Below are 55,395 nucleotides of genomic sequence, written 5' to 3'. Positions count from 1 at the left end.
TGCGCCAGCGGGCCCACGACGCGGGCATCGAGGGCAACTCGAAGATGACCGAGGACCAGCTCCGGCAGGCGCTGCGGAAGGTCAGCAAGGGCGCTGAGCCGCAGATGGCGAAGCGGGAAGCCAAGGGCTGAGGTTCGTTGTCGGCGCCAGCACCCGGACCTGGGTGCTGGCGCCGCTGTCGCGCCTGACCGGCGGGACGGCATCGACAAGATCCGGCACCGACGATGAGGACCATAGGCGTCGTCGGCCTGCTGCGAACCGCCACGCACGTCAATTGCCTGGACTGCGCCGATCTGCATGACGTCGTGCAGCCTGGCTGGCGCGACGAGCGCGACTGGCGTCCGAGCGAGACCCACCGCCGTCACGACGCGCGCGCCCGCCAACGCGACAGCCAGCAGGGGACACGCCACCACCTTCACCAGGACAAGGAGCAGGAGAGATGCACGTGACCGCGACCGACAACCATGCCGTCGCCCAAGCCGTCCACGACGTCGGATCGGCGTTGTGGTTCGGCGGCAGTGTCATGGGTGTGGCCGGAGTGAACAAGTCCGGCAGCGACCTCACCCAGGGCATCGACCGCATCCGTGTCGCCGAGTCCGCCTGGACCCGCTTCAGCCCCGCCCAGTGGCTCGGCATCGGCGCGACCATCCTCGCCGGCCTCCAACTCACCCGCACCAGCCGGCGCCGCTTCGCGCTGCAGAGGGGCTACGGCTCGGTCGGCGCCGCCAAGGCCGCCACTGTTGTACTCGGCGCGGCCGCAACCGCCTACGCCGCCTACTGCGGCACCCGCATCGGCCGACTCGCCGAACAGGCCCACCAGCGCGGCGACCAAGTCGACGTCAAGGACGCCACCATATCCACGGCGCACACCCCGCCCGACCTCGCGACCTGGCAGCGACGTCAACGCATCTCCCAGTACGCCGTCCCCGCCCTGGCCGGCGCCAACATCGTCCTCGGGTCCTACCTGGTGCAGTCCTACGGCACCGGCACCACCGCCAAGGGCGTCGTGCGCCGCCTGCTGCCGGACTGACCCTGGCCCCGTCACCTCGGCACCCGGCGACACGCGGCCAGGTCTCGTTCTGCCGGGCGGGCCCAACACGCCGAGGTGGTGAACTAGCCGGCGGTCCCCGCAAGTCAGGACCTGTTGCCCGGTTCCTGGGTGCGGCTGTCGAATTCGGTGTGGCCGTTCGGGCACTTCGGGATGGTGCCACCCACCTGCACGCTGACCTTCTCGCCACAGGTCGCGCAGTGGAACACCCCGGTCTTACGTGCCTTCTCCCCCGCGTGTGCCGGCATCGTCGCTCCCGGCTCAGCTGACGGTGGCCAGCAAGTCGCGGCAGGCCCGCTCGCAGGCCCGGCACGCGTCGGCGCAGACCCGGCAGTGTTCGTGCATCTGCGCGTGCCTGGCGCACTCGTCACCGCAGGACTTGCAGGCGGTGGCGCAGGCCGCCAGCAGGGTGCGGCTGATGTTGGCGTCGTAGCCGGTGTGCCGGGACAGCACCCGGGCGGTGGTGGCGCAGATGTCGGCGCAGTCCAGGTCGGTGCGCACACACTTGGTCAACTCGGCGATGCGGTCCTCGCTCAGGCAGGCGTCCGCGCACGCCGTGCACGCCTGCGCGCACGCGTTCAGCGCGTCGATGGTCGTGGCCAGCTTCGCCCGGTCCAGGTTGATCGACTTCGGGTAGGTCTCCAGCATGGAGATGGTGATCGTCATGGTCGGCTCCTCGCGGGTGGGGTTCGTCCTGACCGCGCTACCCGTCCCCGCCACAGCCATGCCTGATCCCACGACTGCTTCGACCACCCGATCCACGGGCGCGCCGGGTGTCACCGCCGTGGAAGGGGGTAGCAGACGGGGATGACGCCGAGCAGCAGAGCCCTCATCGCCGGCGCGGCCGGCGCGTCCGCCCTGAACGCCGTCACCTACCTGGACATGGCGGTCAGGGCCAGACCCGCCAGCAGCGCCGGGGAGGACAGCGCCGCCCGCGTGGCCGACCTGGCCCACGTCGACCTCGGTGACCAGAAGACCAGCGAGAACCGGAAGTCCGGGCTCGGGCCGCTGCTCGGCTACGCCACCTCGGTGGCCGCCGCCGCGGTGTACAGCGCGGCAGGAGGCCGCCGGCTGCCGACCGCGGTGTCGGCACTGGCGTTGACCGGACTGGCGATGATCGCCTCCAACGCCCCGATGACCGCGCTGAAGGTCACCGACCCGCGCGCCTGGTCGGCCGCCGACTGGCTCACCGACCTCTTCCCGCACCTTGCCTACGGCACGGTCACCGCCATCGCCCTGAAGGCGCTGCGATGACCAGCGGCCGCTGATCGCCCAGCCGAGAGGAAGATGCACCAGGAGGTGGCGACCTGTCCCGGTGCCGTTCCGGACGCGCCGTCACTGCGGGTCGTCGAAGCGCCGGGTGCCACGCACTCCCGCCGTCACATGCCCCAGGTCGCCGAAATGCGCGCCCATGACCGCTCTCACCGAATTCACCGCTCGACTTCACCTGGCGGCAGCGCGCAGAACGGAGCCGAATTCGCCACTCACCCCGAGCTGCCGCACAGCGGGGTGTCAGCGGCCAGGCCCATGGGTAGGGTGGTCCGCGGGTCAAGACATGCGCCCAGGGTCTGCCACCGCGCCTCGACGCCGGCGGGAGGACCCGACTGACCGATGGATCATCGGGAGGCGGCATGTCCACCATCGAACGGCCCACTGGGCACCACACCGAGCCCACCAAACCGATCATGACCTTGTCCCTGGACGTCGAAGGGCCCGCAACGCTGATCACCGTCCGCGGCGAGGTCGACATGAGCACCGCGCACCTCATCACCGAGCTGGCCGAACACGCGATCGACCGGCGACCCGCACGGCTCGTGCTCGTCCTCTCCGGGGTGACCTTCTTCAGCGCCCACGGCATCAGCGCCCTGCTGCGAACGCAGCGCGCCGCCGCTCACGCTCACGCTCACGCTCACGCTCACGCTCACGCTCACGTCGAGCTGGCCCTGCGCGATGCCGCCCCGTGCATCACCTACCTGCTGGCGGTAACCGGCACCCCGATGAACCTGGACGAGACCACGGCCACCTCAGTCCTGAGCAGTAATGCGGGCCATCGGAACGGTGACCTCTCACCGCATCCGCGCCTCCCGGCGGCTGACGGAACCGCAGCATCAGGCAGGTAGGGCAGAACTTGACGTAGATCCCAGGGCCGGGGTGGTTGAGCACACAGCCACCCCGGCCGCGCTTTCCACCGCTCCGCGGTCGCGTTGAGGCGGTCATGGTCGATCTGCCCCGTTCGGCCACCGGTTTGTCCAAGCTGGTGATCAAGGTCCGGATTGAAGGGCACCAAGCGGGGGATGTAGCCGTGCGTGAGGGTCGCATTTGTGGCAGTAGGCGCAGCCCTGGCTGTATTGACCGTGGCAGGGTGCACGTCGGTGACCGACCGCGGTGACGCGGCGGCTGCCGTCGCCGTGCGAATGCTGACCGCCATCACCGAGAAGGACGGGGCCGCTGCCTGCGCCGCGCTGGCACCCGACACCGCCGTTGAGCTCGAGCAGTCCGCCGACAAGCCATGTGCGGAGGCGATCCTCGACGAGAACCTGCCCGAACCCGGCTCGGTGTCGGCCAGCCACGTGTACGGCCAGTGGGCACAGGTTCGGCTCAGCGGCGACATCGTCTTCCTCGGCGTCTTCCCCGCGGGCTGGCGCGTAGTCGCCGCCGGCTGCACCGCTCGCCGGGACAGGCCCTACGACTGGGTGCTCCAGGGAGGCTGACTCATGCGAGTCCAGTTCATTCTGCTGCTGCTCGTGGTCGCCGCCGGCCTCGTCTACTTCTCCATGCTGGGGGTGCTGCACCGGTGAAGAAGTTCCTACACGAGAACTCCCTGGGCCTGGTTTTCGGTCTGTTGTTTCTGGTCGTGCTGGCTGGTGAGGCGGTCGCCGGGCACGCCGACTTCAACCAGCAGCAGCTCAGCGAGGGCCTGCAACCGATCTCGTTCGACCGGTACGTCACGTCCGCGAGCTTCGCCGTCGACGTCACCGAGAACTGGCAGTCGGAGTACCTGCAGTTCTTCCTCTACATCTACCTGGGCGCGTGGCTACTGCAGAAAAGCTCACCGGAGTCCAAGGAACTCCACAAGGCCGGCCGTGAATCCGACAAGGACCAGATGGTCGGCGCATACGCCACCGACACCTCGCCGGCGTGGGCGCGTACCGGCGGACTGCGGCAGGCGCTGTTCTCCCACTCGTTGGGCTTGGTCATGGGCGCGATCTTCCTGCTGTCGTGGCTGGCCCAGTCCATCACCGGGGTCGCCGCGTACAACGAGCGGCAACTCCGTAACCTGCAAGACCCGGTGTCCTGGGGCCAATACCTGCTCCAGCCCGATTTCTGGAACCGCACCCTGCAGAACTGGCAGTCGGAGCTGCTGGCCGTGACGTCGATGGTGGTCCTGTCGATCTACCTGCGGCAGCGGGGATCATCCCAATCCAAGCCGGTCGGCGCCGCGCACGCTGCCACTGGAGTGGAAGGCTGAGCCTGCGGCGTCCCCCGTCAGACGAAACCGGCGAAGGAGCTCGGGCTCCGGGGTGAACTGAGCACGCCCTTTGGAGTGAAATCAGCCAACTCAGGCTCCAGCTCCCGTCACCTCGATTGATGATCAGCAGGAGTCAAGGGTGCCCCGGCGGCCAGCGTCGGGCACTGCCTCGCCACGCCCGCGTCTCACCGTTACCCGGGGAATCCCCGGTCCTGTAGCCGCATGCCGTGGTTGCTGGGGCTGGCCGCGAGCCGGCCGTCGGGGATGACCTGGCCTGAAGCGAGCATCGGGCCGAGCAGTGGTGGGGCGGCGTCCCACCTACATAGGAGGGAACACCATGTCCACTGATGCTATCGATCTCCTCATTGAGGACCACCGCAAGATTCGCGGGCTGTTCAAGGAGTTCCAAGACGCGGGGTCGGACGCCAACAGAAAGGGTCAGCTGGTAAGCCAGATCCTCGAAGCGCTGACCATGCACACCTACATCGAGAACGAGTGTATGTACCCGGAGACCCGCAGGCTGCTGCCGGACCTCGATGAAGCGGTACTGGAGTCCTACGAAGAGCACCACGTCGCGGACGTGCTGGGCTTTGAACTGGCCATGATGAGCCCAAGTGATGAGCATTTCGAGGCCAAGACGATGGTCCTTATCGAGGCCGTCACCCATCACATCCAGGAAGAGGAACAGGAGTGGTTCCCGAAGGTCCGCGCGGGTGTTGCGCCTGAACAGCTGCAGGACCTCGGTGCCCGGCTGGCGGAACTGAAGAAGAAGGCGCCCCGGAAGCCGACGGCGCCGCGCGCGCTGAAGAAGGCGATGGACGCCGTGCGGGCGTGACCCGCCAGGGTAAGGGGCCAGAGCCGGCGTGGTCGTTGTTCCTGAGGCAGCCTGCGTCAGCTCGTCACGGCGAGTGGGCCGCGGCATGCCTGCGGTGCACATGTCGGCAGCCCTGACGAGCCTTCCAGCGGTTGGTCTAGAGCGGTGGATGGCTGCCAGAAGGCCCTGCCGGTGGTCAACGACGGCGCGTCGGTCATCCTGTCCGGCTCGACCGCCGCCACCAGCGGCACCCCCGCCTTCGGGGTCTACGCCGCTTCCAAGGCCGCCATCCGCTCATTCGGCCGTACCTGGGCCGCCGAGTTGACCGGCCGCGGGATCAGGGTCAACACCCTCATCCCGGGCCCGACCGAGACCCCCGGTGTCACCGGGCTGGCTGCCAGCCCGGACGAGGCCGCCGGGCTGCTGCAGATGCTCGCCTCCACCGTGCCGCTGGGCCGGATGGGCCAGCCCCAGGAGATCGGCAACGCCGCCCTGTTCCTGGCCTCCGACGAGAGCAGCTTCATGACCGGCGGCGAGATCTTCGTCGACGGTGGCGCGAACCAGGTCTGACCGACCCCGGGATGGCCCGGCAGGCCGCTCAGCAGCTCGGCGCCGACGACATGGTCCTCTACCTGGTCGACCACGAGCAGCGTCAGCTGCTTCCCATGCCAGGCCCGGGCGCACCACCGCGTGAGTCGCTGGCCATCGAGGGGACCCTGGCCGGCCGGGCATTCAGCATGCTGGGCCCCTTCGGCGGGGCCACGGACGGCGGCGGGGCCCGGCTGTGGCTGCCGCTGCTCAACGGCCTGGAACGCATGGGCGTCGCGGAGGTGGTCACCGCCGCCCCCGTGCCCGACTTCTCGGTGGCCGCGTTCGAGGCGGTCGCGTCCCTGCTCGCCGAGCTGGTGATCACCCGGTCGCAGTACAGCGACACGATCGAGCGGATCCGCCGGCGGGCACCGATGCGCCTGGCCGCCGAGATGCTGCGCGCCCAACTTCCACCGCTGACCTTCTCCACCGGGCACATGATCATCAGCGGGATCCTGGAGCCCTGCTACGACGTGGGTGGTGACGCCTTCGACTACGCGGTCAACGGCGACATCGCCCATCTCGCTCTGTTCGACGCAGTCGGGCACGGCTCCGGCGGCGGTATGCGCGCGGTGATGCTCGCCAGCCTGGCTCTGGCCGCGTATCGCAACGCCCGCCGAGACGGTTTCGACCTGATCGCGACGTACCATCACATCGACACCGCCGTACGGGACCATGACCGGCGTGGCCTGATCACCGGCGTGCTGGCCGAGCTAGACCAGCGGACCGGCCGGCTGCGGGTCATTTCCGCCGGGCACCCGAGTGGGCTGGTGATCCGCCGAGGCAAGGTCACCACCGTCCTGCCCACTCCCACCGCCCTGCCGGTCACCCTCGGCGACAGGCGGCCACCCGTGGTGGCCGAGGAAGCCCTCGAACCCGGCGACGACCTGCTCTTCTATACCGACGGCATCATCGAGGCCCGGTCGGCCGACGGGGAGCGGTTCGGCACAGAGCGGTTGGTCGACTTCACCGTCCGGGCCCTGGCTGACGAACTTCCGCTGCCCGAGACCGCCCGGCGGCTGGTGCACGCGATCCTCGCCTACCAGGACGATCGGCTCCAGGACGACGCCACCGTACTCATGGTCCGTTTCCTTGGGCCGTCGACGGTCCAGGCCACCTGGCCGCACAGAGACTGACCGTTCTCTGCCTGCTGGGTGCGCGAGTTCGCTGTCCCCGCCGTCAGGTCGCGACGGGTGGCGATCCTGCGGCACCGCCGGACAGCTGAATGAGGCTGGCCATGTCGAGAACCCGGCGGACCTGCCCGGGCGATCGGCTCTCGCAGCAGGTCATCGAGCCGATCCGCGCCCCACATGTCGATCTCACCGGCCAGCGCCAGCACGCTCCGGTCGCCGCTGGCGTCAACGCGCCAGTGCCCCGGCGAGCCCGAGTCGCGAGGGGCAGGTACCGGCCGAGCGTGGAGACGGCGAGTCGATCCGCGGGGGGTCACCCCCTTGGACAGACCGCATCTTTGCCGCATCAACTCCGAAACTCCACTAATGTCCATCGGGGGAAGCCGATGACGACAGACCAAGCAGTAGGCCTGACACGCGAAGGTGAGGGGCCCCAGCGGGCAACCCTGCTGGAGCTGTTTCTCGATCTGGTGTTCGTCGCCGCACTCGCGCTAACTTCACGAAGCTTGGCGCAGAGGCTCGACTGGGTCGGCGTTCTCCAGACCGTGGTGCTACTGATGGCGGTCTGGTGGGTGTGGTCCGTCACCGCGCTGGCAACCGACCTTTACCACGCGCAGCGGCCGCCCATCTTCGCCATGACGCTCTGGGTCATGCTCGGGACCATCCTGATGGCTGGCTCGCTGCCCGGAGCCTTCTCCGACCACGCCCTGGTCTTCGCTGGCGCTTACGTGGCGATCCACGTGGGACGTGGCCTCTTTCTCGCCTTTACGCTTCACGGCCGCACGGCGCGGCTACACGCCAGCCGGTTCATCTTCTGGTTCGTCGTGTCCGCCGTACCGTGACTCGCCGGCGGCCTCATGGCAGGCATGGCGCGGAACCTGCTGTGGGCCGCTGCGCTCGCCATTGATTACGGGTCAGCCTGGCTCCGCTACCCCACGCCCCAGCTCGGTCAGGTACCTACGTTTCAGTACAAGGTGGCAGCCGACCACCTGGCGGAGCGCTACCAGCAGTTCTTCACTCTCGCCCTCGGTGATCTCATCCTCGTCACCACCCTGACCTACGCCGACGCCGAGGTGACGGCCGAGCGCACAGCGGCGCTCCTCGTCTCGTTCGCGGCCACCGTGCTGCTGTGGCAGATCTACGTCCACCGCGCAGGGGCCCTGCTACAAGCCGCCATCCAGTCCTCCCGGGATCCGGGCGGATTCGTGCGGTCCGCGCCCAACACTCACCTGCTCATGGTGGCCGGCGTGGTCGCCGCCGCCGCCGGTTTCGAAAACGTCATCGCCCATCCCACCGAGCGCACCACGCCCTGGCTGGCCGGTGTCATTCTCGGTGGACCTGCGTTGTTCATGGCCGGACGAGCCCGGTTCGAATACGAGGTGTTCAGCCGGGTGTCGCCGTCTCGGCTGGTCGCACTGCTCGTGCTGGCAGTCGCGGCACCCGCCCTGGTGCTCGCACCCTCCCTGGTGGCCGGCGTCACCGCCGCGCTCGTCCTGGGCGGGGTTGCGGTCGCGGATGGCATCCGTGCCCACGGGAACCCACCCGAGCCACCAGCGCCCGCCATGTAGCTGGAAGCCACCTGGCCGTTCCGCCATGGACGATGGCGGCCCCCGCCGACGGATATCCACAGGTACCCAGGAGTGCCCGCAGACCGGTCCGCGTCGGGGCCGGAGTGCTTCCCCCACGCGGACCGGTCCGCGGCCGATCAGCTCAGTTGACGGTCACCGGGATGGTCTTCGGCGGCTGTTGCAGTTGCCCGTAGTTGTCCACCGCTCTGATCGAGACGGTGTAGGCACCTGCCGGGACCACCGGCGACGTGTACGCGAAGTTGGACCCCGGGGAACCCTGACTGGTGAGGAAGGCCGAGATCCAGGGTGAGCCGCCGAACACACCGGCGGAGTTCATCCCCTGACCGGCGCTGTTGAGGATCTGGACCTCCACCCGGGCCATCCCGACGTCGTCCACGGCACGTCCGGTGACCACGATCCTCGAGTCGGTGTAGACCTGGCCGTCCTGCGGGGTCAGGCTCGGTTCCAGCCGGGGATCGAGGTCGCCCGGGTACACGAGGTATCGAGCGGTGGCGCCGGAGGTCGAACCATCCTGCTGGCCCGCCGTGTCGACGGCCCACGCCTCGACGCTGTACTCACCCTTGGTCGGCAGGTCGATCGGCAGGCCGAACGTGGTGCTGGTCGCCCCGGGCGAGGCGAGGGTGGCGTTCACCGTGGCGAAGCTGGCCGCCATGGTGCCGTTCGGCTGCACGTACCGGCCGGTGTCCAGGTCGCGCAGCGCCACCCGCACGCCCTGCACGCCCTTGTCGTCGGTCGCCGTGCCGGCCAGGTCGAGGTGCAGCTGCTCGACGTTCTGGTCGACACCGGTGAAGCTCAACAGACCGTTCGGGAAGGCGTCACCGGGTACCTGGGCGGTGACGCTGAGCCGGCCCATGTTGGCGCTCGCCGTGGTCAGGCCCAGGTTGTCGGTGGCCCGTACCCGGAAGTCGTACACGCCGGGCGTGAGCGGCGCGGTGGTGTAGGACCAGTTGTACGACGCGGCGTTGAGGTTCGTCGGCGAGATCCGGTAGTAGGCCGCGATCGAGTCGGCGCCCCACGTGCCGTCGGCGGCCAGCGCCTCGCGCGTGGTGTTGTTGCGCAGGTAGATCTCGACCGACTTCAGGGCGTCGTCGTCGCCGGCGGTCCCGGAGAAGGTGATCGAACCGCCGGGCGCGACGGTGATCGGTGCGGCAGCGGTGGGCGGTGTCATCGGCACGGGGTTGCTGATGGCCACCGTCGGCGGGACACCAGTCGCCGAGATGATCCAGTCCCGGGTGTCGCCGCGCAGGTCGCTCTGACCGGCGGTGTCGATGGCGGTGGCGGTCATCTTCCAGTCGCCCTCGACGGGGAGGGTCACCTCGACCTGCCAGGTGGCCGACAGCGCGCCGATGACGTCCGGCTCGCCGCGGAACGTGTTGTAGACCGGGGCGACGCTCCCGTCGTCCTGCAGGTACTGGTTGTTCGGGGTGCGGAACGAGTACGTCAGCGCGCTGACGCCCTTGTCGTCACTGGCGGTGCCGGTGGCGATGAAGGTCTTGGTGGTGAGCAGGCCGCCGGTCGGCGCGGTGATCCTCGTCGACGGTGGCAGGTCGTCGAACCGGAAGGTCTCGATCTTCTTGACGGCCTTCGTAGCATCGCTCGCGCCGTCGCGAGCGACCGTCTTCGCCTGGAGCTGGTATTCGCCGGTGGGCAGCGACACCGACACCGACCACGAGGTCGAGGGACTGTTCACCGCTGCCACGGTCGCGTTGATGCTGTTCGCCGCACCCCACGTCACGAGGTCGTCCTGCAGGTACTGCTTCGAGTTCCGGTTCTGGATCTCCACCTGGACCCGGGTGACACCGGCCGGAGCGGTCGCCTTGCCGTCGATCACGAACGCCGCGTTGGCGGGCTTGACCGCTCCCTCGATGGGCGTGGCGATCGTCGTGTCGACCGACGAGGCCGCCGGCGCCCGGCTGAGGTCGAAGAATCCGACCCGCCCGACCGTCTTGGCACCCTTGATGTTGCCGTCGCCGCCGACGAACAGACCTCGCGGGGTGGCCAACATGGCCTTCTCGCCCTCGTACGAGTTGGAGCCCGGGTTCCATTCGAGCGCCGTGCCGGTCTTCGGGTCGAGCGCGCCGAGGTGGTCACGGCGGACCACCTGGTCGCCGAGACCGTAACCGCTCAAGCCCTGCCCGGTGCCGTAGCCGACGTTGTCCAGCCCAGGCCAGGGGACGTTGGAGGTCGGCGATTCCTGCCAACTGAAGTGGCCGCCGACGTACACGGCCGTTTCGGTGATGGCGACCGAGTAGACGCTGTCGAAGTGCCGGGACACCCAGATCGGCTGGACGTTGTCGTTGCCGGTCACCGGGAACGCGATCGCGGTGTCGTTGATCGGCGGGCGGTCGCCGCCCGAGCCGCTGGTGACGACGAAGTAGGAGTCGTTCGGCGCGATGTCACCGGCGAAGACCCGTTGGATGCCGCCGACGAAGGAGAGGTTGTCCTCCCACAGGCGGGTGCGCCACGGCAGCAGGGCCTTGGTGGCGGTGTTGATGAGACCGACGCCGTAGCGGTCCTGGCCGGCGATCTGCCGACCAGTGTGGACGACCAGCAGCTTGCTGTCGTCGTGCGTCAGCTTGAGCTGCTGCACGGTGAGCAGGCCGCCGACGCCGATGCCGCCGGACAGGGGCAGGTTGAATCCGCTGTCCACCGCGCCGGTGGTCGGGTTGAGCGCGACCAGGCCGCTGCGACTCACGCCGTTCACCTTCGTGAACTGGCCGCCGACGTACACCGCGGTCTTGCTCACGGCCAGAGCGGTCGCGCGTGCGTCCGCGGTTGCGGTGAACGCCGCGATCGGAGCACCGGTGACCGGGTTCAGCCGTACGATCTTGCGCTTCGCGACCCCACCGACCGTGTTGAACGATCCGGCGACATACAGCGACGAGCCGTCCGGTGCGGCTTCGACGGCCTCGACGGAGCCGTCGAACGTCGGCCGGAAGCCGGTATCGATCTTCCCCGTGTCGATGTTGTACGCCGCCAGCGACCGCTGGGCGATCGGCGTCGCGCCGACGTTCGCGATCGACGTGAACGAGCCGGCGATGAAGACCCGGTTTCCGATCAACGCGATGTCGGTGATCTCGCCGTTGGTGATCCTCGGCGTGTCGGTGCGCGGCGCACTCGGCACCAGCCCGGTGTGCCCCGGCACCGGTAGGGCCGCGATCGTGGCGGTACGGACGGCGGTGCGCGTGGCGTCGCCGCCCACCGTCTTCAGGACGGTGCGCGTGGTGGTGCTCGCGGCATTGTCGGCGAGCTTGCCCGCCGCCGTGCTCGCAGCCGCCGGCAGGCCCGTCAACACGACAGCCCCGGCGACCAGACCCGCAACGGTGCGGCTCCGAACGTGCATCGAGACAACCCCCTGTAACGCCCGAATCGCGCTACCGGGTCGGCCCCCGGCAGCGTCCACTCGCCGGCGTGCCGGAGTCACCGTAGGAGTCAGTGGCCCCTCGCGGTACGGCGGCCGCCGGAAACGGACCGCTCGACATCAATTCCGGCCCCACCGGCGGGCCCCGTCACCTTCGGATCCACACCCGCTCCACCAATCGGATCGGTGCACGGCTGCCCATCGGGCCGCCGCCTGTCTGATCGACCCATTCGACTGGCCGCCGGTCGAGCGAGCGAGGATTCCACCCCCGACCGGCGCCCGGTGTCCACGGCGCGCTCTTCATTGACAGGCTGGCGCGGTGTCCGACGAGGCTGAGCGGTAGCGGGGCCTGCGCCGTCCCGGGTTGCGCCACATCGGGTAGGCGGTGGTGCCGTCGGGAAGCGTGAAGGGCTCGTGGGAAACGTAGCCGTGCCGGACGTAGAGGTCTCGGTCGGCGGTGGTGGTGGCCTCGGTGTATGCGGGCAACAGGCCGCGGTCCATCCAGGCGTTGCTGCTGGCGAGCAGCGTCGCGGCGCGACTGATCGGCCGCGGGCTCGGTGTCACCGCGAAGAACGCCAGGTGGTTGTGGGGACCGGCGGGCCGATGGGTGCCCAGGACGTCGTTCAGTTGGATGAAGCGGTCGAGGTGGTCGCCGCAGGCGACGGCGAGCCGTTCCCCGTAGCCGGTCGGGGGTGGGATGGGGCCGTACCGGTGGAACCAGACGGCGGCGGCCGAGCGGTCGTTGAGGAGGTAGGCCTCGCCGAAGAGGAGCGCGTGCTCGGTCCAGATCCGGGCGACGGTGGTGAGCACGTCCCGTCGACGGCGTTCGTCGGGCACGAGCCACGCGCCGATGGGATCGCGGGCGAGGGATTCGGCGACAAGCTCGGCGATGTCGGCGATGTCGCACCATCGGGCACGTTCGACCGGCAGCGAATTGTTCACAGGTACTCCTGGTAGGTACGGCGGTTGGCAGACGGCGTTTGCCGAAGCGCGATGCGGGCTCGGTAGGCCAGCTCCAGGCGGCACCTGACGCGCCCGGAGGGCGGGCAGAACCTTCCGCGGAACTCGAGCGTCGGCGAGCAGCGGCACGGGCAGGGCCAGCCCTGCCCGTGCATGGGCATTCAGGCGGCAGCGATGCTGGCGGCTTCGCTCAGGCGGGTCTGGTGTCCGGCTGACGCGATCGGTCCGCGAGCGTGGCGCCCCGGGCCACGGCACAGCCCTGCGGTTCGAGTTCTGGCGTCCACGAGCGGAGCGAGGCGTCGGCAGCCCCGGTTCCGCCACCGGCGGGGCCGTTACCGGCCGTGCTGCCAGGGCTGGCAGGGGTCAAGCCATCGGAGCGAGTCGGTTCGGCGGGCAACCGCAGCGCGGTCTCCCTGGCCGTGCCCGCTGACGGCCGGCCGCTCGCTGCTGGCTCCCAGGTCGGTGGGGGTGGCAGGGCTTTCGGGTGGATCGCGACGATCGGCAGGGCGGGACGGGCCACCGCAGCGGGGCTGGTGATCGTCGGCGGCCGGCCGGCTGGCGTCGGGGTGAACTCGACCGGATCGCCGGGAAAAGTCGGGGGCGCTGCGGGTCCGCCGATGATCGGCTGGACCAGGTCGAGCACCGGACCGACGACGGGACCCAGGACCTCGACGATCGGCTGGGTCACCGGGCGGACGACCGCGCCGACCGGTTCGAGCAGCCCCGCCCCGGCGGTCTGCCGCACAATCGGCGACGCGAGGCCCACGACCGGACGCGTCACCGGCTCGGTCGCCTCGACGACCCTTTCCACGTCGGCAACTGCCGATACGTCCACCACCGTCCGTACCGGTGCCGACACCTCCGACCGCTCAGCCGCGGGCCCGCCGACCGTGGTCCCCGGCTCCGTGCCCGCCGGCCGGCGCGTCGCGCCCGTCGACCTCGGTGGGGCCGCAGCGGTATCGCCGTCGATGCGGGCTGCTGGCTCGTCGACAGCCGGCCCGGTGAGCGAGTAGGGACCGCAGGGCAGCGGAGCGCCGAGCAGCCGGCCGGCTCCGTTGAGCACGTCACGCAACAGGCAAGGTCGGGCGGGCCCGGCAGCGTGTGCGGCGTCGTCGGCGATCGCGTCGTACCCGCCCCATACGCCGAGGACTCCACCGAGCAGGAGGAGGCCACGCATTGTCGTCCGAGCGAGTCGGCCGCGACATCGCACCACGGGACCTCCGAGCGGAACTCCGCTTTCCCACGCCAGGCTCCGATTTTGCCTCCGGTGAGCCTCCAGGCACTCTCCGACACGCACGTCGGGCCGTTACCGGCCGGGACACGCCCCCACGTCGAGCGTTTCTCGAGCCGATCCACCGACCATGGACTCACCGGCGCCGGCGGGCGTCGGGGCGATGCGGCCAGAAGTCGGCGAGGGTGGTGAGGTCGGTGCCGGCAGGGTATGTGCGGTGGCTCCGGGCGGTGTCGCGGACACTGTGGCGGGGCCTGCAACACTGCGGGGCCGGCTACACCGGCCTGATCCTGCCGCCACCCGCCGCGGCGCCGGAACCGGACGGAACAACCGCGACGGTCACCGCCCCGGCATCGGGGCATCCGGAGCGGCTCGCGGCCCATGTGCCGATGTCGCGGGTGGAGAAGCGACTCTGGGCGGACCTCGGTCACCACCACCGGGCCGACTGAGCGGTCGGAGCGGGACGATCGCGTCAGCCCGACGGCCGGTCGGACTCCGGCTGGTAGATGTCCGGCACGCCGTCCCGGTCGCGGTCGGCGGTCTCCGCCTCGTACACCCGGCGGTAGAGCCGCCCCCGGGCGCGCAGAATGATCGTGGCCACCATCGCGGCGAGCAGCGACCCGGTGAGCACAGCGACCTTGGCGTGACCGTCGCGTTCACTGCCCAGACCGAAGGCCAACTCGCCGATGAGCAGCGACACGGTGAACCCGATGCCGCCGAGGAGGGCCAGGCCGAGCACGTCGAGCCAGTTGAGACCCTCGTCCAGATCCGCGCGGGTGAAGCGGGAGACCAGCCAGGTGGCGGCCATGATGCCGACCGGTTTGCCGACGACCAGGCCGACGACGATGCCGAGCGCGACGCGGTCGGTCAGCGCGGTGGCCAGGCCGGCGGCACCGCCGACGGTGACCCCGGCGGAGACGAAGGCGAAGACCGGCACCGCGATGCCGGCGGAGATCGGCCGGAACCGGTGCTCGAAGTGCTCGGCCAGACCCGGGCCGGCATCCGGCCCCCCCGCGGCCTGACTGCGGATCACCGGGACGGTGAAGGCCAGCAGGACGCCGGCCACGGTGGCGTGCACCCCGGACGCGTGCACCAACGCCCAGGTCACGACCGCCAGTGGCAGGAGCAGCCACCAGGAGCGGACCCGCCGCTGCACCAGTACGGTGAAGATCGCGAGCGGGACCAGCGCGCCGAGCAGCGGGAGGACCGACAGGTGCGCCGTGTAGAAGACGGCGATGATCACGATCGCCAGCAGGTCGTCGACGACCGCCAGGGTGAGCAGGAAGGTGCGCAGCGCCGACGGCAGGAAGCGCCCGGCCACGGCCAGCACGGCGAGGGCGAAGGCGATGTCGGTGGCGGTCGGGATCGCCCACCCCTTCGCGCCGTCACCGCCCGCGATCAGGGCGTAGAGCACGGCCGGTACGAGCACGCCGCCCGCCGCCGCCGCGACCGGCACCGCCGCCCGGCGTGGGTCCCGCAGGTCGCCGGCGACGAATTCGCGCTTCAGTTCCAGCCCCGCGACGAAGAAGAAGATCGCCAGCAGGCCGTCGGCGGCCCAGGTGGCCACGCTGAGGTCCAGGTGTAGCGACGCCGGGCCGAAGCGGAGGTCGCGCAACGTGTGGTAGCCGTCCGACCAGGGGGAATTCGACCAGGCCAGGGCGAGCAGCGCGCCGACGAGCAGCAGCGCTCCGCCGACCGTCTCCTTGCGGAGGATGGCGGAGATGCGACTGGTCTCGCCCCACGAGCGGCGGGCGAAGAGGCTGGCTCGGCGCCGGGCGGCGTCGGTCACGGGATCTCCTCGTCGACAGGGGTCGCGTCGTTCATCGCCGACCAGACTTCCCGGCACACCGCTGACTACCGTATCCGGCGGCCGCGCGGCCAAACCCCGGAGGGCCCTCGTGCCGTGCGGCGAGTCGCCGGTGGCCGGCCGGACCGGTGCAACGTCGCGCTGAGCGGGGGTCGGGGGACCGCGCTAGGCTCGCCCCACGGGCCCTACCCCGTCGGGCATCACCGACTTCGACAGCTACGCCGACGCCGTACCGCCCCGGCTTTGCCCCTCCTTCCCGGAAGGCGTGGTGTCACATGGCGGACGGGCCTCCGATCCTCGTCGGCGTTCCCGACGGCACGGGGTGGGTCGGCACCGGCACCGGTGTCCGCGGCACGGCGGCCGAGGGGTCGCCATGACGGATCCGGCCTCGCCCGTCGCGTGGGACTTCGTGCACGCCGCCCTGATCGTCGACTCGGAAGACGCCCTGCGCGCCCGGCTCGTCCCCGCGCTGCGGCGGTCGGTCGCGGCGCACGAACGGGTCCACCTGCTGGTCGGCGCGCACGTCGAACGGGTCCTCCGCGACGCCCTGGGCACCGTGGCCGACCGGCTCGAATGGGGCGAACGCGCCACCTTCCACCTGCGGCTGGGCTTCGCGTACGAGCGGCTCCGCCGGTATCTGGCCGCTCAGCACGCCGCCGGCAGCAGCGTCCACGTGATCACCGAGGCCGACGTGTCGGCCCCAGGGCGGGACGCCCCGGTTGACCGCGCCACCGCCCACCTGTCGTACGAGTCCGCGTGCGGCGACGCCTACGCCGACTACGGCTGCGCGGTCACCTGCCTCTGGGACAGTCGGCGCCACCCCACGCCCCTCATCGAGAGCGTCCGGACCCTGCACAACCACGAACTCACCGACAGCGGTTGCCTGCCCAACTCGGGGCACGTCGGGTCAGCCGACTACCTGCGGCGGATCAGCGAGATCCCGCTTGCCGCCGTGCCGACGATGGTGGACCTCGACGTCGGCCTGGTGGCCCTCGATCAGCTCACCCCGCTCCGCAGCGCGCTGCGCGGCTGGGCCGAGGCGAGATCGTTCGACGCGGACGCGACGGGTGACGTCGTCGTCGCGGTCACCGAGGTGGCCACGAACGGCCTGGTCCACGGCGCGCTCCCGGTACGCCTGCGGTGCTGGCACCACGGGGACACGCTCATCGTCCAGATCGACGACTCGGGCGACCGCCCGATCCCCCCGACGGCCGGCTTCCGCGGGCCCGGCAGCGCGGACCGGGTCGGCGGGCGAGGTCTCTGGCTGGCCCGACAACTCGCCGACGTGGTGACCATGCACTGCGGGGAGAGCAGCACCAGCGTACGGTTGCACTTTCCGCACGTGGGCACGCCCGGTCGGCCGGCCGGCTGACCGGGCCGCCGACAGCGGCGGCCCCGAGCCGACGTCAGGCCCGCGCCGGCGTGGTCAGCGCCGCAGTTCGCGCCAGGCCGGGTCGCCCCCGCGCCAGGCGCCGGCGAGAATGCTGGCCGAGCCACGGCTGGGGCACTCCTGCACCTTCGACCGTCCGAGGGCGCCGCCGATCTGCGCCTGGACCTCCCACCGCTGCCCATCCGTGCGGATGTACACATCGCGACGCCCACGTGCCGTCGCGTCCCCATTCCACCAGTGCTCCTCGACGATCACCTCGCGACGGTATCTCAACTGGTGGCCGGACCGCACCGCCCGGCAGCCGGATCGGGACCGGACCGCCGCCGGGCTCCGGGCGTCGTACCGGACAGAAGCCGCGGTGGCGGCCATCGGGGCGGCGAACGCCTCCCCGACGAAGGTGCCAATCGTCAACGAGTCGCTACTGTCGGTAGCCCAATCCCGACTCGGTGATCAGCTGCCGGGGCCGGGCGGGGTCGTCCTCCAGCTTGCGCCGGGCCATGTACTGGCGCAGGTAGTTGGTGTCGTGAGGTCGAACCGGGCCGGCAGGTCGGCCACCACCCGCCGCCCTCCGCCCGACCGAGGTGGCGCAGGTCCGCCATGAGCCTGAGGTTCTTCGCGAGTACGCCCTGCGCGGGCAGGTCGCCTCGACGGCCGGCCGTGGGGTGGTTGTCGTCGTCATGCCGGTCAGCGTGCCGACGGCGGGGATCACCACGGTTTCACGCCTCCGGAACGGCGGGTCAACCGTCCAGGCGGCGGACCATGTTCATGATGCTTTCCACCTGGGCCCCGCCCTTGATCGGGTAGTTGCTGCCGCCGAGGTAACCCCACCAGTCCCAGCATCCGTTCGGGTTCACCCCGGACGATGTCGCCTGCGGGTAGAGGACGATCAGCCGGTTGGTGTCGGCGTACTGGTTGAGGTTGGCCCGGTCGACGAAGGCGGTGCCGACCTTGGAGTAGCCCTGCACGCAGCCGTGCAGGGCGACCAGCAGCCGACAGGTCTGCCCGCCGGCACAGGCGCTCGGGATGTACGCGAAGCCGTTGGCGTCCATGCTCAGGCCGTTGGCCCAGCCGTTGACCGCGAAGGCGTCCTGGCTGAACCGGATCAGCGTGCCACCGAGCGGGCCGGTGTTCGGCGCCGCCACCGAGCCGAGGAGCTTGCCGAGGAAGGCCCCCTGCGGGTCGGTGCCGCAGTCGTTGAGGTACGGCGAGGCGGTCGCCGTGCAGCCCACCGTGCCGTACGGGGTGACCCAGGCATGCCCGGCGGCGCTGCCGGCGTCGTACCGCACGCTGGCCCCGAAGTCCTGGTAGTAGCGGACCAGGTCGTCGGTGACGGACTTCTTCACCGTGTTGTCGTTGCCGCCGTGGTAGACGTACACGGGCTGGCCGGCGAGGTTACCGGTGCCGTCGATCCAGCCGTAGGACGCCCAGCTGCGGGTGTAGCTCTCCAACGTGGAGACGTACGTCGGGTAGATGTTGTCGCCGCAGCCGTAGAGCGCCTGCGAGACGTTGTTCTGCGCGCAGTAGTAGGGCCCGGCCGCGAAGACGGCGGCGCCGCGGATCCGCGCCGAGTAGGCGACCTGGAGCTGGGTGGCCATGTACCCGCCGGAGGAGACCCCGGCGACGTAGACGGCGGAGACGGGGTACGTGCCGAGCGAGCCGGCGACCGGGGGCTTGGTGTACGGCGTGCTCGCCGCCCGGGCGGCGACGCCGCCGGGCAGGACCAGGAGGAGGACGGCGGCGAGGGTGGTGACGGCTTTCCACGGTGACTTCATGGCGTTCTCCCGTCCGAGCGCCGGCGGGACGACCGGCGCGCGAGGACGCTAACGTGATATCGGCCACAGCAGATATCCGCACGGCCGACACCTCGGCGGTCGCGGGAGTGTGGGGCTTCCACCCGACCGCCGTTTCCGCCCCGCAGGCCGGGCACGCCGTCCGCGCGTTGCCGGGGGGTCCGGCAGCCGGGTGCGGAACTGGCAGTTGGGTGGGCGGACCGCGTATGCCTGCCCGGTGGACCAGCCGCCGGGACGTCAACCGTCGCCCTTCTCCTCCTCGCCATTCTTGTCTTCCTTGCCCTTGCGGTCGTCCTTCTTTTCACCGTTCTGCCCGGGAGCGGGCCGACTGGTCTGTCCGGCGACGGTGAGTGTGCTGCGACAGGACGTTCCGTTCAGGCGGAACTGGTCGGGCAGGGAGGTGGTCCCCCGGTAGGTCACTGCCACGGTGGCGGTGACGGTCCGCGTGGGCGGAAGGTTACCGATGCTGGCCTGGATCGTGTCGCCGCTCTGCCGCCAACTGCCCGGAGAGCCCTGGACGAGGCGCTGGTGGCTGGGGAGGCTGAACGCCAGCCGCGCGTCGTCGATGGGCACCGGGCCGGTGTTGGTGATGCTGACCCGAGTGGAGGACCGGCCGTCGACGGCGCCGCTGAGGGAGTACCGGACACTGCACTCCGGCTGGCGTTGGCCGATGCCCTCGACGGCGGTCGGGGTGCGGGCCTCGGTCGGATCACCGCCGGACGAGCCCTCGGCGGACAGGGCGACGGCCACCGCCCCGGAGGCCAACATCGCTGCGGCGGCGGCCCCAGCGACGGCCGCCCGCCGCGACGGAGGGAGCCGCCGCCATCGGTCCAGGGGCACCGCGACGAGCCGCGACGCCGGGACGGCGGCTACGACCAGGCCGCGCGCCGGAGACCAGCTACGGGTGGGTGCCGGCTCCGGGGTGATTCCGGCGCCGTCGTTGAGGGTGCCAGCGAGCAGCAGCGTGGCCGGGGATAGGCCGGCGACGGCGCCGAGGACCGAAGCCGCCTCGGCGGCCGGCGGACGGTCGACCGGTTCCTTCGCAAGGCAGCGGCGGCACAGCTCACCGATCTCCGGAGGCAGGTCTGCGATGTCCGGCAGCGCGGCCGGTTCGTGGTAGCGATGGGCGGCGACCATCTGGGTGGTGGTGGAGGCCCGCCACGGCAACCGGCCGGCCAGGGCGCGGTAGAGGAGCAACCCCAGCGCGTACACATCGGTGGCCGGGTGTACCGCACCTTGTTCCAGCCGCTCGGGGGCCAGGTATGCCGGGGTACCCAGCAGCCCTTCGGGCAGCCCTTCGGGATCGCCGGAAGTAGCCGAGATGCCGAAGTCCACCAGCTTGACCCCACCGCCGGCCACCATCACGTTGCCGGGCTTGACGTCCCGGTGCACGACCCCGCGCCGGTGGGCGGCGGCCAGTGCCTCGGCGACCTGGGCGCAGATCAGCACGGCCACCCGCCAGGGCAGCGGGCCGCCGGTGAGCAGCTGGGACAGCGAGCGGCCCTCGACGACCTCCATGACCACGTACGGCACCGGCGGTCCGCCGGAGGCGGTGGCCTCGCCGTAGTCGTACACCTCGACGATGTTCGGGTGGCGGAGCCGGGCCGCGGAGCGGGCCTCGGCCCGGATCCGGTGCAGCAGTTGGGGATCGGCCGCCAGCTCCGGGGAGAGCAACTTCACCGCCACGTCCCGGCCGAGCACCTCGTCGTGGGCACGCCAGACCACCGACATGCCGCCCGCACCCAGCCGCTCGAGCAACCGGTAACGACCATCCAGCATCGACTCGACGTCCACGGTCGGAAAGTGCCCCGGCCGGCGTTCCGGAAAACACCGGACGGTGGGGCCCCCGGGGTCGGGTGACGGGCGTCAGCGGCCGGGCAGCGCCTGGGCGAGCTGCGTCGCCCCGGCGATGAGGATGTCGTATCCGTTGGCGCCGATCTTGCCTTCGCGGCGCAGGTCGGTCAGCTCCTCGGCGAACTCCCGCAGGTTCTCCCGCGCCTTGTCCGGCTCACCGTCGGCAATCCGCTCCTCCGCCTCGCGCAACCGTTTCCGCAGCTCTTTGCCGTCGCCTGGGCGTAGCTGCCGCTGCTGCACGAGACCGTCCACCGTGGCCCGCAACCCCGCAACCAGTTCCGCCGGGTTGGCCGCCCGCCGCGGGGACGAAGGGGAAGGGGAAGGGGAAGGGGAACTGACGGGGGTGGGCGAAACCTCGTCGATCACGGGTTCGGTGGGATCGACGGGCGCGGACGTGTCGATCGCCACGGTGGGACCGGTGGTGGGGCCAGCGTCCTCATCACCGCCGAAGGCCAGCATGAGCGTGGCGACCACCAGCACGACGGCCGCTCCCCCCACCGCCAGCCACATCAGCCGGCTTGCGTCGTCCGGGGACCGGTGGCGACTGCCGGCCGGGCGGACCAACGGCAACACGCTCGTGGGCAGGGCCACGTCGGCGCCGCGCGAGTCATGGGGGGCGGACACGCCGGACATCATGCCACGAGCGGCCGGCGACCCGGAGCCTCTTCCTGCGCCAGGCCGGGGCTCGACCTACGGTGGTCGGGTGCGTCAAGCCCTGCTCCCCGCCATCTGGGACAGCTGCGCACGTCGCCGCCGCCGCCACGGGCCATCGAACTCGAGAAGTGGAACCTCGGCACCCCCGCGGAACTGCGCAAGCTGCGGGCGTCGCTGCGCGCGGCGTTGACCCGCTACGGCCTGACCCAGGGGGAGGAACTCGACGAGGTGCCCGGCCTGGTCGTGCTGGTCGCCACCGAGCTGGCGAGCAACGCGCTGCGGCACGGTATCCCGCCGACCATCGTCACGCTGCTGGCCACCGATGACTGCTTCATGCTCGACGTCGCCGACCACGACCTGACGACGGTGCCCGAGCTGGCCGACACCCACCCGCTCGACTCGGGCGGCCGCGGGCTGCTGCTGTCGCAGTCGGTCTCCCTGGCCGTCGGCTGGTACGCGACGGAGGACACCAAGAACATCTGGGCGTCCTTCCCCCGCTGACCCGCCGCGCTGTCGGCCCTTGCCGGGCCGAGGTACGGGGTATGCCTGAGGGCGGACTGCCACGACGGCAACGGAGGCAACCGCCGGCTAGAAGCCAGCCACCGGGTGCGGGACGTACGGCCCCTCCAGCGCCGCCACCTCCTCGTCGGTCAGCTCCAGCTCCAGCCCGGCCACCGCGTCGGTCAGATGGTGCGGCTTGGTCGCGCCGACAATCGGCGCGGTCACCGTCGGATCGCGCGCCACCCAGGCCAGCGCCACCTGCGCCCGGGGTACGCCCCGCGCCGCCGCCACCCGGGCGACCGCCTCGACCACCGCCCGGTCCGGCTCCTCGGTCCGCGCGTAGAGCCCCCGGCCGAACTCGTCGGTCTCCGCCCGCGCGGTCCGCTCCCCCCAGTCCCGGGTCAGCCGGCCCCGGGCCAGCGGGCTCCACGGGATCACCGCGATCCCCTGGTCCGCGCAGAGCGGCAGCATCTCCCGCTCCTCCTCGCGGTAGAGCAGGTTGTAGTGGTTCTGCATGGAGACGAACCGGGTCCAGCCGTGCCGTTCCGCGGTCCAGAGCGCCTTGGCGAACTGCCAGGCGTACATCGAGGAGGCGCCGAGATAGCGGACCTTGCCGGCGCGGACCAGGTCGTGCAGCGCCTCCAGGGTCTCCTCGATCGGCGTACCCGGGTCCAGCCGGTGGATCTGGTAGAGGTCCACGTAGTCGGTGCCGAGCCGGCGCAGGCTGGCGTCGATCTCGCTCATGATGTGCTTGCGGGACAACCCGCCCCGGTTCGGCCCCGGACCCATCCGGCCGTGCACCTTGGTCGCGATGACCACCTCGTCGCGGCGGGCGAAGTCCTTCAGCGCCCGGCCGACGATCTCCTCGCTGGTGCCGTCGGAGTAGACGTTGGCGGTGTCGAAGAAGTTGACCCCCAGCTCCACCGCCTGCCGGATGAACGGCCGGCTCTGGTCCTCCGGCAGCGACCACGGGTGCGCGCCGCGCGCCGGGTCGCCGTAGCTCATGCAGCCCAGGCAGAGCCGGGACACCTCCAGACCGGTGGACCCGAACTTCACGTACCGCATGCGGTGGGCCTCCTCAGCGCCAGCCGTGCTTCGGCTCGTAGCCGAGCACCCGGCGGGCCTTGTCGATGGAGAGCAGCGTCTCGTTACCGGTCAGCTCCCGGCGCACCGGAACCCCGGGGAAGACCTCCGCGGCCAGCTCGGCGGTGGGGCGGCTCATCACGGTGTCGGCGTTGGCGATGATGAAGACGGCCATGCCGGTCGCGTCGTGCTCCAGCGCCCGGCGGACCGCCTGCGCCCCGTCCCGGGCGTCGATGTAGCCCCACAGGTTCCACGAGCGCAGCGACGGATCGGCGTCGTACCCGGGAAAGGCGGCGTAGTCGGCCGGCTCCATCACGTTGGAGAAGCGCAGCCCGATCGCCTTGAGCCGGGGCTCCCAGCGGCAGAACTGGGCGACCATCTGCTCCTCGAGATGCTTCGCCAGCGCGTACGACGTCTCCGGCCGGGCCGGGTACTCCTCGTCCACCGGCAGGTACGGCGGCGGGGTCCCGAACGGCAGGCCGAGCAGCGTCTCGCTGGACGCCCAGACCACGTTGGTGATGCCGACCGCCCGGGCGGCGGAGAAGACGTGGTAGCTGGCGGTGATGTTGTTGCGGAAGGTCACCGCGTTCCCGGCCACACCCGGCCCCGGGATGGCGGCCAGGTGCACCACCGCGTCCACCCCCGAGTAGCGCTCGTCGATGCCGGTGAACGCCTCCAGCACCTGACCCTGGTCGGTCAGGTCGATCCGGGTGAACGGGCAGCGCGGCTCGGCCGGCGCGACCAGGTCCAGGTTCACCACGTCGTACGAGTGGGCGAGCAGCTCCTCCACGACCGCGCGGCCGAGCTTCCCGCTGCCTCCGGTGACCACGACCCGACTCATCCGCCGTCCCCTCTCCCGGGGCCCCACGCCCCTGCCCGCCGCGCCACGTGTCCGCGGTCCATCTCACCACCCGCCGGGCGTCATGTGCAGTGCGGGACGGGTCAGTCCTCCGCCGGGATCGGGTCGTCGTACTGGCCGGACGGACCGGTGTGCAGGGCGCCGTCCACCCGGGGCCAGGCGTTCGGCAGGCAGCCGTGCAGGCCGAGGGTCTGCTGCTCCATCACCGGCGCCGGCCCGCCGACCCGGGGACACAGCTCGTGGCCCCGGCCCAGGCGGTGACCGACCTCGTGGTTGAGCAGGTACGGCCGATAGCTGCCCAGATCGTCGAACTGCGGCACGCCGCGGGCCCACCGGGCGACGTTGATCACCACCCGGTCCCCGTTGCGGCAGGAGGTGTAGTGGTCGGACGGGTCCGCACAGAGTTCCCCCCGGGTCACCGGGGTGGCCAGCAGCACGGTGAAGTCGTCCGGCTCGTCCGGGCCGACCCGCTGGAGCCGCCACTCGCCGCCGCCGGTCCAGCCCCGCGGATCGGCGAGGATCACCGCGACCTCCCGGCCGAAGCGCTCCACGTCCACCTCGTCGATGCCCTCCTCGACCGCGACCCGGTAGCGGAGCAGCGGGCCACTGCGGCCCGCCGCGGCGCCACGGGCGCTGGCGGTGCGGAAGTTCCCCGTGCCCCGGGCCGGGTAGCTGAGGGTCGGCTCGGACGGCCGGACGACCCGGCCCGCCGCGGGCACGGCCGGTGCGGGCGTCGACGTCGCCGGGGCCGGGCCGGCGGACCGGACGCCGGCCCTGACCAGCAGGTCGGGGCCGCCGCGCCGCGCGGCGTACGCGCCACCGGCGGCCAGCCCGACCGCCACGGCCAGCGCCAGCAGGGTCACCGAGCCGGCGCGGGACGCCCGGCGTCGGCGGTGCAGGCCGATGTCCCGCCTGGTACGCCCGCCCACATCGATCTCCGTCCGTCGCCGCCCCGGGTCCGCCGAGGAGTACGGACGACGGGGCCGGTCAGTTGACCCGTAGCGGGAGAATCCGCCGCGGAGGGTCGATGGTGAGGTCGCTCACGGGTCGCGGCGCCCGGGCCGCCGGTACCGTTCGGGGCGGGTGTGCACCTCGCCACCCGGGGTCGGCCGCACCGGAACGACCGTGGAGAAGGGGTCAACCCGTGCCGGAAGCCGACAACCTGGTCGCCGACGCCCTCGTGGCGGCGCGCGGCACCGACGTACGCGCGGCGGAACGCGCCCTGGATCGGCTGGTCGTCGGCGATGCTCCGGCGGTGGACGCCGCCCTCCTGGCGCGGCTGCGCCGCGGCGTCGGCCGGCTCTGGCCGCGCGGCTGGCAGCCGGTCGACCTGGATCGGATCGCCGCCCGGCGGCTCGACCCGCGCACCGCCCGACTGGTCGGGGAGGCGGTCGCGGCCCAGCGCGCCGCCCTGCCCGAGCCCGTCCCGCAGTGGTTCGACGAGCAGGTGGCCGAGCTGGGCGCCGGCTGGGACACCGAGGTCGACTGGCTGAACCGGTGGGCGGCCCGGGCGGGCGTCGACCGGATCACCGCGCTGCGCGACGCCGTCGACGCCCTCGGCCTGGTCGAGGGGCTGCCCCCGATCGCGCTGCTCCGCCCACCGCCGGGTAAGGCGGCCGCGGCCCCCCGAGTGTCCGCCCCGGTGACCGGGTCACGGATGCTGGACCGGGTACGCGCGCTGCTGGCCAAGGCCGAGTCGACCACCTTCCCGGCCGAGGCGGAGGCGCTGACCGGCAAGGCCCAGGAGCTGATGGCCCGGCACAGCATCGACGCCGCCCTGCTCGACGCGACCGCCGAACGGCCGGACCAGCCGGGTGGCGTGCGGCTGAGCACCGACGCCCCGTACGCGGCCGCGAAGGCGCTGCTGGTGCAGGAGGTGGCGGCGGCCAACCGGTGCGAGTCGGTCTGGTCCGACGACCTCGGCTTCGCCACCGTGCTCGGCTTCCCGGCGGACCTGGCGGCGGTCGAACTGCTGCACACCTCGCTGCTGGTGCAGGCCACCGCCGCGATGCTGCGCGGCCGGGACGAGCGGCGGGCGAAGAGCGGCAGCCGGCGCACCAAGGGCTACGACGAGTCGTTCCTCAACGCCTTCGCGCTGCGGATCGGCGAACGGCTCCGGGCGGCCACCGAGGCGGCGAACCGGGAGGTGGCCGAGGAACGCGGCGACGACCGGCTGCTGCCGGTGCTCGCCGCGCGCTCGGACGCCGTCCGGGAACGGCTCGACACGCTCTTCCCCGGGGTCACCAGGTACCGCCTCCAGGTGCGGGACCCGGAAGGCTGGTCCTCCGGCACCTCCGCCGCCGACCGTGCCTCGCTCGACGCCGGCGCGCCGCCTCGCCGGTCGGTCCACGGCCGCCGCTGACGAACTTCCCGGATTCTTCGGGTGAGGATGTCGGGTACGGCGCCTCGGCTCCGACCCCTCACCGAGAGGCGCCCACACCTGTGGCCCGTACCCGAGGAGTGCACCGTGAAGTACATGCTGCTGATCTGGAACCGTCCCGGCTTCGTCGAGGAGCTCGCCGAGCAGGAGCGGAACGCCATCTTCGGCGAGGTCGACGAGATCATGAAGGAGCTGACCGAGTCCGGTGAGCTGGTCGGCGGCCAGGCGCTCGCCGACCCGTCGCAGACCCGGACGGTCCGGTCCGTCGGCGGCCGCGCCGAGATCACCGACGGCCCGTTCATGGAGAGCAAGGAGCAGTTCGCCGGCTACCTGATGGTCGACTGCGACAGCCCGGAGCGCGCCGCCGAGATCGCCGCGAGCTGGCCGGACGTCCGGCGGGGCGTCGGGGTGCTGGAGGTGCGGCCGGTCATGGACGAGGCCGGGACGGAGATGTGACGGCTGCCGACCACACCGTCGAGGACCTGCTGCGCAGTCTGGCGCCGCAGGTCCTCGCCGTCCTCGTCGGGCGGCACGGCCAGTTCTACGCCTGCGAGGACGCCGTGCAGGAGGCCCTGCTCGCCGCCGCCGTGCAGTGGCCCGAGCAGGGCGTGCCCGAGCACCCCTGCTCCTGGCTGGTCACCGTGGCGAGCCGCCGGCTCACCGACGAGTGGCGCAGCGAGCGGGCCCGCCGGGACCGCGAGGTCGCGGTGGCGCTCCGCGAGCCCGGGTACGCGGCGGTCGCGCCGCCCGCCGACGAGGAGCCGCCGGCCGGGGACGACACGCTGAAGCTGCTCTTCCTCTGCTGCCATCCGGCGCTCACCGTCCCGGCGCAGGTGGCGTTGACGCTGCGCGCGGTCGGCGGCCTGAGCACCGCGCAGATCGCCCGGGCGTACCTGGTGCCGGAGGCGACCATGAGCCAGCGGATCCGCCGGGCCAAGCAGCGGATCGAGGCGACCGGAGCCCGTTTCGTCCTGCCCTCGGCCGCCGATCGCGACGCGCGGCTCGGCGCCGTGTTGCACGTGCTCTACCTGGTCTTCAACGAGGGGTACACCGCCTCCAGCGGGCCCGACCTGCACCGGGCGGAGCTGACCGGGGAGGCGATCCGGCTGACCCGGGAGCTGCGCCGGCTGCTCTCCGACGACGGCGAGGTCACCGGGCTGCTGGCGCTGATGCTGCTCACCGACGCGCACCGGGCCGCCCGGACCGGGCCGGGGGGCGAGCTGGTGCCGCTGGCCGAGCAGGATCGCAGCCGCTGGGACCGGGCCGCGATCGCGGAGGGGGTCGCCCTGGTGACCGAGGCGCTGACCTGGTCGCCGCCCGGGCCGTACCAGGTGCAGGCGGCGATCGCCGCGGTGCACGCCGAGGCGCCGTCCGCGGCGGAGACCGACTGGCGGCAGATCGTCGCGCTCTACCGGCTGCTCGCGCGGATCGCGCCGAACCCGATGGTCACCCTCAATCAGGCCGCCGCGGTGGCCATGGTGGACGGCCCGCGGGCCGGGCTCGCCCTGCTGGCGCCGCTGGACGCCGACGAGCGGACGGCCGGGCACCACCGGCTCGCCGCCGTCCGCGCCCACCTGCTGGAGCTGGCCAGCGAGGCGACGGCGGCGCGGGCGGCGTACCTGGCCGCCGCCCGGGGCACCACCAGCCTGCCGGAGCGGCGTTATCTGGAGGTACGCGCCGCCCGGCTGGCCGCCGACCGATGAGGTACCGGATACCGCGCTGACCCAGCGGGGTCACGGCCGCGAGCGCGGACGGCACCGGCGTCAGGGCTCCGGCGGATGGCGGCCTGACCAGCTTGGACGGATGGTCAGGCGTGGCACTCGTCGGTGAGGCGCCGCGGGATGCCGACGAAGGTCGAGGTGAGCCACTTCACCGGCGCGGCCGACCTGGCGCCGGCGTCGATCCGGTCGGCCGTGTCGGTGATCAGCGCCTTGATCTCGGGGTCCTGCGCCCGGGCGGCCTGCCCGCGTACGTCGTCGGCCAGCTCGGTGAGGTTGGCCTTGAGCTGCGCGTTGACCTGCTCCGGGGTGAACTCCTGGCGGGTGGCCGCCGCGGAGTCGTCGGCGATCTCCCGGCTGCCGGCGATGATCAGCTTGTCGACGCTGGCGCACACCGCCGCGGTGTTCGCCGCCGTCACCGGGGACGGCGCGGCGGTGGTCCCGATGGCCGCGGCGGAGGCGCTGGGCGCGGGGGCCGTGGTGCCGGCCGGCGCCGCGGTCTCCTCCCCGGTGGACTGGCAGGCCCCGGTGAGCGCGGTCAGCGTCACCAGGGCGGCGGTACGGATCGCGGTGTTACCGGACATCGTTCTCCCGTGCGGTCGGTGGCCGCCCCACGGACGGTCCTAGGTCAACCAGGGCGCGCCCCGAACAGATCGAACGGCGACAGTCCATCCTGCCAGGGCGGCACCTCGGCAGGACGCGCCCCGGCCGGGGCGCCGACCCGGGCGCGCAGCACGCCGGGCCGGCGATGGCCGGCCCGGCGTTGCGAAGAGCCGTACGTCAGCTCTTGAAGGCGTCCTTGATCTTCTCGCCGGCCTGCTTGAGGTTGGCGCTGGCCTGCTCGTTGCGACCCTCGGCCTCGAGGCGCTCGTCGTCGGTGGCCCGGCCGACGCCTTCCTTGACCTTGCCCGCGGTGTTCTCGGACGCGTTGTCGATCTTATCGTCGATGCCCATGCGAACCTCCACTCTGCGGTTTTCGCCTCGCCCCCGAAGTACCCCCACGTCCGGTTGCCCAACCCTCCGTGACCGATGGGCGATCACCCACGGTGCGGACGTGAGCGCCGGAGCGGACGCTCAGCCGACCGGGCGGAAGCGGCGCAGCCGGAGGCTGTTGGCCACCACGAAGACCGACGAGAAGGCCATCGCGGCCCCGGCGATCATCGGGTTGAGCAGGCCGCCGGCGGCGAGCGGCAGGGCGGCCACGTTGTAGGCGAAGGCCCAGAACAGGTTGCCCTTGATGATGCCGAGGGTCCGCCGGGAGAGCCGGATCGCGTCCACCGCGGCCGTCAGGTCACCGCGGACCAGGGTCAGGTCGGACGCCTCGATCGCCACGTCGGTGCCGGTCCCCATGGCCAGCCCCAGGTCGGCCTGGGCGAGCGCGGCGGCATCGTTGACCCCGTCACCGACCATCGCCACCGTCCGCCCCTCGGCCTGGAGCCGCCGCACCACGTCCACCTTGTCGGCCGGCAGCACCTCGGCGATCACCTCATCGACGCCCACCTCGGCGGCCACCGCCTTCGCGACCGTGGCGTTGTCGCCGGTCAGCAGCACCGGGGCCAGGCCGAGCCCGCGGAGCTGGGCGACCGCCGCCCGACTGGTCGGCTTGACCACGTCGGCCACCGCGAGGACCCCGCGGGCCCGACCGTCCCAGCCGGCCAGGACCGCCGTCCGTCCGGCGGCCTCCGCGTCGGTCACCGTCCGTACGACCTCCTCCGGTACGTGCACACCCCGCTCCCGCAGCAGCCGGAGCCGCCCGACCAGCACCTCGCGGCCGTCGACCGACCCGGTCACGCCGAGCCCCTCGACGTTGCCGAACCCGGTCACGGTGGGCAGCGCTCCCGCCTCGGCCGCGCCGGCGGCGACGGCCCGGGCGATCGGGTGCTCGCTGGCGGCCTCCAGCGCCCCGGCCAGCCGGAGCAGCTCGGCGGCGTCCTGACCGGCGGCGGGGAGCACGTCGACCAGGGTCATCTTCCCCGTGGTGACGGTGCCGGTCTTGTCCAGCACCACGGTGTCCACCTGCCGGGTGGACTCCAGCACCTCCGGGCCCTTGATCAGGATGCCGAGCTGGGCGCCCCGCCCGGTGCCGACCAGCAGCGCGGTCGGCGTGGCCAGGCCGAGGGCGCACGGGCAGGCGATGATCAGCACGGCCACCGCCGCGGTGAAGGCGGCCGTCGTCCCGGCGCCGGTGCCGAGCCACCAGCCCAGCGTGCCCACGGCCAGGGCGATCACGATGGGCACGAAGACCCCGGAGATCCGGTCGGCGAGCCGCTGCACGGCCGCCTTGCCGGTCTGCGCCGCCTCGACCAGCTTCGCCATCTGGGCGAGCTGGGTGTCCCCGCCGATCCGGGTGGCCCGGACGACCAGCCGACCACCCGCGTTGACGGTCGCGCCGACCACGGTGTCGCCCGGCCGCACCTCGACCGGCACCGACTCGCCGGTGAGCATGCTGGCGTCGACCGCGGAGGCGCCCTCCTCGACGACGCCGTCGGTGGCGACCTTCTCGCCGGGCCGGACCACGAACCGGTCCCCCACCGCGAGCTGGTCGACCGGGACGCGGACCTCCTGGCCGCCGCGGAGCACCGCCACGTCCTTGGCGCCCAACTCCAGCAGGGCGCGCAGGGCGGCGCCGGCGGTCCGCTTGGAGCGGGCCTCGAAGTAGCGGCCGGCGAGGATGAACACGGTGACCCCGGCCGCCGCCTCCAGGTAGATGTTGCCGGCGCCGTCGGTGCGGGTGATGTCGAGGCGGAACGGGTGGGTCATCCCGGGCATGCCGGCGTCGCCGAGGAAGAGCGCCCAGAGCGACCAGCCGAACGCGGCCAGCGTGCCCAGCGACACCAGGGTGTCCATGGTCGCCGCGCCGTGCCGCAGGTTGATCCAGGCGGCCCGGCGGAACGGCAGTCCGCCGTACACCACGACCGGGGCGGCCAGGGTCAGCGACAGCCACTGCCAGTAGTCGAACTGCCAGGCCGGCACCATGGCCAGCAGGACCACCGGCACGGCCAGGGCAACCGACGCCCACAGTCGGGTACGCAGCCCGCGCAGCTCGTCCACCGGCTCGGCGGCGGCCGCCGCCCCGGCGGGCCGCGGCGGCGGCGGTACGACGGCGGTGTAGCCGGTCTTCTCCACGGTGGCGATCAGGTCGGCCGGGCTGACCTCGTCGGCGTATCGGACGGTGGCCTTCTCGGTGGCGTAGTTGACGGTGGCCTCGACGCCGTCCATCCGGTTGAGCTTCTTCTCGATCCGGGCGGCGCAGGACGCGCAGGTCATGCCGCCGATCGCGAGTTCGATCAGGTTCGGGGCGACCGGCAGGGACTTGGCGGTCGATGTCATCGCGGCACCTCCTGTCAATTGTGCCCGTGACCGGGGGCGCCGTGCCCGGCGTCCACGGTCGGTGCGGTGGTGGCGGCCGGCGCGCTGGTCGCCGGTGCGCCGGGTTCGCCGGCCACGACGGTGAACTCGGCGGTGTGCACCGCGTCGCCGTGCCGGAAGTCCAGGTAGAGGCGGTAGCTGCCGGCCGAGGGGATCTCGGCCGCGAATCGGATCTCCGGCCCGGCCGGGGTGCGCCCGTCACCGGGGGCGCCGTCCGGGTGGACGTGCAGGTACGCCAGGTCGCCCTGCCGCAGCGCCACCAGGTGCCCGTACGCCCAGAGGTAGGGCTGCAGGTCGGTGACCGGCTTCCCGTCCCGGCTGACGGTCAGGGTCAGCTCGGCGGTGCGGCCGGGCTGCGGGGCGCCGGCGAGGGTGACCGTGTAGCCGTCGACGGTGGTGCTGGTGGCGGGGGCCGGCAGCGGCCGGGGCTCCAGCGCGCCGGGGACGGTGACGTCGACGCCGAGGGTCAATGCCTCCCCGCCGGTCGGCGTGAAGTCGGCGAACGCCCGCCAGACCCCGGGGCCGGCGAGCGGCGAGGCGACCCGCCAGGTGCCGTCGGCGGCCAACTCCGGGTGGACGTGCCGGAAGCCGGAGAGGTCGCGGCGGGCCACGATCAGGTGCATCCGCTTGTCGTGCGCCACGTCGTAGCGGGTGACCGGCGCGCCGTCCGGGCCGGTGATCCGGAAGGCGAACACGCCGGCCGGTGCGGTCACCGGCCGCATGGTGTAGCCGCGGTCGGAGACGAGCAGTCCGCCGGGCAGGTGGCTGGTGGTGGCGGTGCCGGTCGCGTGGTCACCGTCGGTGTGACCGGCGTCGGTGGCGTCGTGGCGGGTGGCGGCGGCGGGGGCGCCGGGGTCGGCCAGCTGGCCGACCCCGTACGTCGCGCCGAACACCGCCGCGAGGCCGAGGGCGAAGCCGCTCAGTTTCGTCGCCGTGTTCATCGTGATACCTCGGTTCCTTCGGGTCCGCGGACCCGTCACGCCCCGACGAGGTCGTAGCCGGCCTCGTCCACGGCGGCGCGGACGGTGTCCGGGTCCAACGGGCTCTCGCTGGTGACGGTGACCTGGCCGGAGGCCAGGTCGACCTGGACGTCGCTGACGCCCGGGATCGCGCCGACCTCGGCGCTGACCGAGCTGACGCAGTGCCCGCAGGTCATGCCCTGGACCTGGTAGGTGGTGGTGACCATCGCAACTCCCCTTCCGCCGTTCCCATGCTATTCTCACGTTACCGGTACCCCCTTGGGGTATCCGGACTTGATCAGGACCGTACCATACCCCCGAGGGGTACGCTATCCTGGACGTCATGACCGCACCGACGACCCCGACCCGGGGCTACACCGCCAGCAAGGACCAACTGCTCGCGCGGCTCCGCCGCATCGAGGGCCAGGTCCGCGGCATCGAGAAGATGGTCGACGACGACCGGTACTGCATCGACGTGCTCACCCAGATCTCCGCCATCCAGGCCGCCCTCGACAAGGTGGCGCTCGGCCTGCTCGACGGACACGCCCGACACTGCATGCACGAGGGCGCCGCCGAGGGACGGGCCGACGAGATGGCCGGCGAGATGATGGCCGCCGTCGGCCGGCTGATGAAGCGCGGCTGACCGGCGGTCAACTCGGCGGGACCGCGCCCTCCCCGGCCCGGCGCATCCTCGACGAGCGGTACGCCCGCGGCGAGATCGACGAGGAGGAGTACCGCCGTCGTCGCGCCGGCCTGACGTGAACCGCCCGGCCCACCCCTGACGAGCGCGCTCCGGCCGGCCCCGCCGGGCGCCCGGCCCGCAGGGGCGGACCGGACACCCGGCAGGTGGGACTCAGAGCCGGTCGAGGATCTTGTTCATGAGGTCGATCTCGCCCCGCTGGGCGGTGACGATCCGCTCAGCGAGCGCCCGGGCGTCCGGCTTGGCGCCGCTCGCGATCTCCTCCTGCGCCATGGTGATGGCGCCCTCGTGGTGGGCGATCATCATGGTCAGGAACTGCCGGTCGAAGTCGACCCCGGACGCCGCCTCGAGCTTCGCCAGGTCGGCGTCGGACATCATGCCGGGCATGCCGTGAGTCATCCCCGGCGTGCCGTGACCCGCGCTCGCCGACGGCGCCGGCGCGCCCCAGGCAGTGAGCCAGCCGTTCATGGCGGCGATCTCCGGCGCCTGGGCAGCCTTGATCTGCCCCGCCAGCTTCTTCACCTCCGGGTCGGCGGCCCGACTGTCGGCCAGCTCGGCCATCTCCACGGCCTGCTGGTGATGCGGGATCATCATCCGGGCGAACATCACGTCGGCCTCGGCGAACGATGCCGAGGCGCCCACGGTGGGCGTGCCGGCGCCGCCCATGCCCGGCATGTTGTGGCCGGAGCCGGACGTCGAGTGGTCGGCATCGCCGCAGGCCGCCAGGGCGAGCGTGGCGAGAGCGGTCGCGCCGACCAGGGCGGCACGACGCGCGATGGTACGAGTGAACACAGGAAAGACCTTTCGGTGTCGGAACGTACGCAGCGGACACGGGACGCGGGTCACCGGACGGTCACCCGCGTCGGGCGTCCTATCTGCGCAGCACCGACGCCGTCACCAGACGCAGTGCGAAGGGCTGGGGCGGCGGGGCCCGCGGTCCGCAGGCGGGTCGCGGCGATCCGCGGGCGGCCCGTCCGACGGGCCGCGAACCGGCCCGCAGCAGCACGGCGACCAGCAGCGCCACGGCGAACGCGCCGAGGACGGCCAGGCAGACGCTCCACCCCGACCGGTCGTCCTTGGGACCGGTCGGCGGGAGCGCGCGGGCGTGGCAGCCGTCACCCGGGCAGTCGGCCACCGCCGCGGCGACGGTCGCGACCGCCTCGGCGAGGACCGCCGGAAGATCGAGGTGGTGCCCGGCGCGCTGCGTCTCGTGACCCGCCCGGTGCCCACCGGAGGCGTGCGCGCCGTGGCCGAGGGTGTGCATGGCGGCGAGCCCGACCAGCGTGCTGAGCAGCAGCAGGAGCCGGACCCACCGTCCGGGCGTCACCGCCGCCTCCGTACGCACGGAGACCACGCTAACCTGCCGGGTCGTACCGGTCGGGAGGAACGGCCCGCTCCGCGCCGCGGAGCGCCGCCCGGCGGGACCGCCGGTCGGCCTGACTAGCATTCCCTGCGACGGCCCCGGCGACCGCCGCACCGGCGGACGCCTGTCCCGGCCCGGTGAACCGACCGGCCCGGTGACACGTACCTCGCCTGAGAACCGTTGGGAGACTCACCATGGGCGCCGACCACACCGGTCCAGCTCCGGCCGCCCCGCCGGGCGTACGACGGATCCTCGTCGCCACGGTGGTCCCGCTGTTCGTCCTCAGCGTGCTCGCCGCCCTGGTGCTCTGGCCCCGGGACACCCCGGCCCCGGAGCGTGCGGCCGACGTGCCGCGCTACCACGGCACGGTGACCCGGGTGGTCACCGAGCCGTGCCCGCCGGCGGCGGAGGTGCCGGAGGGCACCCCGGGTGGCTCCGCCGGGCCCTGCGGCACCGTCCGCGTGGCGGTCGAGCAGGGCCCGGACGCCGGCCGCCAGGTGGAGACCCCGATCCCCGTCGGCCCCGGCGCGCCCACCGTCGAGGTCGGCGACCGGATCGTCCTGGTGGAACTGGTGGACCCGGCCGACCCCGCGACGAAGAGCTACAACATCGCCGAGCACCAGCGGGGCAAGCCGCTGGTGTGGCTGGCGGCACTGTTCGCCGTCGCCATCGTCGCGTTCGGCCGCTGGCGGGGGCTGGCCGCGCTCGGCGGCCTGGTCGCGAGCTTCGCCATCCTGCTCGGCTTCGTGCTGCCGGGAATCGGCGCCGGCCAGCCACCGCTGCTGGTGGCGATCGTCGGCTCGGCGCTGATCATGTTCGTGGTGCTGTACCTGACCCACGGGATCACCGCGCAGACCTCGGTGGCGGTTCTCGGCACCCTCGGCAGCCTGGTGCTGACCGGTGTCCTCGGCACGCTCGCCACCGCCGCCACCCACCTGACCGGATTCGGCAGCGAGGACGCCACCACGCTGTCGATGTTCCAGCGGGACGTCGACCTGCACGGGCTGCTGCTGGCCGGCATCGTCATCGGCTCGCTGGGCGTGCTGGACGACGTGACGGTCACCCAGGCGGCCACCGTCACCGAGCTGGCGCACGCCAATCCGGGGCTGTCCCGGTTGCAGCTCTACCGGGCGGCCACCCGCGTCGGCCGCGCCCACATCGCCTCCACGGTCAACACCATCGTGCTGGCGTACGCGGGCGCCTCGCTGCCGCTCCTGCTCCTGCTCGTCGCTGACTCGCGGCCGGTGAGCGAGATCCTCACCAGCGAGTTCATGGCGCAGGAGATCGTTCGCAGCGCGGTGGCCACGATCGGCCTGATCGCCGCCGTACCCCTCACCACCGGCCTGGCGGCCGTGGTGACCACCGCCGGTCGGGGCGGCGCGGGGCAGCCCGCCGCGCCGGCGTCCCGTCCCCCCGCGGAGCCGGACGCCGCGCTGGCGGCGCTCAGCGCACCACGCAGCGGTGCGGCCGCGGACGCCCACGGCGGTCGGACCGGACCGGAGAGGAGCACGGACACCGCATGGTGAAACTCCGCAGCGTGACCGCCCGCGCCAAAAGCGATGCTGGTCACGGGGTCGGCCGTCGAATTACCGCTTTTAGTCGGCTTCCGGACGTAGATCCTCGGGAGGACTCTCGGGTAACCTCGCTGCCGGTCACCGCCGAAGGCGCGCAGCGGCGCCTGCGGTACCGCCGCCCAATCGCCGTACGGCGAACCGGGGAACCAGGTACATGGGGTGAATCCGCGCCAGCGGTAGGGGCCACTTCCGCCCCGAACCCGTCAGCTAACCCGGTCGGCGGTCGACGGAAGGGAACACTGTGACGGCACCCCTGCGCCGCTGGCTGACCCCCGTGGTGGCCGTGCTCACCGCGTTCACCATCGTCGCCGGCCCCGCGCCGGCGATCGCGGCGCCGACGACGCCCCCCACCCCCTCGGGGCACGAGGAGGACGCCGAGCCGAAGCTCATCACCGACGCCATCGAGGCCGCCAACCGCAACTACGTGCAGGCGAAGACCAAGCTGGCGAAGTCGAGGCAGCGCCAGCTCCAGCTTGCCTTGGAGGTACGCGCGGCGCAGCACCAGCTGGACGCCCTGCGCCCGCAGGTGTCCCAGATCGCGGCACAGTCGTACCGGACCGGCCGGATCGGCGCGGTGGCCATGCTGCTGGAGAGCAACGCCCCGGACTCGTTCGTCCGGCGGGCCGCCGCCCTGGACGAGCTGAACATGGTCAACGCGCAGAAGCTGGCCGAGGTCAACGCGGCGAAGAACCGCGCCGAACAGGCCAAGCTGGCGCTCGACGCCGAGGTGCGCGCCCAGCAGACGCTGACGAACGCGATGGCCCGGGAGAAAGTCGAGACGGAGAAGGCGCTCGCCCTGGTCGGCGGGAAGGGCTTCACCGGCGGCCTGGTCTCGGCCACCTCGCCGGTCGCCCGGATCGGCCCCGGCCGCACCGCCGACGGGGACTGGAAGCCGGAGTCGTGCAGCGAGAACGACCCCACCACCTCCGGCTGCATCACGCCGCGCACGCTGCACGCGTACAAGGAGGTGAGGCGGGCCGGCTTCAACCGCTTCGCCGGCTGCTACCGGTCCGGCGGGCCGTGGGAGCACCCGAAGGGCCGGGCCTGCGACTGGTCGCTGCAGAACAGCGGGTTCGCCCCCTGGCACAACAACGACACCCGGATGTACGGCAACAACGTCGCCGCCTTCCTGATCCGCAACGCGGACCGGCTCGGCATCTACTACGTGATCTGGAACCGGCAGATCTGGTTCCCGGCGACCGGTTGGAAGTCCTACAGCGGGCCGTCCAACCACACCGACCACGTGCACATGTCGCTGCTCTGACCGACGACGTACCACGGCCGAGGGGCCGTCCCGCCGAACCGCGCGGGACGGCCCCTCGGTCGTCGTGTGCCGGTGGCGCGGCGTCAGCCGACGGCGGTGGGCGTGGGGTGCTCGACCTGGGCGGGCGGCCTGGTCGGCGCACCCGCCGGCACGGTGGCCACAGTCCGCACCTCGCCCGCGCCGAGCTGGTACGACATGCCGACCACCGCGCACCGCCCGGCGGCCACCGCACCGGCCAGGACGGGGGAGCTGGCCAGCAGCGCCTCGACGGTCTGCGCGATGTGGATGTCGACGATGCCGTCGATGTCCTCGACGCCCTCCGCCGCCGCCCGGCGCAGGCTGGGCACCACGGCATCGACCACCGCGCCGAGGTGCCCGGCGGGGGTCCTGCCGGTGGTGACCGCCTCCTTGGCGGCCTGCACCGCGCCGCAGGAGTCGTGCCCGAGCACCAGCACCAGCGGGGTGCCGAGCACCGTCAGGGCGTACTCGACGCTGCCGAGCACCTCGGGACCCGTCGTGTGGCCGGCGGTCCGGACCACGAAGAGGTCGCCCAGGCCGCGGTCGAAGATGATCTCGGCGGCGAGGCGGGAGTCGGAGCAGCCGACGATCACCGCGAAGGGGTGCTGGCCGTCGGCGACCGCTGCCCGGTGGCCGGCATCCTGATTGGGGTGGCGCGGAACGCCGGTGACGAACCGCCGGTTCCCGGCGTGCAACTCGGCGAGTGCCTGCTCCGGAGTGGTCGGGGTCAATTCCCTCACCTCGTCCTCGCGCGAAACGACCTGGTCAGCCGGGCCGGCGGCGCAGGCGGCCTCGGCCCCAACCGTCACACGCAGCCGAAGGCACGTCAAGATTTACGTGATACGGATTTCATACGTTGACTGGGACTTGACCGCGGGACGAGTGCGGCCACCACGGCCGGGACGGCCCCGCCTCGCCGGGGCGAGGGCAGGGCCGGAAACGCGAACGAAGGGCCATACGATGACGCGCATGGCGACGACAGCAGGCCAGAACGGGAGCAGCCGGAACTGGACATTCCTCACCAACCACGGGCACGTGCTGCTGGCCATCGCGCGAAACCCCACCGCCCGGCTGCGCGACGTCGCCGACGAGGTGGGGGTGACCGAACGGGCCGCCCAGGCCATCGTCGCCGACCTGGAGGCGGGCGGCTACCTGCGCCGCACCCGGGTGGGCCGGCGCAACGAGTACACGATCAACCCGAGCGGCCACTTCCGCCACCCCGCCGAGGCCGACCAGCAGGTCGGCGCCCTGCTCGCCCTCTTCACCGCCGAACCCGCCACCGGCTCCTGAGCCGGCCGCGCGGCGACACGGCGGCGGGCCGCGGTCGGGCGGGCCCGCCCGTCACCGCGCGACGGGCACGACGACGGTAATCTCACCGCGTGCGCGACAGCTTGCGGCCGGACGGAACGACTTTGCGCGCCCGTACCGGACACCGGTCCCGGGCGGTCCTCTGTGGAGCGGCGGCGGTGCTGCTCGGCACCCTGCTGGTGGCCCCGCCACCGGCGTCGGCGGCGACGCCGAAGTGCGGCCGGCCCGGCGGCCCCGGCCCGACCGAGGCCCCGTGGGCGCTGCGCCGGCTCGACCCCTCGTCGGCGTGGCGGATCACCCGGGGCGAGGGCGTGACAGTGGCCGTGGTGGACTCCGGCGTCTCACCCACCCATCCCCTGCTCAAGGGCCGGGTGCTCGGGGGTGACGACTTCAACGGCCTGGCCCGGCTCCGGGGGCAGTGCGACCTGGCCGGCCACGGCACCATCGTGGCGGGCATCATCGCGGGCCAGGAAGGCACCGGCACGCCGTACAGCGGCATCGCGCCCGAGGCGCGGATCCTGCCGGTACGGGTGCTGGCCTCCACCGAGCGCACCACCGATGAGGCGCTCCCCGGCGAGATCGCCAAGGCGATCCGGTGGGCGGTCGACCAGGGCGCCGACGTGGTCAACCTCTCCCTCGTGACGCTGGACCGGCCGGAGTTGCAGGACGCGATCGCCTACGCGCTCGGCAAGCGGGTCGTCGTGGTGGCCGCCGCCGGCAACCGGCAGGAGAACCAGCAGGACCAGCCGGCGTACCCGGCCGCGTACCCCGGGGTGATCGCCGTGGCGGGAGTCGACGCGCAGGGCGGCCACGTCGGCACCTCGGTCGCGGGCGACTACGTCGACATCGCCGCACCCGGGCTGGACATCGTCGGCCCGGCGCCACAGGGGGCGGGCTACCTCGCCGAGCCGCAGGGCGGCACCAGCTTCGCCGCCGCGTACGTCTCCGGGGTGGCCGCGCTGGTCCGCGCCGCCCACCCGGAGCTCACCCCCACCTACGTCGCCCTCCGGCTCACCCGGACGGCCGACAACCCGCCCGACGGGCACAACGCCGAGGTCGGGTACGGGGTGGTGAACCCGTACCGGGCGGTGACCAGCCTGCTCGGCACCCGGACGGACCCGCCGCCCGGCGCGATGGCGGAACCCGTCCCGCCGGCCGACCCGCTGGGCTGGCAGCGGACCGTGGCGGTCTGGGCGGCCGCGGTCGGCGCGCTGCTGGCGGGCGTCCTGCTGGCGGTCCGGCCCGTCCTGACCCTCGGCCGCCGGCGGGGCTGGCGCCCCGGACGCCGCTCGACGCCGCTCGACGCCTGACCGTCCCCTTGTCCAGGGCGTGCGCGAGGGCCTCCGGGGCGCGGGCGGACGCCATGAGGCTGCCACACCTGGCGGTCGACACCGGACGGTCGACACTGGACGGAACCGCCCGCGACCGGCGCCTGGCCACGTCTCCGTGGCCGGCACCGGTCGGCGATCAGCGCAGGATCCCCGGCGTGCCGCCGGTGTCGGCACCCCAGATGTCCTCGTCCTCCTCCAGCCAGGTGTTGCGGGCGGTGTCCTCCTCGCCGTACCCGGCGCCGCCACCGTGGCCCATGCCGGCCACGCCGCCCCGGGCGCCGGCGCCCCGCGCACCGCCGGCCGCACCGGCCGCGCCGCCCCGACCCGCGCCGCGACCGCCGGCCCCGGCCATGCCGCCGCCCACACCGGGTGCCATGCCGCCCGCGCCGAGCTTGCCGCCCGCCCCCAGCTTCCCGGCGCCCGCCCGGCCACCGGCGCCGCGACCGCCGGCGCCGGCCATGCCGCCGCCGCCCATCATCGGCGGCAGGCCGGGGCTCACCGCCCGGCCGATACCGCCGCCGCCCAGCCCACCACCGCCCAGCCCACCGCCGCTGCCGCCGAGCCCGGTGCTGCCGGGCAGCCCGCCGCCCGAGCCGAGCCCCGGTGCGGTCGCGGTGCCCGCGCCGGCCAGCCCGGTGCCGTAGTCGCCGGTGCCCGCGGACGGGTATCCGGTGGAGGGGGTGTAGCCGGTGCCGGTCGACGGGGTGTAGCCGCCGCCGGAGGAGAGGTCGGGGTGCGCGCTCGACCCGATGTTCGGGCCGCCCGAGCCCAGGTCGGGCATCTTGCCCGCGGAAGCCGACGGGCCGCCGCCCAGGCCACCCGCCGAGGGCGCCCCGCCGATCCCCGGCACGCCGCCGCCACCGCCGGTGCCGGGGCCGTTGCCCAGGTTCGGGATGTCCGGGCGCGGATTGGTGACGCTGCCGCTCGGACCGCCGCTCGGCGACTCCATGACGCGATCCTGGTAGTTGCCGTTGACCTCGTTGTAGACCTTGCGGGCGTCGCCCTCCTGATCGGAGAACCAGCCGGACACCCAGTCGCCCAGCTCACCGATCTTCTCCATCGGCCAGCTGCCCATCAGGTCCGCCTTGACCCGGGTCTCGAAGAGCCCCGCGCCGAGCACGACCTCGCCGTTGCGGGCCGCCAGCACGTCTCCGACGCAGGCGGACGGGATGGGCATGCTGTCCTGGGCCGCCTGGAGCTGCCGGGCGGCGGTCTCCAGGTTGGTGACGATGCTGACCCGGTCCCGGCCCGGCTTCTCGGCCGCGTCGACCAGGCCGCCGGCCTGCTTGGCCAGCGCCTCGACGTGCGACTTGAACGCCTCGTAGGCCGGCCCCTTCCAGACCACGCCGAGGTCCTTGACGTTCTGCTGGAGGCTCTCCTGGACCTGCCCGATGTTCTTGAGCAGCTCCTTCCAGCCGAGCGCCGCGCTCTCCACCTTGTCCGGCCGGCCCGCCACGAGCACCTCGCGGGCCATCTGCTCCCAGTCGGCCATCTCCCGCTCCCCGTCTAGCCGTTGCCGCCGCTGGCGGCATCGTTGAACGCCTGCTGCATCTCCTGCGCCGACATGGCGTTGGCGTGCTCGGCGTCCTCGTACTTCCGCTTGACCTCGCGCAACGCCTCGGCGGCGGCCCAGAGCCCGTCGGACAGCGTGCGCAGGCCCTGCTGGGTGGACGAGAAGAGGGCGTCGTGGTTCCGGGTGAGCTCCTGGGCGTTCGGGAACCCGCCCAGCGCGCCCTGGCCCGGCTCCGCCCACTCGTTCGGGGCGAGCTCGTCCTTGATCGCGGACATGTCGTAGGAGAGCCGGTGCACGTAGCTGGCGTGGCTCTCCAGCCAGGTCACGGCCGAGTCGAGGCTGCCGGCGTCCCACTCGGTCTCCACGCCCCGCTCGCCGTCGCCGGCGACCAGCTTGCTCGGCGTCTGCGCCTGGTCGACCCCGACCCGGTCGAAGTTGACGCCCCGCAGGTCACCGACCAACGGCATGCCGGGATTGAGCGGCATCGGGACGTCGAACCGCTGCTCGACCCGGTCCGGATCCTTGCTGACGTTGTGGCTGATGTCCCAGCTCATACCTGTCCTCCCCCTGGCGGTGCTCGTGGTGCCCGGCGTCAGCCCTGCTCAGGGCCGGTGGGCGGTGGAACCGGCCCGGCGTCCGGCGGGTACGGGTGCGGCGCCGTCGGCTGGCTCACCGGCCGGGGCTGGTACGGGTGCGGCGACCCCGGCCCGGGCCGTGGGCCGAAGCCCGCCGGCTGGCCGTTGCCCGCGGGTGGGTAGCCGGGCGGCTGACCCGGGCCGGGCAGCGGGGCGTACCCGGGCGGCGGGCCGAAGCCCGGCGGACGGTGACCTGGCGGCGGACCGAGCGGCGGCTGCGGGCCGGACGCCGCCCGGCCGCGCACGCCGCGCCGGGTGAGCCACACCAGCAGCACGACCAGGCCCGCCACGACCAGCAGGCAGAACCCGGTCGCGAGCGCGGGACCAGCGCCCTTGGCCAGCCCGAAGGTGACCATCGGCTCGTCGTCGCGGCCGTCCCGGCTGCTGCTGGCGGACGGCGCCGGCGGCGCGGCCTCGAGCAGCGGGTTGGCGGAGACCGGCGGCACCGAACGGGTCAGCGCCGCGAGCGGGTCGACCACGCCGAACCCGAATCGCGGGTCCCGTCCCGACGGCCCCGCGTCCCGCGCGGTGCGGATCAGGCGGTTGACCACATTGGCCGCGTCCAGGTCCGGATAGCGGGACCGGACCAGGGCGGCCACCCCGGAGATGATCGCGGTGGAGAGGCTGGTGCCGTCGTTGACGACGTATCCGTTCGGCGAGACCGTCGGCGGGGCCGGGGCGATGATCCGCTCCCCGGGCGCCGCCAGCACCAGCTCGGGGCCGGTCGCCGAACCGCTCCACAGGCCACCGGAGCGGCCGGTGCCGCCGGCCGCGACGACGCCCGGGATGCTGGCCGGCGCCTGAACGCCGACCATGCCCTGCTCGACGTTGCCGGCTCCGGCCACCACGACCGCGTCCTTGCCCAGCGCGTACCGGACCGCGTCGGAGAGCTCCCGCTTGCGGGAGTCGTTCACCAGCGACACGTTGATCACGTCCGCGCCGTGGTCCGCGGCCCACCGGATGCCCGCGGCGATGTCGGCGTTGCGGTCGTCCGCGCCGAGGCCGACCGGCAGGATCTTCGCCTCCGGGGCGATGCCCAGCTCGTGCATCACGCCACCGCCGCGGCCGGCGATGACGCCGGCCATGCCCGTGCCGTGGCCCTTCTGCCCGTCCGGATCGCTCCGGCCGTCGGCGGCCACGTCGGCGCTGAGCCCCTTGCCCGGCAGCACCTGGCCCTTCAGGTCGGGGTGGGCGGCGTAGACGCCGGAGTCGACCACCGCGACCACCACACCCCGGCCCTTGGCGAGCCGGTGCGCCTGGGGAATCTTCAGCGGGTCGAGGTACCACTGGAGACCGCGTACGGTGTCGGCGGCGCGCGCCGGGGCGGGCCCGACCAGCGGGCCGGCGCCGGCCGTGGCGACCAGCGTCAGCATGGCGGCGGCGGAACTCAGCAGTGGTCGGCGCTTGCCCGTACCCATGGCACTCCCAGGACCTCGGTCGACACGTGACGCACTGCGGCTCCGGTCCGGTCGAGCCGGACCGGAGCCGCAGCGGTCGATTATCTCACTGCCAGACCTTGGCGTTGCTCATCTCGGTGGAGACGTAGTTCTCGCGCGCGATGCCCACGGCCGCGCCGATGTCGTTCAGGACCTTGTTGATGTCCCGCACGGCGGCGTCCCACTGGGCCTGGTGCTGCTGGTACGCGGCGCGGTCCTGACCGTCCCACTCGAGCTTGGTCAGCATCGAGCGCAGCGTGTCGAGCTTCTCGTCGATGGTCCGCGAGATGGCCTGCATCTGCTGGTTGCTGCTCTCGAGGACTGCGTAGTCAACCTTGATGCTCATGAGTTCCTCCTCTGCTCGCCTGCGCGGATCACGGGTTGAGAGCAGAGTGGAACTTGTCCAGCATCTGCTGCTGCTCTTCGTCGTTGACCTGGTGCGTCGTACCCGACTTGTCGAGCAGGTCGGCGATGCTGTCCATCGCCGTCAGCAGCTTGACGGTGTCCTCGTTCCAGCGATTCATGAGCTGCTGGAAGCCCGTGGACGCCTGCCCCTTCCAGGCGATGGCCAGGTCGTCGACCACGTTCCAGAGCTTCTTCAGCTCGCCGTCGACCTCGCTGCGCGTGGACCGCACGTCACTCGCGGCGGTATGGAGAGTCGCAGCTTCGACCTCGAACGCCATGCTTCACACCCTTCCGTCATCTTCGTGGCGGCGGATCTGCCGCGCCCCTCCCCCGCGGCAAGGCAACCAACCCCACCGACGGACATCCTCGATGAGACGGTAACCCACGGCGGCAAGCGGTCGCAGCCCGCCAGAGCCGCAAATGGCGCGAGTCCGCAGTGGAATTGGCGACACCGAAAGGCCCTCGGCAGTCCACAAGGGAGTCTTCGGAGCGGCCCGGATCAGGCCGGCTCCGACCAGGCGGTCTGGATGAGCTGCTGACCGTCGCGCCGGCGCACCAGCGTGCCCCGGCCCGGTGGCTGCGGGCTCGGCCGCAGGGTGCCGAAGACGGCGCCCTCCTCCCGGTTGCCCGACATCAGCAGGCCCGGCGAGTCCAGCTCGCGCAGCCGCTGCAGCACCGGCTCGTAGAGCGCCCGGGCCACGCCGCCGACCCGGCGCGTGACGATCAGGTGCAGGCCGATGTCCCGGGCCTGCGGCAGCAGCTCGTGCAGCGCGCTGAGCGGGTTGCTGCCGCCGGAGGCGACCAGGTCGTAGTCGTCGACCAGGATGTAGAGGTCCGGCCCCTTCCACCAGCTCCGGTCACGCAGCTGCGCGGTGGTCACGTCCGGACCCGGCAGCCGGTTCTGCAGCGCGCTGCGGATCGACCCGAGCCCCTGGCTGAACGCCTGGTTGGACGGCGCGTAGTCGAGCAGGTGGTCGCCCTCCACCGCACCGAGCAGGCCGCGCCGGTAGTCGGCGATCACCAGCCGGGCCTGGGCCGGGGTGTACCGCTCGACGATGCCCCGGGCGATCAGCCGCAGCACGTTGGTCTTGCCGCACTCGGCGTCGCCGAAGACGGTCAGGTGCGGCTCGTTCGCCAGGTCCAGGTAGACCGGGGCGAGCGCCGACTCGTTGACCCCGATCGGCAGGCCCGGCGCCGACCGGTCGACCACCTTCGCCAGCTCGGCCACCGGCAGCCGGCGCGGCAGCAGCCGTACCTTCGGGGCCGGACGGCCCGGCCAGTTCGCCGCCACGTGCCCGGCCAGGGCGACCGACGCCTCGGTCAGGTCGTCCACGTCCCGCTTGCCGTCGATCCGCGAGACGGCGGTCAGGAAGTGCAGCTTGTCGCGGGTCAGGCCGCGGCCGGGCGAGCCGACCGGGACGTTCTGCGCCGCCCGGCGGTCGATCTCCGACTCGGCCGCGTCGCCGAGCCGCAGCTCCAGCTTCGTGCCCAGCAGGTCCCGCATGTTGATCCGGATCTCCGCCCAGCGCACGGCCGTGATCACCACGTGTACGCCGAAACCCAGCCCCCGGTTGGCCAGGTTGGTGATGGTCTGCTCCAGCTCCTCGTACTCCTGGCGCAGCGTGTTCCAGCCGTCGACCACCAGGAACACGTCACCGAACGGGTCGTCGGCGAACTCGCCGGCCGCCCGCCGCCGCCGGTAGCCGGCCACCGAGTCGATGCCGTGCTGGGCGAACCGGGTCTCCCGGTCGTCGAGCACGGCGACCACCTCGGCCACCGTCCGGCGGACCGCCTCGGTGTCCCGCCGGCCGGCCACCCCGGACACGTGCGGCAGCCCCTCCAGGCTGCGCAACGCCCCACCGCCGAAGTCGAGGCAGAAGAACTGCACCTCGCGCGGGGTGTGGGTGAGCCCCAGGGACGCGATCATCGAGCGCAGCATGGTGCTCTTGCCGCTCAGCGAGGCGCCCACGATCACGACGTTGCCGCCCGCGCCGGCCAGGTCCACCATCATCGGGTCGCGCCGCTGCTCGTACGGGCGGTCGACCACGCCGACCGGCACCGCGAGCCGGCCCCGGCCGGGCCAGTTCGCGGTGCACAGCCCGAAGGTCGGGTGCACGCCCAGCGGCGGCAGCAGCTCGCCCAGGCTCGGCGGCTCGGCCAGCGGCGGCAGCCAGACCTGGTGCGCCGGCCGGCCCTGACCCTTGAGCCGGTCGATCAGCACGTCCAGCATGGCGACCGCCTTGCCGTCCGTCGGCTGCTCCGGCTCCGGCGCCGTCTCCACCGCGGTCTGGGCGACCGGCGCCGACACGAAGTCCACCCCGTACGGCACGATGCGGCGCTGCACCTGCGCCCGGGTCGACCGCTGCACCTGCCCCGGCGGCCGGTACGGCCCGGACACGTACGCCGCCCGGAACCGCAGCATGGTGCTGGTGTCGGTCTTCAGATACCCGTGGCCGGGGGCGCTCGGCAGCTCGTACGCGTCTGGCACGCCCAGCACGATCCGGCTCTCCACGGCGGAGAAGGTGCGCAGACCGATCCGGTACGACAGGTGCGTGTCGAGGCCGCGCAGCTTCCCCTCCTCCAGCCGTTGCGAGGCCAGCAGCAGGTGTACGCCGAGCGACCGGCCGAGCCGGCCGATCATCACGAAGAGGTCGATGAAGTCCGGCTTCGCGGCGAGCAGCTCGCTGAACTCGTCGCAGATGATGAGCAGGCTGGGCATCGGTTCCAACTGCTCGCCGGCGGCCCGGGCCTGCTCGTAGTCGTACCGGGAGACGTAGTTGCCGGCGGCCCGCAGCACCTCCTGCCGGCGGTTCATCTCACCGGCCAGGGCGTCCCGCATCCGGTCGACCAGCGGCAGCTCGTCGGAGAGGTTGGTGATCACCGCACTGGTGTGCGGCAGCGCGTCCAGCGAGGCGAAGGTGGCGCCGCCCTTGAAGTCGACCAGGACGAAGTTGAGCTCCTCCGACGAGTGCGTCACCGCCAGCGCGGCGACCACCGTACGCAGCAGCTCGCTCTTGCCGGAACCGGTCGCACCGATGACCAGGCCGTGCGGGCCCATGCCCTCGTGCGCGGACTCCTTGAAGTCCAGCTCCACCACGTTGCCGTCCGGGCCGACGCCGAGCGGGATGCGCAGCCGGTCCCGGTGGCTGCGCGGCCGCCAGCTCTGCCGCACGTCCACCGCGGCGGCGTCGCCGACGCCGAGCAGGTCGGGCAGCTCCATGCTCCGGGCCAGCGGCTCGTCGCTGCTGGCCTGCTGCTGGGAGAGCCGGTAGGGAGCGATCAGCCGGGCCAGCCCCTCGGCGGCCGCCTCGCTCAACCGGTCCGGCGCGCCCAGCCGGGACGTCGAGGAGCCGCGGACCAGGTCCAGCCCGCTGCCGTCGCCGGCGTCGAGGCAGAGCAGCCAGCGGCCCGCGTCCCGGGGCACCGTCCCGGAGAGGTCGATGACCGTGGCGCCGAGGAGGCCCGCCCCCATCAGGTGACAGGTCGGCGAGATCTCCCCGCCGTCGATCACCACCACGACGTGCGATGCGGTGGTGAGCGGCTTCGCCTCCGGAGCGAACCGGGGCCGGCCGGCCAGCTCGTTGGCGAGGGCCGACTCGGCCTCGGCGAGGCTGGCGAAGACCAGCCGGCGCGGGCCCGCCGCGTCGGTACGGCCCGGGTGCTGGGCGTGCGGCAGCCACTTGACCCAGTCCCACACCGGCTGCCGGTCGGGCGCGGCCACCACCGCGACGATCAGGTCGTCCGGGGCGTGGAAGGTGACCAGCTGGCCCAGCGCGGCCCGGGTCAGGTCGAGCACCGGCTCCCGGTCGCCGCGCAGCACGATCCGGCTGAACGCGCGCAGCGACAGCGCGGTGGGCAACTCCGGCACCGTGGAGTGGGCGCGGACGAAGCGCCGCAGCGCGATCGCGCTCATCGGCTCCAGGTCCTCCACCGGCTTGGTCTCCGGCGGCACGATCTCCACCGCCAGCCGCTGCGGGCCCAGCGCGATCCGGGCCTCGCCGAAGTCGTCCTCGGTGATCCGCCGCTCCCAGAGCCGCCGGGACGAGGCGATCGACCAGAGCGCGTCCGGTTCGGGGTGCCGCCAGGACATCGCGGCGCGCTGCTGCTCGGCGGCCCGCCGGGTGCGCTTGCGCATCTGGGCCAGGTAGCGCATGTAGTCGCGCCGCTCGGCGTTCAGCTCAGCCTTGTCGTTGCCGCCGTTGGACATCGTGCCGATGGCCATGCCCAACATGGACACCCCGAAGAGGCCGCCCGCGACGTACGTCATCATGCCGCCGCCGCGGCCCGCGTAGAGAAACGCCATCGCGCCGACGCCACAGATCATCGGCAGGATCATCAGCAGCTGACCCATCCCGCGCGGCTGCGGCTCGGGCAGCTCCGGCGGGGACTCCAGCAGCACCTCGCCCCGCGGCAGCGCGGGCCCCGGTTGACGCGGAAGCCGGCGGAACACCACGGTGCTCACGGCTGGCTGTCTCCTCCCCAAGAGCGGCCCTGATGCGGTTCGCGACCGACCGGAGTCGTCGGGTGGGCATCCTATGCGCCCGCCATCGTAGGTAATCTCCCGTGGGCGCCGTGGACCCACTGCGGGCGGTGCCACCGGCCGAGGTGGATCGTAGGCGAGCACGAGGAGGCCACAGTGGCGACGAAGGCGGCGACCGGCGGGCTGAGCCGGATCACCATCGTGGCGCCGCGGACCAGGATGGATCTCGCCCTGCCGTCCGACGTACCCCTGGCCGACCTGCTGCCCACCCTGCTGCGGTACGCCGGCGAGGACCTCGCCGACGAGGGGGTCCGGCACGGCGGGTGGAGCCTGTCCCGGCTCGGCGGGCAGCCGCTGGACGGTGGTCGTACCGCGGCGCAGCTCGGCGTCCGCGACGGCGAGGTGCTCTACTTCAACCCGCGCGCCTCCGCCGCCCCGGAGATCGTCTTCGACGACGTGGTGGACGCGGTGGCGACCGCCACCAACCAGCGGCCCGGCACCTGGCAGGTCGGCACCACCCGGTCCTTCGCGGTGCTCTTCGCCGGAGCGGCCCTGTCGGCCGGCGCGCTGGCCGCGCTCTTCGCCGGCTCGCCCCAGCTGCCCGGCGCGCTGGCCGCGCTGGTGGTCGCGGTCGCCCTGCTGGTGAGCGCCGCGGTGGTGTCCCGGGCGGGCGGCGACAGCCGGACCGGTGCGGTGCTGGCCGTGGGCGCCCTCGGTTACGCGGCGGTCGGCGGGTTGCTGGTCCTGGCCGGCGACCGGAAGCTGACGGAGCTGGCCAGCCCGCACGTGTTACTGGCCGCGACCGCGGTGGTGCTCTTCGGGGCGATCGCGGCGCTGGCCGTCGGCGACCGGCTGCCGCTCTTCTTCGGCGCGACCGCGGTCGGCGCGGCCGTCGGTCTGGGCGCCGTGCTCTGCCTGGTCTTCGGCGTCGGCGCGGCGGCCGCCGCCGCGGTGGTCGCGACCGTGGCGTTCGCCGTCCTGCCGGCCCTGCCGATGATCGCCTACCGGCTGGCCCGGCTGCCCGTGCCGTCGATCCCCACCGGCCCGGAGGACCTGAAGACCGACGCGGAGAGCGTCGACGGTCGGCAGGTGCTGCGGGACAGCGAGCGGGCCGACCAGTTCCTCACCGGGCTGCTGTGGACGGTCGCCCTGCTCGTCCTCGGCGGGCAGGTCCTCCTCGCCGCCAACGGCCGGCTGCCGGCGGTGCTGCTCTGCCTCGGGCTGGCGCTGCTGTCGCTGCTGCGGGCGCGGCCGTTCATCGGCCGGGCCCAGCGCGCCCCGGTGCTGTTCGCGGGCACGGTCGGCCTCGGGCTGGCAGCCGCGGCCACCTTCGGCGCCGCAACGCTGCCGGTCCGGCTCGGCCTGATCCTGGGCGGGCTGCTGCTGGTCGCCGTGATCAGCCTGATCTACGGGTTGACCGTGGCCGGCAAGCGGATCTCGCCGGTGTGGGGTCGGACCCTCGACATCGTCGAGGTCCTGCTGATCGTCGCCCTGGTGCCGCTGGCCGCCTGGGTGTGCGGCCTCTACGGCTGGATCGTCAACCTTCGACCGTGACCGTGCCCATCGCGGTGCCGACCGGGGCAGTGGCATAGACGCCGGGACCGTGCTGGCCGTCCAGCGGGCGGGCGGGCACGCCGCAGCGCTTCGCCACGTCCCGGACGGCCTTCACCAGGGCCGCCGCGTGGCCGTCCATCGCCGCCACCCGCAGCAGCGGGGGCACCCGGCGCCCGCCGGGCAGCACCACCGCGGCCACCGTGTGCGACGGGGCGGAGGTCGCGGTCACCGCGTCGACCAGCGCGCCGAGCGAGCCGTTCGGCCGCAGCCGCAGGGCCAGGCAGCGCTGGGTCCAGCCGCCCCCGCGCAGGCTGGTCCAGCTCTCCGCGGGAGACTCCGGCGCCAGGTCCAGCCCGGCCGCGGAGACCACCGCCGCGTGCAGCTCGTCCCGGCCGAGGACCCGGTGGCTGAGACCGGCCGCGTTCAGCGCCTTGCCGAACCGGCCGATTCCGGCCGCGACCGTACGGTGCACGCCGCGCATCCCACCGCCCCGGCTGACCGTCTCGGCGCGGGCGTCGGACACCGAGAGCCGCAGCGCCACCCAGACGGTCCGGTGCGCGGCCGGCGGCGCGCCCGGCGCCGGGTACCAGACCAGGGTGTGCGAGACGACCTGGGCCTGGGTGACCGGGCCGGTGAAGTCGGCGAGCGCCGCGAGCGCCCGGTCCACCACGGCCGCCTCGACGGAACCGGCCGGGGCGCCGGACCGGCCGGTCAGCACGACCGCGGCGAACCAGCCCCGGTCGTCCTGGCCGATGCCGAGCCGGGTGTTCCGCTCGGTCAGCTCGACCACGGTCAGCTCCGGGGCGAGCGCGGCCAACCGGGGATCGCCGGCCGGCGCCGCCCCACGGGACCGCTCCCGGCGACGCCGTAGCCGGCGGCGAAGCATCAGGTCCTCGTACCACCAGCGACCACCGCGCCGGGCGAAGGCGGCGCCGACGGCCAGCAGGGCGAGCACGCCGACGAGCCCGAGCAGCCAGCCGGGGCCGCCCGTGGCCAGCCAGACGGCGAGAGCGGCGCACTCCAGCACCACCAACTGGCCGACGACCACTGGCCCGAGCCGGCCGCGACGCCGCCGGTCGACCGGGGTGACCGGTCGGTCCGCCGGCATGGCGGGAACGGCGGCGGTACGACCGGGTGGCGCCTGGACCTGCGTCATCGGTGAGCGTCCCTTCTGGACATCCTGGCATCCGCCGGCTGGGAGCGCCGCCGGAGGACGGGCGGGGTCCCGGTGGACCGCCGACGGCCCCTTATCGTAGGGAAGCCCGCGGCGGAGCTCTGACCTGATCGTCGCGGATCCACCCCGCCGGAGGTTAGTCATGCGGACCCGCCGCGACCAGGTGCAGGCGTACCGCTTCGTCACCCGCCGCATCGTCTCCGCGTTGCTCTCCGGCGATCCGGAGACCAACGACCTGCCGATGCGGCGGCTCGGCATGGCGGTCTTCGGCAGCGTGCTGGTGGCGGCCATCGTGCTCGGCGGCGCCGGCGCGTACGGCCAGCTCACCGGCAACGCCGCGCCGCTGGAGGCGAACACCCTGGTGATCGAGCGGGAGACCGGCGCCACCTACGTCTTCGCCGACGGGTTGCTGCACCCGACGCTCAACTACGCCTCCGCCCGGCTCATCCTCAACGAGGGGGACCCGCCGGTGCGGACCATGTCGCAGGCGTCCATCAAGGACCGGCCGCGCGGTCGTACCGTCGGCATCGTCGGCGCCCCGGACGACCTGCCGGACCGCAAGTCGCTGGTGGGTCTCCCCTGGTCGGTCTGCGACGTGCCGGACCCGGCGGACCCGCGGCGGTCGCGCACCCGGGTGGTGATCGACCATCCGCTGCCCGGCGGCACCCCGCTCGCCGACCAGGCCGTGCTGGTCCGCGCCGACGACGCCCGGTACCTGCTCACCGCCGGGTCGCAGCTGCGCCTCACCGGGGGCGAGCAGGCGCTGGTGGCGCTGAAGATGGCCGGTGCGGCCACCCTGACCGTGGGGCAGCAGCTGCTCAACGCGGTGCCGGCCGGGCCGCCGCTGCGCAAGCCGACCATCGACGGCGACGGGAGCCCCAGCGGCCTGACGGTGGCGGACCGGCCGGCGAAGATCGGCCAGGTGTTCCGGGCCGCCGGCCAGCACTACGTGCTGACCCGGCAGGGGCTTGCGGCGATCGGCGAGGTCACCGCCCTGCTGCTGCTCGGCGACGGCGGGCAGATCACCGACATCACCCCGGACCAGGCCGGTCAGCTCCTCACCGACCAGCGGCTGGAGGCCGAGGGCACGCCGCAGCGGCTGCCCGCCCTGCGCGAGGTCCGCGCCGGCCAGACCGTGCTCTGCGCCAGCTACCGGGCCGGCGCCGCCGGCGGGCCGCCGACCACCACCCTCGAGGTCTTCGACCGGGCGCCGGCCGAGTTGACCGGGGACGCCGCGGTCGCCGTACGCCAGGGCGCCCGGGACGCGGTCCGCACCGCGGAGAGCGTGCTGCTGCCCGGCGGGAAGGGTGTCCTGGTCCAGGCCGCGGCCGGGTCGGGCGAGGGGGGCGCCGCCGCGGCCGGCTCGACCGTCTACCTGGTCAGCGCCCAGGGCGTCCGCTACCCGTTGGGCACCCGCTCCGGCGACGCGCTGACCGCGCTCGGGTACGGCGGTGTGACCCCGCTGGCGGTGCCCGCGTCGCTGCTGGCGCTGATCCCGACCGGTCCGGCGCTGGAGCGGGCGGACGCGTTGGCCTTCTTCGAGCCGGCGGCCGACGGCTCGGCCCCAGCCACGGCGGGACCGGCGGCGGAGAGCCCGGACGCGGCGCCGGTCGAGGGCGGCTGAGCGGCCGTCGCTCCGATGTGGAGTCGAACCCCCGGCTCGACGGGTCGCCCCGGCCGGCCCCGGTCGACTAACCTGGGCATGGCCAACGGTTATCGACGATGACTACGGGGATGCAGCCATGACCGGGCGCACGACAGTCGACGTACTGTCCTTGGAGGACTTCCACCAGCGGTTGGCGGGTCGGCTGACCGAGGTCGAGTCGGTGCTGCGGAAGCTCAACACCGACCTGCAGTGCCGGCCGCCGGCGCTCGGCTCGTTCGCCCACGCCACCGAGAACGAGCGCCGCTACAGCGAGACCCACGCCAGCTACGTGGCGCAGGTCGAGCGGCTGCGCAAGGCGATCGTCGCGGCGCAGACGGCGACCAGCACGATCATGGCGAACTACCGGACCGCCGAGGCGCGCAACGCGGCGAGCGCGGCGGACATCCTCGCCGCCCTCGCCGGCGTCGACGAGGCGCTGAAGCCGGCGGAGGGGGACCCGCGTGTCTGAGTACACCCAGCGCTATCAGCACGTCAGCCACCAGGAGCTGTACGACGGCGTGAAGTCCGGCGACCCCAAGCAGGTGGACGGCCTGAGCGCGCAGTGGAGTTCGCTGAAGGACACGCTGGAGGGCCTCGGCCGGGATCTCAGCGGCGACCTGGACGCGCTGGGCCGGTCGTGGACGGGCGACGCCGCCCGGGAGTTCCAGCGCCGGCTGGACCTGGTGGTCGGCTACTCGGGGGACCTCGCCCAGGGGATGACCGACGTCCGCCGGGCGCTCACCATGATGGCCGACGAGCTGCGTACCGCCCAGCAGCAGGCGGAGAGCCCGGAGGCCACCGACGACAACGACAAGGCGCTCTCCGGCGCCGGCAAGGGCCTCCTCCTCGGCGGTGTCCCCGGCGCCGTGATCGGCGGGTTCATCGGCCACGAGCAGGACAAGGCCGAGCAGGAGAAGGCGCACCAGCGGATGGTGCAGGTGGTGGCCGCACTGGCCGAGGGGTACGACTTCTCCGCGTACGGGCGGGTGGTCACCGCCCCGGCGCCGGATCCGGACCTGCCGGGCCACACCGACCGCTCGGGCGCGACGACGAGCGGCGGGCCGTCCGTGGGCACCCCGTCGGCCGCGCCGCACTCCGGCACGTTCACCCGTGCTTCCGGGGCCACCGCGACCACCTCCGGCGTGCACCACTCGGCGCCGACCAGCGGTTCCGCGGAGGGCACGAGCGGCCACGGCAGCCAACCGGTCGGTGCCGGCCCGGGCGGCGCCGTCGGCGCCGGCGGCGCGCCCGGGGCGGTCGACCCGGATGCGGGCACCTCGCTGGCGGGCGCCGGTCCGCTGCTCGGCGGGGGGCTGCTGGCCGGTGGCGCGACGGCCGGCGCGGCCGCGACGACCTCGACCGGCGGGGCCGGCCTGCTCTTCGGGGTCCCCGGCGGCACGCCGGCCGGGGGCGTGGTCGGCACGGGATCGCTGGCCGGGTCGGGCAAGAGCACGCCGAGCCGGGCGGTTGCCGCCCCGGCGGGCCCGGAGAGCCGTTCGGCGGCGGGCACCGGTCGACTGGCGTCCGGCCGGGCGGGCGCGATCGACGCGGAGGGCCGCGCCGGCGGAGGCCGCGGCGCCACCGGGCTGTCCGCCATGGCCGGTGCCAGCCGCAACGGCGTGCTCGGCGGGCGCGGCGAGTCCGACGCGGAGGAGTCGGACGAGCGGCTGACCTGGCTGACCGAGGACGAGATGGTCTGGGGTGACGGCGGGTCGGTCCCGCCCCCGGTGCTCGGCACCAACTGATCCGACACCGCCACGGCGCGCCGTCCCCGGCCGAGGGGCGCGCGGCCTCGGCGCGACGCTGCTCCGGATGGTCGGCGGTCCGGTCGTGGTGAGTTGGCCGGCGCCCCGGGGCGTCTCCGTCCACAACGCATGGTGGGGCGGGTCACGTCGACCCGCGAGATCGTCGAGCTGCAGGCGGCGGACCTGACCGATAGGTTGAGGTGGTGCTGTTCGTAGCGTTCGCCCCGCCCCTCTGGGCCGCGACGCTGCACACCCTGCGGAGACGGACCCGCCTGGCGGTGACGGCCCTGGTGCTCGTCGTCGGGCTCGGCGGCACCGCCGCCACCCCTGCCGAGGCTTTCCGGCCGGCCGTGGAGCCCGCTCAGCTCGCTGCGTTCCAGGTCCCCCGAGTCCCCGTCGCCGGCCCGGCGACGGCCGACCGGCCTGCCGGCGCCGCCGCCGAGCCGGTCGCCGCCCCCAGCGGAGCCTCCGCTGCCGAGCGGGTCACCGGCACGCCGAGCGGGCACCCGGCCGGGGTCGGTCCCGAGCGACCGGGCGGATGCTCCGCAACTCTCTCGCCGGCCGCCGCGGCCGGTCCGGCCGCCCCCGACCCGGGCCGGGACGCCGTCGGCCGGCGCGGTCCGCCGCGCGACTGATCCGGCCGGCCGCCGCCCAGAGGTCCTGCCGACCTCCCGCCGTCGGGCCGCCCTGCTGATT

At 73.2% G+C, this 55,395-nt stretch carries 55 protein-coding genes, 2 pseudogenes and 1 riboswitch (1 of these 58 cut by a window edge); of the genes and pseudogenes, 28 read left to right on the top strand and 29 right to left on the bottom strand.

The features are described 5' to 3' along the window. The 3 genes from ACFOYX_RS35815 to ACFOYX_RS35805 all read left to right on the top strand — a co-directional run. On the top strand, nt 1-131 hold the 3' portion of the coding sequence (locus ACFOYX_RS35815; protein ID WP_161557830.1) for a hypothetical protein. The gene continues 28 nt to the left of window position 1, outside the view; 131 of the gene's 159 nt are visible here — the last part of the coding sequence; the start codon falls outside the window, past its left edge; its stop codon occupies nt 129-131. Nucleotides 132-224: 93 nt separating this feature from the next. Continuing rightward, nucleotides 225-449, top strand: coding sequence for a hypothetical protein (locus ACFOYX_RS35810; protein ID WP_322440084.1), 225 nt, complete (start codon nt 225-227; stop codon nt 447-449). Next, nucleotides 440-1,030: a hypothetical protein gene (locus tag ACFOYX_RS35805; RefSeq protein WP_322440085.1), complete on the top strand. Its 591-nt coding sequence runs from the start codon at nt 440-442 to the stop codon at nt 1,028-1,030. Before ACFOYX_RS35810 ends, ACFOYX_RS35805 begins: the two co-directional genes overlap by 10 nt. Nucleotides 1,031-1,134: 104 nt before the next feature. Here the strand turns inward: ACFOYX_RS35805 and ACFOYX_RS35800 are convergent, their stop codons facing one another. Both ACFOYX_RS35800 and ACFOYX_RS35795 read right to left on the bottom strand, forming a co-directional pair. Further along, a complete protein-coding gene (locus tag ACFOYX_RS35800; RefSeq protein WP_109801947.1) occupies nt 1,135-1,296 on the bottom strand; it encodes an alpha helical protein in 162 nt (53 codons plus the stop codon). 13 nt (nt 1,297-1,309) lie between these two features. Continuing rightward, nucleotides 1,310-1,714, bottom strand: coding sequence for a four-helix bundle copper-binding protein (locus tag ACFOYX_RS35795; RefSeq protein WP_322440086.1), 405 nt, complete (start codon nt 1,712-1,714; stop codon nt 1,310-1,312). A gap of 141 nt (nt 1,715-1,855) precedes the next feature. Here ACFOYX_RS35795 and ACFOYX_RS35790 point away from each other — a divergent pair, with 141 nt between their 5' ends. From ACFOYX_RS35790 to ACFOYX_RS35755, 8 genes and pseudogenes are all read left to right on the top strand, one after another. Then, the gene (locus ACFOYX_RS35790; RefSeq protein ID WP_109801949.1) at nt 1,856-2,302 is read left to right on the top strand and encodes a hypothetical protein; all 447 of its coding nucleotides are present in this window, start codon (nt 1,856-1,858) and stop codon (nt 2,300-2,302) included. 377 nt (nt 2,303-2,679) lie between these two features. Further along, complete coding sequence (locus ACFOYX_RS35785; protein WP_322440087.1) at nt 2,680-3,168, top strand: STAS domain-containing protein; 489 nt, start codon at nt 2,680-2,682, stop codon at nt 3,166-3,168. Between the two features lie 252 nt (nt 3,169-3,420). After that, entirely contained in the window at nt 3,421-3,759 is a 339-nt protein-coding gene (locus ACFOYX_RS35780) for a hypothetical protein (protein ID WP_322440088.1), read from the top strand. An 83-nt stretch (nt 3,760-3,842) separates the two neighbouring features. Then, a complete protein-coding gene (locus tag ACFOYX_RS35775; RefSeq protein ID WP_322440089.1) occupies nt 3,843-4,517 on the top strand; it encodes a DUF6766 family protein in 675 nt (224 codons plus the stop codon). Between the two features lie 337 nt (nt 4,518-4,854). Then, complete coding sequence (locus ACFOYX_RS35770; protein ID WP_109801963.1) at nt 4,855-5,352, top strand: hemerythrin domain-containing protein; 498 nt, start codon at nt 4,855-4,857, stop codon at nt 5,350-5,352. A gap of 144 nt (nt 5,353-5,496) precedes the next feature. Further along, entirely contained in the window at nt 5,497-5,901 is a 405-nt protein-coding gene (locus ACFOYX_RS35765; RefSeq protein WP_322440090.1) for an SDR family oxidoreductase, read from the top strand. Between the two features lie 11 nt (nt 5,902-5,912). Continuing rightward, nucleotides 5,913-7,055 carry a PP2C family protein-serine/threonine phosphatase gene (locus ACFOYX_RS35760; protein ID WP_322440091.1) on the top strand — a complete coding sequence of 381 codons (1,143 nt, stop codon included), beginning with the start codon at nt 5,913-5,915 and terminating at the stop codon, nt 7,053-7,055. Nucleotides 7,056-7,144: 89 nt separating this feature from the next. Continuing rightward, nucleotides 7,145-8,617 (top strand): annotated as a pseudogene (locus tag ACFOYX_RS35755) (low temperature requirement protein A). 142 nt (nt 8,618-8,759) lie between these two features. On the opposite strand, the gene ACFOYX_RS35750 reads toward ACFOYX_RS35755, so the two are convergent. From ACFOYX_RS35750 to ACFOYX_RS35740, 3 genes are all read right to left on the bottom strand, one after another. Beyond that, nucleotides 8,760-11,981 carry an Ig-like domain-containing protein gene (locus ACFOYX_RS35750; protein ID WP_322440092.1) on the bottom strand — a complete coding sequence of 1,074 codons (3,222 nt, stop codon included), beginning with the start codon at nt 11,979-11,981 and terminating at the stop codon, nt 8,760-8,762. A 318-nt stretch (nt 11,982-12,299) separates the two neighbouring features. Beyond that, nucleotides 12,300-12,941 (bottom strand): hypothetical protein, encoded by a 642-nt coding sequence (locus ACFOYX_RS35745; RefSeq protein ID WP_322440093.1) that lies wholly within the window; start codon nt 12,939-12,941, stop codon nt 12,300-12,302. 208 nt (nt 12,942-13,149) lie between these two features. Further along, nucleotides 13,150-14,136, bottom strand: coding sequence for a hypothetical protein (locus ACFOYX_RS35740; RefSeq protein WP_322440094.1), 987 nt, complete (start codon nt 14,134-14,136; stop codon nt 13,150-13,152). 284 nt (nt 14,137-14,420) lie between these two features. Between ACFOYX_RS35740 and ACFOYX_RS35735 the strand changes: the two genes are divergently transcribed. Continuing rightward, the gene (locus ACFOYX_RS35735) at nt 14,421-14,639 is read left to right on the top strand and encodes a DUF6059 family protein (protein WP_322440095.1); all 219 of its coding nucleotides are present in this window, start codon (nt 14,421-14,423) and stop codon (nt 14,637-14,639) included. Nucleotides 14,640-14,662: 23 nt separating this feature from the next. Here the strand turns inward: ACFOYX_RS35735 and nhaA are convergent, their stop codons facing one another. After that, nucleotides 14,663-15,979, bottom strand: coding sequence for a Na+/H+ antiporter NhaA (nhaA, locus tag ACFOYX_RS35730; RefSeq protein WP_322440096.1), 1,317 nt, complete (start codon nt 15,977-15,979; stop codon nt 14,663-14,665). Nucleotides 15,980-16,370: 391 nt separating this feature from the next. Between nhaA and ACFOYX_RS35725 the strand changes: the two genes are divergently transcribed. Further along, on the top strand, nt 16,371-17,369 hold the full coding sequence (locus ACFOYX_RS35725; RefSeq protein WP_322440097.1) for an ATP-binding protein: 999 nt from the start codon (nt 16,371-16,373) through the stop codon (nt 17,367-17,369). Nucleotides 17,370-17,423: 54 nt separating this feature from the next. Here ACFOYX_RS35725 and ACFOYX_RS35720 read toward each other — a convergent pair whose 3' ends face one another. The 5 genes and pseudogenes from ACFOYX_RS35720 to ACFOYX_RS35700 all read right to left on the bottom strand — a co-directional run bounded on the left by ACFOYX_RS35720 (nt 17,424) and on the right by ACFOYX_RS35700 (nt 21,655). Beyond that, nucleotides 17,424-17,798: a hypothetical protein gene (locus tag ACFOYX_RS35720; protein ID WP_322440098.1), complete on the bottom strand. Its 375-nt coding sequence runs from the start codon at nt 17,796-17,798 to the stop codon at nt 17,424-17,426. 7 nt (nt 17,799-17,805) lie between these two features. Further along, a pseudogene (locus ACFOYX_RS35715) lies at nt 17,806-17,928 on the bottom strand (DNA-binding response regulator); the annotation flags it as partial. A gap of 196 nt (nt 17,929-18,124) precedes the next feature. Continuing rightward, a complete protein-coding gene (locus ACFOYX_RS35710; protein WP_322440099.1) occupies nt 18,125-19,159 on the bottom strand; it encodes a PHB depolymerase family esterase in 1,035 nt (344 codons plus the stop codon). Nucleotides 19,160-19,414: 255 nt separating this feature from the next. Then, a complete protein-coding gene (locus ACFOYX_RS35705; RefSeq protein WP_322440100.1) occupies nt 19,415-20,971 on the bottom strand; it encodes a serine/threonine-protein kinase in 1,557 nt (518 codons plus the stop codon). A gap of 72 nt (nt 20,972-21,043) precedes the next feature. Then, a complete protein-coding gene (locus tag ACFOYX_RS35700; RefSeq protein ID WP_322440101.1) occupies nt 21,044-21,655 on the bottom strand; it encodes an FIMAH domain-containing protein in 612 nt (203 codons plus the stop codon). On the opposite strand from ACFOYX_RS35700, the gene ACFOYX_RS35695 reads away from it, so the two are divergent. Further along, a complete protein-coding gene (locus ACFOYX_RS35695) occupies nt 21,641-22,186 on the top strand; it encodes an ATP-binding protein (protein ID WP_336635542.1) in 546 nt (181 codons plus the stop codon). The genes ACFOYX_RS35700 and ACFOYX_RS35695 overlap by 15 nt on opposite strands. 87 nt (nt 22,187-22,273) lie before the next feature. On the opposite strand, the gene ACFOYX_RS35690 is transcribed toward ACFOYX_RS35695, so the two are convergent. The 3 genes from ACFOYX_RS35690 to ACFOYX_RS35680 all read right to left on the bottom strand — a co-directional run bounded on the left by ACFOYX_RS35690 (nt 22,274) and on the right by ACFOYX_RS35680 (nt 25,057). Continuing rightward, on the bottom strand, nt 22,274-23,251 hold the full coding sequence (locus tag ACFOYX_RS35690) for an aldo/keto reductase (protein WP_322440103.1): 978 nt from the start codon (nt 23,249-23,251) through the stop codon (nt 22,274-22,276). 13 nt (nt 23,252-23,264) lie between these two features. Then, a complete protein-coding gene (locus ACFOYX_RS35685; protein WP_322440104.1) occupies nt 23,265-24,110 on the bottom strand; it encodes an NAD(P)-dependent oxidoreductase in 846 nt (281 codons plus the stop codon). Between the two features lie 101 nt (nt 24,111-24,211). Beyond that, nucleotides 24,212-25,057: a DUF3152 domain-containing protein gene (locus ACFOYX_RS35680; RefSeq protein WP_322440105.1), complete on the bottom strand. Its 846-nt coding sequence runs from the start codon at nt 25,055-25,057 to the stop codon at nt 24,212-24,214. 215 nt (nt 25,058-25,272) lie between these two features. Here ACFOYX_RS35680 and ACFOYX_RS35675 point away from each other — a divergent pair, with 215 nt between their 5' ends. The 3 genes from ACFOYX_RS35675 to ACFOYX_RS35665 all read left to right on the top strand — a co-directional run bounded on the left by ACFOYX_RS35675 (nt 25,273) and on the right by ACFOYX_RS35665 (nt 28,211). Next, a complete protein-coding gene (locus ACFOYX_RS35675) occupies nt 25,273-26,490 on the top strand; it encodes a DUF2786 domain-containing protein (protein WP_322440106.1) in 1,218 nt (405 codons plus the stop codon). Between the two features lie 114 nt (nt 26,491-26,604). Continuing rightward, complete coding sequence (locus ACFOYX_RS35670; RefSeq protein ID WP_236647383.1) at nt 26,605-26,964, top strand: YciI family protein; 360 nt, start codon at nt 26,605-26,607, stop codon at nt 26,962-26,964. Next, nucleotides 26,961-28,211 (top strand): DUF6596 domain-containing protein, encoded by a 1,251-nt coding sequence (locus ACFOYX_RS35665; protein ID WP_322440107.1) that lies wholly within the window; start codon nt 26,961-26,963, stop codon nt 28,209-28,211. The genes ACFOYX_RS35670 and ACFOYX_RS35665 overlap by 4 nt, the downstream gene beginning before the upstream one ends. 104 nt (nt 28,212-28,315) lie before the next feature. Here ACFOYX_RS35665 and ACFOYX_RS35660 read toward each other — a convergent pair whose 3' ends face one another. The 5 genes from ACFOYX_RS35660 to ACFOYX_RS35640 all read right to left on the bottom strand — a co-directional run bounded on the left by ACFOYX_RS35660 (nt 28,316) and on the right by ACFOYX_RS35640 (nt 32,781). Then, complete coding sequence (locus ACFOYX_RS35660; protein ID WP_322440108.1) at nt 28,316-28,810, bottom strand: hypothetical protein; 495 nt, start codon at nt 28,808-28,810, stop codon at nt 28,316-28,318. 196 nt (nt 28,811-29,006) lie between these two features. Then, nucleotides 29,007-29,180, bottom strand: coding sequence for a CsbD family protein (locus ACFOYX_RS35655; protein ID WP_322440109.1), 174 nt, complete (start codon nt 29,178-29,180; stop codon nt 29,007-29,009). 120 nt (nt 29,181-29,300) lie between these two features. Further along, nucleotides 29,301-31,556, bottom strand: coding sequence for a heavy metal translocating P-type ATPase (locus ACFOYX_RS35650; protein WP_322440110.1), 2,256 nt, complete (start codon nt 31,554-31,556; stop codon nt 29,301-29,303). A 14-nt stretch (nt 31,557-31,570) separates the two neighbouring features. After that, a complete protein-coding gene (locus ACFOYX_RS35645) occupies nt 31,571-32,536 on the bottom strand; it encodes a hypothetical protein (protein WP_322440111.1) in 966 nt (321 codons plus the stop codon). Between the two features lie 35 nt (nt 32,537-32,571). Then, entirely contained in the window at nt 32,572-32,781 is a 210-nt protein-coding gene (locus tag ACFOYX_RS35640) for a heavy-metal-associated domain-containing protein (protein WP_109800803.1), read from the bottom strand. Nucleotides 32,782-32,897: 116 nt separating this feature from the next. Here ACFOYX_RS35640 and ACFOYX_RS35635 point away from each other — a divergent pair, with 116 nt between their 5' ends. After that, nucleotides 32,898-33,197, top strand: a complete 300-nt coding sequence (locus ACFOYX_RS35635; RefSeq protein WP_109800804.1) for a metal-sensitive transcriptional regulator — start codon at nt 32,898-32,900, stop codon at nt 33,195-33,197. After that, nucleotides 33,107-33,316, top strand: coding sequence for an SHOCT domain-containing protein (locus tag ACFOYX_RS35630; protein ID WP_322475091.1), 210 nt, complete (start codon nt 33,107-33,109; stop codon nt 33,314-33,316). The genes ACFOYX_RS35635 and ACFOYX_RS35630 overlap by 91 nt, the downstream gene beginning before the upstream one ends. A 91-nt stretch (nt 33,317-33,407) precedes the next feature. Here the strand turns inward: ACFOYX_RS35630 and ACFOYX_RS35625 are convergent, their stop codons facing one another. Further along, complete coding sequence (locus ACFOYX_RS35625) at nt 33,408-34,046, bottom strand: DUF305 domain-containing protein (RefSeq protein ID WP_322440112.1); 639 nt, start codon at nt 34,044-34,046, stop codon at nt 33,408-33,410. A gap of 79 nt (nt 34,047-34,125) precedes the next feature. Further along, nucleotides 34,126-34,599, bottom strand: a complete 474-nt coding sequence (locus ACFOYX_RS35620; protein WP_322440113.1) for a DUF6153 family protein — start codon at nt 34,597-34,599, stop codon at nt 34,126-34,128. Between the two features lie 212 nt (nt 34,600-34,811). Here ACFOYX_RS35620 and ACFOYX_RS35615 point away from each other — a divergent pair, with 212 nt between their 5' ends. Both ACFOYX_RS35615 and ACFOYX_RS35610 read left to right on the top strand, forming a co-directional pair. After that, entirely contained in the window at nt 34,812-36,143 is a 1,332-nt protein-coding gene (locus ACFOYX_RS35615; protein WP_322440114.1) for a YibE/F family protein, read from the top strand. A gap of 154 nt (nt 36,144-36,297) precedes the next feature. Then, nucleotides 36,298-36,428: riboswitch (cyclic di-AMP (ydaO/yuaA leader) on the top strand. Nucleotides 36,429-36,432: 4 nt separating this feature from the next. After that, nucleotides 36,433-37,455: a hypothetical protein gene (locus ACFOYX_RS35610; protein WP_109800808.1), complete on the top strand. Its 1,023-nt coding sequence runs from the start codon at nt 36,433-36,435 to the stop codon at nt 37,453-37,455. Between the two features lie 83 nt (nt 37,456-37,538). On the opposite strand, the gene ACFOYX_RS35605 is transcribed toward ACFOYX_RS35610, so the two are convergent. Further along, nucleotides 37,539-38,204: a carbonic anhydrase gene (locus tag ACFOYX_RS35605; protein ID WP_109800809.1), complete on the bottom strand. Its 666-nt coding sequence runs from the start codon at nt 38,202-38,204 to the stop codon at nt 37,539-37,541. Between the two features lie 229 nt (nt 38,205-38,433). On the opposite strand from ACFOYX_RS35605, the gene ACFOYX_RS35600 reads away from it, so the two are divergent. Further along, the gene (locus tag ACFOYX_RS35600; RefSeq protein ID WP_322440115.1) at nt 38,434-38,763 is read left to right on the top strand and encodes a MarR family winged helix-turn-helix transcriptional regulator; all 330 of its coding nucleotides are present in this window, start codon (nt 38,434-38,436) and stop codon (nt 38,761-38,763) included. An 89-nt stretch (nt 38,764-38,852) separates the two neighbouring features. After that, complete coding sequence (gene mycP / locus ACFOYX_RS35595) at nt 38,853-40,091, top strand: type VII secretion-associated serine protease mycosin (RefSeq protein ID WP_322440116.1); 1,239 nt, start codon at nt 38,853-38,855, stop codon at nt 40,089-40,091. A gap of 157 nt (nt 40,092-40,248) precedes the next feature. Here mycP and ACFOYX_RS35590 read toward each other — a convergent pair whose 3' ends face one another. The 6 genes from ACFOYX_RS35590 to eccCa all read right to left on the bottom strand — a co-directional run bounded on the left by ACFOYX_RS35590 (nt 40,249) and on the right by eccCa (nt 48,563). Beyond that, on the bottom strand, nt 40,249-41,604 hold the full coding sequence (locus ACFOYX_RS35590) for a hypothetical protein (protein WP_322440117.1): 1,356 nt from the start codon (nt 41,602-41,604) through the stop codon (nt 40,249-40,251). 14 nt (nt 41,605-41,618) lie between these two features. Beyond that, the gene (locus tag ACFOYX_RS35585) at nt 41,619-42,179 is read right to left on the bottom strand and encodes a hypothetical protein (protein WP_109801116.1); all 561 of its coding nucleotides are present in this window, start codon (nt 42,177-42,179) and stop codon (nt 41,619-41,621) included. Between the two features lie 38 nt (nt 42,180-42,217). Beyond that, entirely contained in the window at nt 42,218-43,678 is a 1,461-nt protein-coding gene (locus tag ACFOYX_RS35580; RefSeq protein ID WP_322440118.1) for a S8 family serine peptidase, read from the bottom strand. Between the two features lie 85 nt (nt 43,679-43,763). Next, nucleotides 43,764-44,042, bottom strand: a complete 279-nt coding sequence (locus tag ACFOYX_RS35575) for a WXG100 family type VII secretion target (protein WP_089011442.1) — start codon at nt 44,040-44,042, stop codon at nt 43,764-43,766. A 28-nt stretch (nt 44,043-44,070) separates the two neighbouring features. After that, complete coding sequence (locus ACFOYX_RS35570; protein ID WP_109801118.1) at nt 44,071-44,379, bottom strand: WXG100 family type VII secretion target; 309 nt, start codon at nt 44,377-44,379, stop codon at nt 44,071-44,073. Between the two features lie 221 nt (nt 44,380-44,600). Next, the gene (eccCa, locus tag ACFOYX_RS35565) at nt 44,601-48,563 is read right to left on the bottom strand and encodes a type VII secretion protein EccCa (protein ID WP_322440119.1); all 3,963 of its coding nucleotides are present in this window, start codon (nt 48,561-48,563) and stop codon (nt 44,601-44,603) included. A gap of 174 nt (nt 48,564-48,737) precedes the next feature. Here eccCa and eccD point away from each other — a divergent pair, with 174 nt between their 5' ends. Continuing rightward, nucleotides 48,738-50,135: a type VII secretion integral membrane protein EccD gene (eccD, locus tag ACFOYX_RS35560; protein ID WP_322440120.1), complete on the top strand. Its 1,398-nt coding sequence runs from the start codon at nt 48,738-48,740 to the stop codon at nt 50,133-50,135. On the opposite strand, the gene ACFOYX_RS35555 is transcribed toward eccD, so the two are convergent. After that, nucleotides 50,119-51,291, bottom strand: a complete 1,173-nt coding sequence (locus ACFOYX_RS35555; protein ID WP_322440121.1) for a type VII secretion protein EccE — start codon at nt 51,289-51,291, stop codon at nt 50,119-50,121. The two genes, eccD and ACFOYX_RS35555, sit on opposite strands and share 17 nt — an antisense overlap. Before the next feature lie 160 nt (nt 51,292-51,451). Here ACFOYX_RS35555 and eccB point away from each other — a divergent pair, with 160 nt between their 5' ends. The 4 genes from eccB (at nt 51,452) to ACFOYX_RS35535 (ending at nt 55,334) form a co-directional block, all read left to right on the top strand. Beyond that, nucleotides 51,452-52,933 carry a type VII secretion protein EccB gene (eccB, locus tag ACFOYX_RS35550; RefSeq protein ID WP_322440122.1) on the top strand — a complete coding sequence of 494 codons (1,482 nt, stop codon included), beginning with the start codon at nt 51,452-51,454 and terminating at the stop codon, nt 52,931-52,933. Between the two features lie 118 nt (nt 52,934-53,051). Then, nucleotides 53,052-53,423 carry a hypothetical protein gene (locus tag ACFOYX_RS35545; RefSeq protein WP_322440123.1) on the top strand — a complete coding sequence of 124 codons (372 nt, stop codon included), beginning with the start codon at nt 53,052-53,054 and terminating at the stop codon, nt 53,421-53,423. Continuing rightward, nucleotides 53,416-54,699, top strand: coding sequence for a WXG100 family type VII secretion target (locus tag ACFOYX_RS35540; RefSeq protein WP_322440124.1), 1,284 nt, complete (start codon nt 53,416-53,418; stop codon nt 54,697-54,699). Before ACFOYX_RS35545 ends, ACFOYX_RS35540 begins: the two co-directional genes overlap by 8 nt. A gap of 203 nt (nt 54,700-54,902) precedes the next feature. Then, nucleotides 54,903-55,334: a hypothetical protein gene (locus ACFOYX_RS35535; RefSeq protein ID WP_322440125.1), complete on the top strand. Its 432-nt coding sequence runs from the start codon at nt 54,903-54,905 to the stop codon at nt 55,332-55,334. Nucleotides 55,335-55,395: the final 61 nt, after the last annotated feature.

The organism is Micromonospora sp. GCM10011541, assembly GCF_042650725.1.
GTDB lineage: Bacteria > Actinomycetota > Actinomycetes > Mycobacteriales > Micromonosporaceae > Micromonospora > Micromonospora sicca.
The sequence above is the reverse complement of the archived record's forward strand: the minus strand, read 5'-3'. Positions and strand labels throughout refer to the sequence as shown.

What these genes read in the sequence shown, in the direction of transcription:
- ACFOYX_RS35810 (WP_322440084.1), top strand. Translation starts at nt 225, where the DNA reads ATGAGGACCATAGGCGTCGTCGGCCTGCTGCGAACCGCCACGCACGTC.
- ACFOYX_RS35805 (WP_322440085.1), top strand. Translation starts at nt 440, where the DNA reads ATGCACGTGACCGCGACCGACAACCATGCCGTCGCCCAAGCCGTCCAC.
- ACFOYX_RS35800 (WP_109801947.1), bottom strand. Translation starts at nt 1,296, where the DNA reads ATGCCGGCACACGCGGGGGAGAAGGCACGTAAGACCGGGGTGTTCCAC.
- ACFOYX_RS35795 (WP_322440086.1), bottom strand. Translation starts at nt 1,714, where the DNA reads ATGACGATCACCATCTCCATGCTGGAGACCTACCCGAAGTCGATCAAC.
- ACFOYX_RS35790 (WP_109801949.1), top strand. Translation starts at nt 1,856, where the DNA reads ATGACGCCGAGCAGCAGAGCCCTCATCGCCGGCGCGGCCGGCGCGTCC.
- ACFOYX_RS35785 (WP_322440087.1), top strand. Translation starts at nt 2,680, where the DNA reads ATGTCCACCATCGAACGGCCCACTGGGCACCACACCGAGCCCACCAAA.
- ACFOYX_RS35770 (WP_109801963.1), top strand. Translation starts at nt 4,855, where the DNA reads ATGTCCACTGATGCTATCGATCTCCTCATTGAGGACCACCGCAAGATT.
- ACFOYX_RS35760 (WP_322440091.1), top strand. Translation starts at nt 5,913, where the DNA reads ATGGCCCGGCAGGCCGCTCAGCAGCTCGGCGCCGACGACATGGTCCTC.
- ACFOYX_RS35750 (WP_322440092.1), bottom strand. Translation starts at nt 11,981, where the DNA reads ATGCACGTTCGGAGCCGCACCGTTGCGGGTCTGGTCGCCGGGGCTGTC.
- ACFOYX_RS35740 (WP_322440094.1), bottom strand. Translation starts at nt 14,136, where the DNA reads ATGCGTGGCCTCCTCCTGCTCGGTGGAGTCCTCGGCGTATGGGGCGGG.
- ACFOYX_RS35725 (WP_322440097.1), top strand. Translation starts at nt 16,371, where the DNA reads ATGACGGATCCGGCCTCGCCCGTCGCGTGGGACTTCGTGCACGCCGCC.
- ACFOYX_RS35710 (WP_322440099.1), bottom strand. Translation starts at nt 19,159, where the DNA reads ATGAAGTCACCGTGGAAAGCCGTCACCACCCTCGCCGCCGTCCTCCTC.
- ACFOYX_RS35695 (WP_336635542.1), top strand. Translation starts at nt 21,641, where the DNA reads ATGGGGGGCGGACACGCCGGACATCATGCCACGAGCGGCCGGCGACCC.
- ACFOYX_RS35690 (WP_322440103.1), bottom strand. Translation starts at nt 23,251, where the DNA reads ATGCGGTACGTGAAGTTCGGGTCCACCGGTCTGGAGGTGTCCCGGCTC.
- ACFOYX_RS35685 (WP_322440104.1), bottom strand. Translation starts at nt 24,110, where the DNA reads ATGAGTCGGGTCGTGGTCACCGGAGGCAGCGGGAAGCTCGGCCGCGCG.
- ACFOYX_RS35670 (WP_236647383.1), top strand. Translation starts at nt 26,605, where the DNA reads ATGCTGCTGATCTGGAACCGTCCCGGCTTCGTCGAGGAGCTCGCCGAG.
- ACFOYX_RS35660 (WP_322440108.1), bottom strand. Translation starts at nt 28,810, where the DNA reads ATGTCCGGTAACACCGCGATCCGTACCGCCGCCCTGGTGACGCTGACC.
- ACFOYX_RS35655 (WP_322440109.1), bottom strand. Translation starts at nt 29,180, where the DNA reads ATGGGCATCGACGATAAGATCGACAACGCGTCCGAGAACACCGCGGGC.
- ACFOYX_RS35650 (WP_322440110.1), bottom strand. Translation starts at nt 31,556, where the DNA reads ATGACATCGACCGCCAAGTCCCTGCCGGTCGCCCCGAACCTGATCGAA.
- ACFOYX_RS35645 (WP_322440111.1), bottom strand. Translation starts at nt 32,536, where the DNA reads ATGAACACGGCGACGAAACTGAGCGGCTTCGCCCTCGGCCTCGCGGCG.
- ACFOYX_RS35640 (WP_109800803.1), bottom strand. Translation starts at nt 32,781, where the DNA reads ATGGTCACCACCACCTACCAGGTCCAGGGCATGACCTGCGGGCACTGC.
- ACFOYX_RS35635 (WP_109800804.1), top strand. Translation starts at nt 32,898, where the DNA reads ATGACCGCACCGACGACCCCGACCCGGGGCTACACCGCCAGCAAGGAC.
- ACFOYX_RS35615 (WP_322440114.1), top strand. Translation starts at nt 34,812, where the DNA reads ATGGGCGCCGACCACACCGGTCCAGCTCCGGCCGCCCCGCCGGGCGTA.
- ACFOYX_RS35600 (WP_322440115.1), top strand. Translation starts at nt 38,434, where the DNA reads ATGACGCGCATGGCGACGACAGCAGGCCAGAACGGGAGCAGCCGGAAC.
- ACFOYX_RS35590 (WP_322440117.1), bottom strand. Translation starts at nt 41,604, where the DNA reads ATGGCCGACTGGGAGCAGATGGCCCGCGAGGTGCTCGTGGCGGGCCGG.
- ACFOYX_RS35585 (WP_109801116.1), bottom strand. Translation starts at nt 42,179, where the DNA reads ATGAGCTGGGACATCAGCCACAACGTCAGCAAGGATCCGGACCGGGTC.
- ACFOYX_RS35580 (WP_322440118.1), bottom strand. Translation starts at nt 43,678, where the DNA reads ATGGGTACGGGCAAGCGCCGACCACTGCTGAGTTCCGCCGCCGCCATG.
- ACFOYX_RS35575 (WP_089011442.1), bottom strand. Translation starts at nt 44,042, where the DNA reads ATGAGCATCAAGGTTGACTACGCAGTCCTCGAGAGCAGCAACCAGCAG.
- ACFOYX_RS35570 (WP_109801118.1), bottom strand. Translation starts at nt 44,379, where the DNA reads ATGGCGTTCGAGGTCGAAGCTGCGACTCTCCATACCGCCGCGAGTGAC.
- ACFOYX_RS35555 (WP_322440121.1), bottom strand. Translation starts at nt 51,291, where the DNA reads ATGACGCAGGTCCAGGCGCCACCCGGTCGTACCGCCGCCGTTCCCGCC.
- eccB (WP_322440122.1), top strand. Translation starts at nt 51,452, where the DNA reads ATGCGGACCCGCCGCGACCAGGTGCAGGCGTACCGCTTCGTCACCCGC.
- ACFOYX_RS35545 (WP_322440123.1), top strand. Translation starts at nt 53,052, where the DNA reads ATGACCGGGCGCACGACAGTCGACGTACTGTCCTTGGAGGACTTCCAC.